The following is a 43,521-nucleotide window of genomic DNA, read 5'->3' as shown; positions in this document are numbered from 1 at the left end:
TGCGTATTCCGGCCCAATCCGGCCACCCAATCTGATTTAAAGCGGCCACCCATTCTGGTTCAAACCGGCCACTCGTTCCGGTTCAAAGCGGCCACCGATTCCGGCGCAAAGCGGCCACCGATTCCGGTTGATCCGGCCACCCTGGCCGGGGGCCTCGCCACACGGGATAACCCTGCGTAGGGTGCCTCCTTTTTTCAGGAGGTGCTCAGATGCCACGAGAGAGGTTATCCATGCGAAAAGTCGAAGAGGTGTTGCGGTTGAAATGGGGTTCCGGGCGGTCGGTGCGGGAGATCGCCCGTGCGCTCGGAATCGGGCGAACAACGGTGTCGGAGTACTTGGATCGCGCCGAGGCGGCAGGGCTGTCGTGGCCGTTGCCGGAGGGCCTGAGTGCGGGCGAGGTGGAGCGGCGGCTGTTCAAGCCGGGCGGTCGCCCCACCGAGCGCGGGCTGGTCGAGCCCGACTTTGATGTCGTTCATCGGGAGTTGCGGCGCAAAGGCATGACGCTGTTCCTGCTCTGGCAGGAGTATCGCGAGCGCCATCCCGAGGGCTATTCCTACAGCCAATTCTGCGCCCGCTACAGCCTCTGGAAGGGTCGCGTGGATGTGGTCATGCGCCAGACCCATCGGGCCGGGGAGAAGCTCTTCGTGGACTACGCCGGGCAGACTGCGGCGGTGATCGATCCCGGCAGCGGGGAGATCCGCACCGCGCAGATCTTCGTGGCGGTGCTCGGGGCGTCCAACTACACCTATGCCGAGGCGACCTGGACGCAGACGCTCCCCGATTGGATCGGCGCACAGGTGCGCGCGCTGAACTTTCTCGGCGGTTGCCCGGACATCATCGTCCCCGACAATCTGAAAAGCGCCGTCAGCAAAGCACACCGGTACGAGCCGGATCTGAATCCGACTTATCAGGATTTCGCCACCCATTACGGGCTGGCGGTGATCCCGGCACGGGTGCGCAAACCGCGGGATAAGGCCAAGGCCGAAGGCGGTGTGCTCTTGGTGGAACGCTGGATCCTGGCCCGCCTGCGCCACCAGGAGTTCTTCTCGCTCCCCGAGCTCAATGGGGTCATTGCCACGCACCTGCAGGCCCTCAATACCCGTCCCTTCAAAAAGCTCGAAGGCTCGCGCCTGAGCCAATTCGAGGCGATCGATCGCCCGGCCCTGCGCGCGCTGCCGGCAACCCCCTATGAGTACGCCGAATGGCGCAAGGCACGGGTGGCGCCGAACATTCACATCGAGGTCGACGGGCACTTCTACTCGGTCCCGCACACCCTGGTCAAACGCCAGGTCGATGTGCGGCTGACCACCACCACGGTGGAGGTCCTGCACCACGGCAAGCGGGTTGCCAGCCATGTCCGCAGCCCCCTGCGGGGCGGCTACACCACGGTGACCGACCACATGCCGGAGCACCATCAGCGCGCCCTGGAGTGGACCCCGGAACGCCTGCAGCGGTGGGCGCACACCATCGGCCCGGCCACCGCCGCCGTCACCACGCAGCTGCTCGGCGCGCGGCGCCATCCGCAACAGGCCTTCAATGCCTGTTTCGGGGTGATGCGCCTGAGCACGGCCTACAGCGAGGCCCGCTTGGAGGCGGCCTGTGCGCGCGCGCTCACCCTCGGCACCGTCAGTTACAGAAGCCTCGCCACGATCCTGGAGAAAGGACTTGATCAGCGGCCCTTGCCGACTCCCGATCAGCTGAGTCTGCCGCTGGATCACGCCAATCTGCGTGGCGCCGACTACTACCACTGACCGTCACCATGACCCCGTCGAACGACGGGGTTCTCACCGACTCCGGAGACCATCGCCATGTTGCTTCACCCCACCCTCGAGACCCTCGCACAACTGCGCCTCGACGGCATGCTCAAAGCCCTGCAGGAACAAGTGGACATGCCGCAGATCCAGACCCTGAGCTTCGAGGAGCGCCTCGGCCTGCTGCTCGATCGCGAACTGACCACGCGTGAGAATCGACGCCTGAAGACCCGTCTGAAACAGGCCAAATTGCGTGAGCCGGCGGCCATCGAAGACCTCGACTACCGCACTCACCGCGGCCTGGACAAAGCCCTGATGAGCCGCCTGGCGACCGGTCAGTGGATCGGCGAGCACCTCAACGTCATCCTCACCGGGCCGACCGGCGTGGGGAAGACTTGGATCGCGTGCGCCCTGGCCAACAAAGCCTGTCGCGACGGCTTCACCGTGCGCTACCTGCGCCTGCCCCGGCTGCTGCAGGATCTGGCGATGGCCCGCGCCGAGGGACGTTACACCAAGCTGCTCGCCGACTTGGCGCGCACCGATCTGCTGGTCCTGGACGACTGGGGACTGGCCCCTTTGAATGACGAGCAGCGACGCGATCTGCTCGAAATCCTCGACGACCGATTCAAGCGGTGCGCCACCCTGGTCACCAGCCAACTCCCGGTCACCCTTTGGCATGACTACCTCGGCGATCCGACCCTCGCCGACGCCATCCTCGATCGCCTCGTCCACTGCGCCTACAAGATCAACTTGACCGGAGACTCCATGCGCAAACACGCCTCCGGGTTGACAGACGACCCCGCCCTCGCGTAACTAAACCCATCCCGTGTCGCGGGGCCACTTCGGACTGGCCGCTTTGGCCGGAATCACCGGCCGCTTTCCTTCGGACTGACTGGCCGGATTGAATCAGAACCAGTGGCCACTTTTCTTCGGACCGGGTGGCCACTTTCGCCGGAATACGCAGTATACCACTGGGCGGGCGAGTTCAGGTTCCAATGCTCCGTGGGTATCGTCTTCAAGAACTCGACCGCGTCCTTGAACACGCCATGGCGAATCGCCCAATCGAGTTGCTCTGCGAGTCGGCGGTGTTTGGCATCGTCCGATGCGCCCGACGCGGCGAGAATGAGCGGAGCCGGCGGTTTCGACGCACTCGGCTCCCCGCTGCGGAGCAGGAACTCATAGAAGGCTTGCCAGTGCATGCCCGCTGGACTTGATCGGCCCTCCGCCTTGATCGAGGCGAGGAAGCCGTCTTTCTCCGCTGTCTCGCTGGCAGTCATCTAGGACCCCACCCGAAAGACCTTCATCACCTCGTCCCCCAGGTGGTTGATCACCTTCACCGCGATGCGCCCGGAGGCGGGTTTGGGGAAGGGCCGCGAGGTGTCGCTGTTGAGGCTCGCCCAGGCGTCTTCGTCGATTTCGGCCTTGAGGGTGGTCTTGAGCGCTTTGTAGGGATCCTCGGCACCGAGGAAGTAGGCGTGGCGAACGAAGAAGCTCTCTTCGTTGTAGTCGGTGTCGATGAACCAACAGGCGATGCCCTCGGGGCCGTCGCTGCGAACCTCGCCGGTGCCGGGGTGGAAGACATCCACGCCGAAAATAGTGACTTGTGAATAGTGGCGAGTGGTTAGTGGCGCGTGGCAAGCGAGCGCATCAACGCTGCGAGCATTTTGTTGATCTCGGCGCAGACGCTCAATAAGGCTTCGGAATTCGCCAGAGCGATGTACTCCAGCCTCGCGCAGAGTTCGATAAAGGTCTCGAGCTCCGCCAGCGAGCCGCGCGCCATACCAAGCGACTGGAGAAACTCCCCCGTCGTCCTTCGCGCCTGACCCTCGGCGATGTTCGCCGCCACCGACGAGGCCGCGCGACGCATCTGCGAGGAAATCCCATATCTCTCTTCGGCGGGCAATTGCCGCGTTTCGGCATAGATCATCACGGCCAAGTCCATTGATTTCTTCCAGACGATCAAGTCCCGATATGAATTGATAGATGTCATAAGGCGCCACCCGCTTTCCATTGCTATCCACTAACCACTCTTCACTCGCCACTATGATATCCGGCTCGCCGAAGATCACGAAGAGGTTGCCCGTGTTGGTGGTCTTCAGATCCTCGGCCATGTGCAGGTCGGCATTCATGCGCGCCTTGAGCACCGGGATGCGTCCGAGCTTGTTGAACTCCGTGGCGTGGGCTTCGTAGTTGAAGGCGCAAGCAATCAAGACGTCGAAGTCGGCGTCGCCCGCCTCGCGTGCGGCGCTCACCAGATCGGGGCGGGTGACGGTGCCGAACTCGGGGCCGATGAAAATCGCTGCGCGATTTTCAGTGGTGAGTGGCGAGTGATGAGTGGATAGCTGGGAATGGTCCGTGGCGAGCGATCTCTGACGCTCCACTCGCCCCTCGCGACTATCCACTGAAAACCTCCCCTCCGCGCAGATGAGATCGCCGGGCCACGGGGTCAGCGAGGTGAAGGTGATCTTGTCGTCCTTATGAGCCTGCTGCACACCGGCGACCTTGAGGTTGTCCAGGATCATCTGCGAAAAGGTCGGCTTGTCTCCGTAACCAGCATCGGGATTGGCGACGCTGTTGGCCGGGTCGATCAGCTCGTCGTTCTCGTCGACACCGAGCACGCGGTGGGGCGACAAGCTCTCGACGGTGAATGGGCCGGAGACGCGGACAGTCTTCTTGTCGGTGTAGGGTTTGTCGTAGAGATACTCGGAGTCGGCCTTGGCGGCGATGGAGGCGTCGATCTCCCGCTGGCGGGCGATGCGCGCGACCCACCAGTCGGCATGGACGTCTCGGGCCTCCTGCGGCCAATTGGGTTCGGCATCGCGCGGCATCTGCCACTCCTCGAATGGCGCGGGGCCGCTTGTAGGATGGGCTGAGCGGGAGCGAAGCCCATCGTTGCGGGCGGTGCCGGAATGATGGGCTTCACTGCGTTCAGCCCATCCTACGAGGAGGGCGTTCAGCCGCTCGCGCAGGGGCTCCAAGGTCTCCTGCCATTTGTCCCAGATGACGTCGATCTCTGCGTTGTTGGCGATGGACTTGAGCGTGATGTGCGGGACGCGCTCGTAGACGAAGCCGTGGCGGATGTCGCCTCGGGTCGGCTGCGACGAGGGGGCGCTGCGGGTGATCTCGGCCTCTTTGAGCTGGCCCGCGGGCGAGTCGGCGAGCAGGTAATAGGGATAACGGGCGCCCATGATGCGGGCACGGGCCAACGCGAGTGCCACGCGGGAGGTGTCGATGGTGATCCAGCGACGGCCCCATTGCTCGGCGACATAGGCGATTGTGCCCCCGCCGCAGGTCGGATCGAGGACGAGGTCGCCGGGATCGGTGGTCATCAAAATGCAGCGTTGAACGACAACCTCGTTCGTCTGCACGACGTAGACCTTCGCCGAACTAACAAATCCGCCCTGAGAGATATCGTCCCAGAGATTTACTTGCGGGCGAACAGGGAAATCTGCGAATACTCGTACGTATCGCAGTGTATTGCCTTTTATGCCTAGCCTAGCTGCCCTCTTTAACTTCAGCATGCCTGTTTCGTTGGTCTTCCAACCACCCGATCTCGGCTGAAATGAGCGTCCGCAAACATCGACCGATTGTCGCGTCGAATCCGCACCTGTTTGGGAGGTCAAATTATCTAATGAGCAAAGCGATCCAACAGCGTCTTTCGTCTTTGCGATGACAAGTCCAGAAGCATCCTTGACATAGTCATAACCCTTAGTATCTTCTTCTTTTTTTTGAACGTAAGCCTGCCGATACTTCACCGACTCGGCTGTTTTCGCATACCACACAATAAAGTCCGTTGTCGCTGGTATAACCTTGGTTCCGATTGCCGGACTGCCGGCTCCCGTTGTCTTCTTGATTGTAATAAGAGATAAAAAATTAGCGTCCCCAAAAACCTCATCCATGACCGCACGCACCCGATGCACATTCTCATCCCCAATCTGCACAAAGATCGATCCCGATTCGCTCAGCAGATCACGTGCAACCGTCAGCCGATCCCGAAAATACGTCAGATAGGAATGAATGCCATCCCGCCAGGTATCCCGAAACGCCTTCACCTGCTCCGGTTCGCGGGTGATGTGCGCGACATTGCCATCCTTCACATCTCGGCTGGTGGTGCTCCATTGGAAGTTGCTGTTGAATTTGATGCCGTAGGGCGGGTCGATGTAGATGCACTGGACCTTGCCGCGTAGACCTTCTCGCTCGGCGAGGCTGGCCATGACTTGAAGCGAGTCGCCCAGGATCATGCGGTTCGACCAGTTCTGGTCGTGTCGATAGAACTCGGTCTTGTCCGCGTCCTTGGGGATGCCGTTGAAGTCGGAAAAGAGATCGAGCTGGCGCTCCCCCGCGTCACTCCCAACCAACTGCCGACGCAAATCGTCGATCAACGCCTTGGGGTGGACCTTCTCTTGGATATAGAGCGGCGGCGCATGGACGACGAGGTCGCTCCAATCCTGTTGATCCTTGCCGCGCCAGATGAGCTGTGGGTCGAGGTCGCGGTTGCGCTGCGCCTTCTCGTCCGCGAGCGCATCGGGCTGCTCGACGGGTCCGCGTGCATAGGTCACCCGGACCGGGTCCTGCTCGTCCTTGCGCATCACCGACTGGTATTCGGCCGTCGGGATGTTCTTGCGGGTGGCCTCGTCGTGAGTGAGGGTCTCGACGGTGATTGGCGGGGCTGGTTTGGGGGCCATCTTGAGTCCTTAGATGAACGGATTCTCAACGATCAGGGTTTCGATGCGTTGGTCATGCTGCAGGTCTTCGGTCAGCAGCCGAGTACAGCCGGCTTCGAGGGCTGCAGCAACGATGAGCGAGTCGTAGAGCAGGACGTTGGTGTCGAGAAAGCGTTCAACGCTCATTCATTTGCTCGCGCGTCAGCTTTCGACCAATGCGGACTTTTCCACTCAACTCCCGTGTCAAGGCATCGAATGCTCGCACCGTCTCCTGCCGCTCGGCGTAATCCGTGACCCAACGACGCAACAGATCATCGAGTGTCGTGCGCTCCGAGGCGGCGCGTCGTGTCGCAGCTTCGATCAATTCTTCTTCGATGTTGAAGGTGATGCTCTTAGTCATGGGCTTGAGCCTCTGGATGGTTATCCTCAATGGGCCTTGATCTTAGATCCTGCCATCATGGCACGTGGCGCAGAGCGCCACGGGTCATGCGTGACACCGCAGAGCGGGTGTCACGAGCTATGCCTTGGTCGTACGACACTATTCATCGGCCGCGCCGCCTTGACGTCGACGCACCTCGGCGTTGATCTCATCCCAATCCATCAGATGCATGCCATCCGCAATGGGGTCATCACGCAGGCTCAACAGATGCTGCCACTGGGCGGTGCGCGCGGGATCCTCACCCGCGATGGGCACATCGGCGGATTCGGCGCCGGAGGGCGGCTCGCTACACCCTAAACGTGCCAGACGACGGGCGCTCTCACGGGCAATCAATGCCTTCAAGCCTTCTTGGATGAGATCCTTCCGTTGGGTCAAACCGGTCAGCCGTTGGGCTTCCTCGACCAAGTTGTCATCCAGGGTTACGGATATATGCATATCGTTGTTGTCTCCCCTGTCATGTCCAGATGGTCGCGTTGGATGTTTCGGCGATGTCTGCTCCCGGACGCAGCCAAGAAACGAGTCAAAAACAACATGAACACGTAGGTTGGGCAAAGCGCAGCGTGCCCAACCCGCGCCGGCATCGCTGGGAGCAGTTGGGCACGCTGCGCTTTGCCCAACCTACATCTGATGCCGGTCATGCATCTGTACACCTTTGTTTTTAAGCCATCTCTAAGCATCCTGTGTTTGGGGCTTGCCGACAACCTTCTCGATCATCGTGTTGAACGCGCTTTCGACCTTGGCTTTGAAATCGGACTCGATCTGGTAGACATCGGCGAATTCGGCGAAGGCCCAGCGGCCATGGGTCCCGAGATTGTTCACGCCGGGCACCCAGTAGACATCCATGGTGGTCTTCTTTTCCTTGGCATCCTCGCCGCGATAACCCTTGATCTCGACCGTGAGGTTCAGCAGATCCTCCTCGCCGTGGCCGTCGTCGAGCTGAACGATGAAGTCGGGTCGGTAACGGCGCATCTCGGAGCCATACCGGTAGGGGACCTCGAAGCCCAGGTTGTGGTTTTTGACATAGGCCCGGACCCGCGGATGGGCCTCGGCGACGCGGCAGAATTCGGCCTCCCAGTCGCTGTCGAGGATCACCCAGTTGAGGTGACAGCGGCGCGCGTCGGTCTCCCAACGCTCGGTCTTGGAGGTGTTGAAGTTGACGTGCCTGGTGGAGCCGACCGGGTTGTAGGGGTCGAGCAGCGCCATGATGGGCCGCTCGCCGATCTGGGCGCGGGTGATGCCGGCGGTGATGCGCTCGCAGGCCATGTCCGCGAGGGTCTTGTACTTGAGTTGGGCCGGATAGGTGCCGCCCTTGCATTGCAGGTAAGCATCGAGCCATTGGCGCGCGATGCGCTTGAGCTGGCCGAACAGATGGAGCTGCGGCTCGCCGTTGGCGTCGCGGAAGCGACTCAGCAAGAGATGAGACGTCAGCTCGTAGAGGACCTGAGACTGGCGCACGTCGCCCGTATGGACCAGGTTGAGATCCACGGTCGCGCCGATGATGCCGGAGTTGCGGGTCTCGGCGGCGCCGACCAGTTCGGGGGAGATGACCAGGATGGAATCGGCGTCGAATTGGGCGGTCAGGCGATCCTGCGGCAGCTCGGTGCGATAGCCGGCGACACGGGGGAAGCGGATCTCCAGGGCGTCGCGCTCGGGCCGTATCGCCTTGACTTGGATGGTCTCGCGCGGCGGCTGCGGCGGGGCGACCGTGGGCGTGGCGTTGAAGTCGAAGGGGATGCCGAGCACGTCGGCATACTCGACGTTGAAGAGCCCCTCTTCGTTCAGATCATAGGACTGGCGGCGCAGCGCCCGGCCGATGACCTGCTCGCATAGGAGCTGGGTGCCGAAGGCGCGCACTCCGAGGACGTGCGTGACGGTGCTGACGTCCCAGCCCTCGGTGAGCATGGAGACGGAGACGACGCAGCGAATCTCGGCCCCGAGTCGGCCGGGCTTGCCGACGGTGTTCATGACCTCGCGCAAGAGGTCCTGATCGGTCAGGTTCTCGGCCTGACGGGCATCGCCGGTGCGCTCGATGATCTCGCGGCGAAAGCGCTCGATCTCGTCCGACGCCATCGCGCGGAAGTTGGCATCCAGCGCCTCGCCCGACTCCAGTTGCTCGCTGTCGATCAAAATGGTTCGGGGGCGCGGTAGCGGGTTGCCGTGCTCGTCGTGATTGCGGAACAGGGGCAGGCGACCGGGCTCCGGCTTGGTGCTGCCGTCTTGTTGGTCGCGCTGGAATCCGGAGATGTAGTCGTAGACCAGCTTGGACGTGGCGGTGTTGTTGCAGACCACGATGAAGCAGGGCGGGGACGCGACCCCGGCCGCCGCCCAGAGATCGAAGGTCTTGACGTAGTGGCCGTAGAGCGCCTCCAAGGCGGTTTGTAACTGCGGCGGAAGGTCGAGCGGATTCAGCGAGGCCGCCTTGCCGCGCCCCTTCTTGGGCATCTTGGCGCGGATGTGCTCCCAGAGGTTGCGGAACATGGGCATCTCGCCGCCGGGGATGTTGTCCGCAATCGGCACGCGCGGGAGCTTGACGATGCCGCACTCGATGGCATCCATCAGCGAAAAATCGCTCATGGTCCAGGGAAAGAGCGTGCCTTCGGCATAGCCCGAGCCGCGCAGGAAGAAGGGTGTGGCGGAGAGGTCGAGGACACGCGCCAGCCCGAGCGTGCGATTGACGGCCTCCAGCCCGGAGATCCAGAGCCGGGCGGCTTCGTTGTTCTTCTCGGCCTCCTTTTTGTCGTCGCCCTTCAGCTCGCCTTCGGGGGCGCTCCCCGAGGACGCGTTCGGTTTCTCGCGGTAGCAGTGGTGGGCCTCGTCGTTGATGGCGAGGATGTTCTTCAGGCCCATCAGATCCGGCATGACACGCTGGAGCATCTGGCCTTCGGTCTCCAGCGTGTTCAGGGCCTCGCCGCCGCGGCCCTGCAGCAACAGACGTCCGCCTTTGGACAGCTCGATCCGCTCGCGGCGCTTGAAGGCGTGGTAGTTGGTGATGACGATCTTGGCGCGGTTGACCTCGTCGAGGAGGTCCGTGGGCACCAGCTCACGACTGGCGTAGTAGCTGTCCGGGTCGTTGGGCTGTAGGACACGCAGACGGTCCTTGATGGTCAGACCGGGCGCGACGATGAGAAAGCCACGGCTGAAGCGCTTGCTGCTGGGCCGACGCACGGCGTTGATGGTCTGCCAGGCAATCAACATGGCCATGACCGTGGTCTTGCCGGCGCCGGTCGCGAGCTTTAGGGCCAGACGCATCAACTCGGGGTTGGCGTCATGGTTGGCATCCGCCAAGTGGGTCAGGAAGCGTTCGCCGGTCTTGCCGATCTGCGGCGCGACCTCGGTCAGCCAGATGGCCGTTTCGACGGCTTCGATCTGGCAGAAAAAGGGACGAAGACTGCTGAAGTCATGGTGGCGCCAGTGCTGCAGGAGGCGAGCGGTCTCGGGGGTGACGCGCCAGTGGTTGGGGTCGGGATCCAGCCGCCAGCGGTCGACCTCTTGGCGGACCGCGTTGATGACGGCGGTGTGATCATAGAGCTGAGCCTCGGTACTGAGACCCTTGCCTTCGTCGAACGCAAGCTCGGCCTGCTTGGGCGCGCCCTTCTGCTTCTTCGGCTTGGGGATGGGCGTGATGAACTCGGCGCGACGCCGGGTTTCGAGGATCCGGTGTGTCGGCTGACCGGTCGCGTCCAGCTCCCAGTGGCGCGAGGGATAGGCGTATGGCGAGTTTAAAATCGGTCGGTCGAAGAAGGGGTGCCCCATGTATGTCTCCTGACGATGGGTGCTGAAGTCCTGCGTCGCCCCGCGCGCTGCCGCTTCGGCATCAGACGGGTCAGACACGCTGTCTGGCGTGGCGCGATGGCCGCTGTCTCGGGGAGGCTAGAGCATCGCGGTGGAGATGACAAACTCGACGTTCGGCGCGCTCGGCAGCGCTCGCGGGGGCGGAGCCGGAACCAGCCCCGTCGCGGCAGGGATCGCGGACTTCAGGCGATTTCCGCAAAACTCCATCCCCGTAGGTTGTGCCGACGATTGGACGCACAACTTGCGCCGACGGTTGGTTGTGCCTCGCACGGCTCGGCACAACCTACACGCCTGCGAGGCCATCATGGGTCTCTTGGCGATCGAGCCGCGTCAAACCCCTGGCGACGGTTATCTCAACGCATCGATGCCGGCACCGAAGTTGATGTGAAACGCCGTCCCGTCCATGACCAAGGCCGGCACGGACTTGACTCCGAATGCCTCCGCCTCGTCCAGGCGCCCGCGATCGGTGCCGAGATGGACAACCTCGACCTCATACCTTGCGGGGTCGATGGCGTTGGTTAAATTTTGCTCTGCCGCGATGCAGACAGGGCAACCGGCGTGGTAGAAGATCGCTTTGCTCTTCATCCTGGTCTCCGTTCTGATGGGTGGCCAAGGCGCGATGCCGAAGCCTGTCTTGGATAGTAGGAGCAACAGGACCCCTCGAATAGCGGGCACTTTTCGGTAAGCCGGGCACCTTTTGGTGTAATTTACTGATTCTCAGGACAATGAAAAAACCACCGTCGCCACTACGCTCGACCTACAAGAAACTTGAGGACGTGGTCGGCTGCAAATGGTCGGTCTCGGTTCTGCAAGCCGTCGGCGCCGAGATCGCTCGACCCGGAGCCCTGGAACGTCATATCGACGGCATCTCGACCAAGGTCCTGTCGGAACGGCTGCGCAAACTGACCCACTACGGCTTGTTGTCCAAGCAGGTCTTCGCCGAGTCCCCGCCGCGCACGGAATACGGACTGACCGAAAAGGGGCGGAAGCTGGCGAGCATCATCGATCAGATCAGGACGCTCGACTCGGCCGACGAGTGACGAAGCCGAGAAGAAGGACCAGGTGTTCGAGGGACTCAAGAAGGGCAAAAAGATCGTGCCGGACAGCATCCCGGCCGCGACCCAGCTTTTCACCCCGCACTGGATCGTGCGTTACCTGGTCGAAAATTCGCTCGGCCGTTTGTAGATGCTCAATCGCCCGAAGTCTCGGCTCATTGAGCAGATGGACTACTACATCAAGTCAGAGGAACCGGAAACCGACTTTCTGCGTATCGGCAGCCCTGAAGAGATCAGAATCTGCGATCCGGCCTGCGGCTCCGGCGCCCAGTCAGAATCCATTGTTCAAGCCCTGTCCGACGGCCCGCTCTCCGCCTCCGAGTTGATGGAGGCCCTCGGCCTTGAGTCGAAAACCGGGGCTTTCAAACGCGCTATCAAGGAGTTGCTGGACCAGGCGGTCATTGCTTATACCATTCCCGATAGACCCGGCAGCCGTTTGCAGAAGTACCGGCTGATCAAGATTCCGCGGCTTGGCGGCAAAAGTGAGGATTGAGTGGACCATGATCAAAGATCCATCGCCAACGCCCTTGCCTCCCGATGCTTTACCGGCCGACTATCCCGGCTTGCTGGCGTCCGTGAAGGAGCGTGTCCGCGCGGCTCAGTATGCCGCGCTGAAGGCGATCAATACCGAGCTCGCGGGCCTGTCTTGGGACATCGGGGCCAACCAGAACGACGATATCTTCGACTTTCTCGAATTGGGTGAGCAGCACAGCGAACGCGAGCTGGAGCGGGCGCTGATCGGCAGGATCGAAGACGTTCTGCGCGCCATGGGCGGCCTGTTCGCGTTCATGGGCAGCCAGTACCGGCTGGAGGTGGATGGCCGCGAGTTCTTCATCGACCTGCTGCTGTTTCACCGTCGGCTGCGTTGCCTGGTGGCCATCGATTTGAAAATAGGCGAGTTTCAGCCCGAATTCATCGGCAAGATGCAGTTCTATCTCACCGCGCTGGATCGACAGGTTCGCCAGGAGGACGAGAACTCGTCTATCGGCATCATCCTGTGCAAGGAAAAAAACCGCACCATCGTGGAATATGCCCTGCACGATGCCAACAAGCCGATCGGCGTGGCGACTTACGAAATCACCCGCACGCTGCTCAAGGAGCTGACCGGACAATTACCCGCGCCGGAGCAGATTGCCGCCTTGCTGGAAGGCATCGAGTCGCAATGAACTTCAACACCGCCAATCAAACCTTCCGGCAGTTGCTGGGAAATGGCTTGAGCTACCATGTTCCGCCATTCCAGCGCGACTATTCCTGGACGGATGACGAGTGGGACGACCTCTGGCAAGACCTGCTCGGCCTCTTCGAGCAGGACGGTGAGTCGGCGCACTACATGGGCTATTTGGTCCTTCGCAGCAGCGACAGCAAACGCTTCGACATCATCGACGGCCAGCAGCGCATCACGACCCTCAGCCTGATGATCCTGGCGGGCCTTGGGCATCTGACGGACCTCGTGACGGCGGGGATCGATGCCGAGAACAATCAACGCCGACGTGACGCCCTGCAAAACAGCTACATCGGCTACCTGGATCCGGTGTCCCTGATCCCGCGCCCCAAGCTGGAGCTGAATCGGCACAACAACCGGTTCTTCCAAACCTATCTGATTCCTCTGGAGACCCTGCCTCAGCGCGGTCTGAATGCCTCGGAGCATCAGTTGCGCAAGGCATTCATCTGGTTTCGCGACAAGCTGAAAGCGCGGGTCGGCCAGCAGGTGGACAGTGGGGAGCGGCTGGCCGCGTTTCTCGACACGCTGGTGGATAAGCTGTTCTTCACGGTGATCACGGTCACCGATGAGCTGAATGCCTTCAAGGTCTTCGAGACCCTGAACGCGCGCGGCGTGCGCCTGTCGGCAACCGATCTGTTGAAGAACGCGCTGTTCTCGGTTATCAGCGCCGGGGATGCGCACGAGACCGAGCTCAAGGCATTGGAGGAGCGGTGGGAACGCATCGTTGGCCTGCTGGGCAGCGAAAGCTTTCCCGAGTTCCTGCGCGTGTTTTGGAACAGCCGGTACACGCTGGTGCGCAAGAGCGACCTGTTCAAGACCATCCGGCGGCACCTCGACACGCGGGAGAAGGCGTTCGCGTTGTTGCGTGGGCTGGATCGCAGCGCCGAGGTTTATGCTGCGCTGCGCGATCCGCAGGATGCCATCTGGACGGCGGATGAGAGCAAGGCGTTGCAGCAACTGCTGATGTTCAATGTGCGCCAGCCCTTGGCGATGCTGTTGGCCTGTTACGAGACCTTCGCCGAGACCGATCGCGACACCTTCTCGCGGGTCTTACGCGCCGTTGCGGCGATCTCATTCCGCTACAACGTGATCTGTAACCTGCAGACCCACGATCAGGAGCGCGTCTATAACGGCGTCGCGCGACGGATCTCGTACGGCGCCTTGGCGAGCCTGCACGCGATTTTGCCCGAGCTGCGCGACATCTACCCGGACGACGAACACTTCAAGGCGGCGTTCGGCGAGAAGGAGCTGAGGACGACCAACTCGCGAAACCGTAAGGTGGTGCGCTACATCCTGTTCGAGATCGAGCATCAAACGTCGAATCAGTCCCTCGACTTCGAGAGCGCGACCTATAACCTGGAGCATATCCTGCCGGAGAATCCTTCGGAAGACTGGGCGCAGATCGACGAGTCAAAACAGGACAGGCTGATCTATCGTCTGGGCAACATGACCCCGCTGGAGTCATCGGTAAACCGAGACGTGGGTCGCCAAGGCTACGAGCAGAAACGCGCTGCCTACGCCAAGAGTGTGTTCCAGATCACCCGCGCTGTCGCCGAGCACTATGACGAGTGGAGCGAAGCCAAGATCAACGCAAGACAGAAGCGCCTTGCCAAGATCGCAAGCGCGATCTGGCGGGTCGATTTCCCTGCGGAATGAGGCAGATCCGGCTGTCTCATGGCCCCGCCGGCCTTGTCCTTAAGGTGATTTCCGCAAACTTCCATACCCGTAGGTTGTGCTGACGATAGGAAGCACAACTTGCGCCGACGGTTGGTTGTGCCTCGCGCGGCTCGGCACAACCTACGCCGTTGCTATGAGGGTTTCCGGTATTCGCCTAAGTCCAACCGTTGCGGCACGAGGCGCAGAGCGCCTTGAGGCATGCGTGACACCGCAGAGCGGGCGTCACGAGCGACGGACGGCTTGGGTGGCGGGAGCGGTAGGGTGGACAAGCGCAGCGCAGTCCACCAGGGCCGGCGCAGGGTTCGGTGGACTTTGCTCTCGCTCGTCCACCCTACCGGCCCGTGGAATGAACAAAATCGGCCGCGATCAAGACGACGACCCACGGATTCAGGATGACCAACCCCAAGATCACTCAGGTACTGACCAATCTGTTCGAGAAGCAGCGCATCGTCTTCTGGTACGACGCCCGTCTGGAGTTTCGCGCCGACTTCGAGGCGCTGGCGCTTGACGGGGTCGAGAAGATCGAGCTGAGCAACAACGCATTCGGCGTCAAATATCGGGTGCTGCGCCAGCAGCCCGAGCAGAAGTTCCTGCTCTACCGCGAGGGCGAGGAGCCGCCGCTGCTGGAGAACTGGCTGCTGGATGTCCAACTGGCCAGCGGCACCTGTTTTCGCACCGATCAGGGGGCCTTGTGGCTTGCCGAGCTGGAGCTTGGGCAGGATGCCTACCCGCTGCTGGAGGCGCATGTCGCCTTCTTCGAATCGGGGCAGCGCCGCGAGGCGCTGCGGACGCTGCTGGAGGCTGACGATTCGCAGCAGGCCCTTCGGCTCAAGATGCTGGCGGTTTGCGTCGGCGTCGGCCCGCGCCTGGAAGTCATCCTGGAGGCGCTCTTGGGCGATCTCGCCAAAGGCGACGAGCGCCGCATGCAGCTCATCACGCGCAGCAGCCTGGACGGCTTTCTCTGGGAACAGATGAAGCGCACCTACGGCTATGTCTCGGAACAGCCGGGGCTGCGCGATTTCGTGATCGAGCTCTTCCAAAGCTGTTTCCTGATGGGCACCGATCCGGAGCACCGGGCGCGCCTGTCGTCGGAGAGCCTGGTGTTCATGAAACGCTGGAAGGATAGCCGTTCCCACGAGGAGAGCTTCGAGGCCCTCTCCGAGGACTGCGCGCAGGTGCTGCGGATCGATGAGCGACTAGATGCGCTCGACTACCGCAGACTCATGGAGCTGGACACCTTCGAGCTGATCGACCGGAAGATCCTCAGCGAGCTGGTGCGCGCCTTGGTGGCCCGCACGGTGTCGGTCCAGGAGGTCGATCAATGGGTCCGGCAGCGCCGCGAGAGCCATTGGTTCGGTCGCTTCAAGGACGTGTATCTGGCCGTCGAGCACGCCGCCCAGTTCCTACAGTTGCTGGACATGACGCAGCTCGAGATGACCTCGCTGGCCGATGGCGTGCAGAAGTACGCCAAGACCTGGTATCGGCTGGACCAGCGCTATCGCAAGTTTGTGCATCACGCCGGCGAATCCGGCCAAGCCTCGTTGCTCGGCGACCTCAATACGCTGGTCGAGAACCTCTACACCAACAATTACCTGGTGCGTCTCAACGACCGTTGGCAAGCCTTCGTCGATGGCGCCGAGCGCTGGGACGCCTCGCCGATCCTGTCGCAGCAGCACTTTTGCGATCGGCGTGTGCAGCCCTTTCTCGAACGCAAGACCAAGGTCTGCGTGCTGATCTCCGATGCCTTCCGCTACGAGATCGGCGAGGAGCTGCAAAGCCTGATCCGGCGGGAGGACCGCTTCGAGGCCGAGCTGGAGCCGGCTTTGGCGATGCTGCCGAGCTACACCCAGCTCGGGATGGCCGCCCTGCTGCCGAACCGGAGTCTGGAGCTCGCCGCAGACGACAGCGGCGATGCCCGGGTGAACGGCCACAGCGCCCAAGGCTCGGTCAACCGCGGCAAGATCCTCGCCTTGGCCGTCCCGGCCTCGGCGGTGGTGCTGGCCAAAGACCTGCTGGCCATGAACCAGACCGACTCGCGCGCGCTGCTGCGCGAGCATGAGGTGATTTACGTCTATCACAACCTGATCGACAAGACCGGCGATGCGCGCGAACGACAGCTTCAAGACCTTTGGCCCGGCGCAGTTGGGGCTGGCCGGCACCCTGGAGGTGCAGGTGCCGAAATCCATCAAACGCCTGCGTCTGAAGGGCTCCGGCAGCCGCTTCGTCCGTGCCGGTCTCTTCACGCTGGCGGGCGAGGCGATCTCCGATCAGCATGAGCTGACGTTCGATTTCGGCTCCGAGAATCCCCGTGAACGCGAGCGAGCGGTGCGTTTCATCCTCAGCCACGAAGCCGACGCGGCGAACAACCAGCAAGTGGAGCTGCGCCTGGATGAGCGGGTGGAGGGCACCAGCCACTTCACCAAGAACAAGTCGGTGCGCTATACGATTCGTCGCTCCTTCACCAGCGAATTCGATTTCTGAGCTAGGAAGCCGCCATGAGTCAGCTCGACGACAAGATCAACCAGCACTTTGCCGGGCTGGTGGTGCGTAAGGATCTGGTCAAGACCGTGAAGGGCAACGCGATCGTGCCCTCGTACGTGCTGGAGTACCTGCTCGGCCAGTACTGCGCCACCGATGACGAGGCCACCATCCTCAGCGGTATCGACACGGTCAAGGAGATCCTGCGCAAGCACTATGTGCACCGCAACGAGGCCGGGCTTGTGCGCTCGACGATCAAAGAGAAGGGGCGGCACAAGGTCATCGACCGGATCAGCGTGGCGCTCAACGACAAATCCGACGCCTACGAGGCCGAGTTCGCCAACCTCGGGGTCAAGAAGGTCCTGATGGACTCGGCCACGGTGAAGGCGCATCCGAAACTGCTGGTCGGCGGGGTCTGGTGTATCGCGGATCTGGAGTATCTCTTCACCGAGGACAAGAACGCCTCGCCCTGGGTGCTGGCAGCGCTGAAGCCGATTCAGTTGTCGCATTTTGATTTCGAGGCGTATGTCGAGGCACGCCGCCGCTTCTCGACCGCCGAGTGGATCGATCTGCTGATCCAAAGCATCGGCTTCAATCCGGCGCTGTTCGGCACCCGCAACAAGCTCAGCCAGTTGATCCGCCTGGTTCCCTTCAGCGAGCGCAATTACAACCTGATCGAGCTGGGACCCAAGGGCACGGGCAAGTCCCATATCTACTCGGAGTTCTCACCCCACGGCATCCTCATCTCGGGCGGCGAGGTGACGGTGCCCAAGCTCTTCGTGAACAACAGCAACGGCAAGCTCGGCCTGGTGGGCTACTGGGACGTCGTGGCCTTCGACGAGTTCGCGGGCAAGACCAAGCGGGTCGACAAAGCCCTGGTCGACATCATGAAGAACTACATGGCCAACAAATCCTTCTCGCGGGGCGTTGAGACCCCGGGGGCGGAGGCAAGCATGGTGTTCGTCGGCAACACCGACCATACCCTGCCCTACATGCTCAAACACTCCGACCTGTTCGACCCGCTGCCCGAGAAGTTTCACGATTCAGCCTTCCTGGACCGGATCCATAGCTACATCCCGGGCTGGGAGGTGGACGTGATCCGTGGCGAGATGTTTTCCGATGGCTATGGCTTTGTCGTGGATTACCTGGCCGAGATCCTCAAATCCATGCGCAGCCACGACTTCTCCGACCGATACCAGGGACTGTTCAGCCTCTCCTCCGACATCTCGACCCGTGATCGCGACGGCATCAACAAGACCTTCTCCGGCCTGATGAAGATCCTCTTTCCTCATGGCGAAGCCACCGACGCCGAGGTTGAAGAGGTACTGCGCTGCGCCATCGAGGGTCGCAAACGCGTCAAGGATCAGTTGCTGCGGATCGACTCCACCTATCCGCCCGTGCGCTTCGCCTATTGCGACCGGGACGGCAACGAGCGCCTGGTGCGCACGCTGGAGGAGGAAGAGTATCCCGCCGCCTATCACCGCACCCTGACCACCGAGGGAGCGCCGGAGACCGGCACGTCGGCCGGCGCCGAGTCGAGCGTTGGGGCGCCAAATCAGTCCGGCCCGAGCCCGAGCAGCTCGGCTGGAGTCGAGCCGACGCCGAAGGAGCAGCATATCGCCTTTCAGGAGAACCAGCGTGGGATGACCTTCGACGCGCTCTTCGGACCCTATCTCGCTGGCGCATCGCGCATTATCATCACCGACCCCTACCTGCGCGTCTTCCATCAGTTGCGCAACCTCATGGAGCTGCTGGAAACCATCAGTAAACGCAAGGCCATGGAAGACGAGGTCGCCGTGCATGTCGTGACCGTCGAGGACGAGAACAACGGCGATCGGCAGACCGAGAACCTCCAAAAGATCGCCGACGCCTGCGCCGCCATCGGCATCCAGTTCACCTGGGCGTTCGACACCAGCGGCACCAAGCATGATCGCGACATCACCACGGATCACGGCTGGAAGATCGTCCTCAGCCGCGGCCTCGACGTCTTCCAGCGTTTCGAGCTGAACGACGCCTTCAGCTTCAGCAACCGGCTGCAGCAACACCGCCAGTGCAAAGAGTTCAACGTGACCTTTGTGCGGGTCTTGTAGGCGGCGCCGAACCCGGAGCCCTGCATGCCGACCGCGATCGTCCTTGCAACCCTGAACGCCCGCTATGCGCATGCCTCGCTGGCGTTGCGCTATCTGCGCGCGAATCTGGGGCCACTGCGGGAGGTGAGCATGCTGTGCGAGCTCGTGCTCGGCGCGGCGCCCGAGGAGGTCGTCGAGCAGTTGCTAGCCGAGGGACCGCGTATCGTGGGGTTGTCGGTCTACATTTGGAACGTCGCGCCTCTGACGCGTGTGGTCGCCTTGCTCAAGGACACGGCGCCGGATGTGGTGGTCGTGCTCGGCGGTCCGGAGGTGAGTCACGAGGTCGAGTCCCAGCCGATCTGCGCGCTGGCGGACTATGTGGTGACGGGCTGGGGCGAGGTGACCTTCGCCCGGCTGGCACGCGCGATCCTCGACGGACAGCGGCCCGAGATGAAGGTGCATGCGGGCGAACAGCCGCCTCTGGACAGGATCCGCTTTCCCTACGATGAGTTCTCGGAAGAGGATCTGCGCCGGCGGAATCTGTACGTCGAGGCGTCGCGCGGCTGTCCCTTCAAGTGTGCCTTCTGTCTGTCCGCGCTGGATCGGACCGCGTGGCCGTTTCCGCTCGTGCCGCTGATCGCGGAGCTGGATCGGCTATACGCGCGCGGTGCTCGCCGCTTCAAGTTCGTCGACCGGACCTTCAACCTCAAGATCGATCACGCCTCGGCGATCCTGGGGTTTTTTCTGGACCGCATCCGGGAGCGCCCAGACGACCTGCCCTTTCTGCACTTCGAGCTGGTCCCGGATCATCTGCCGGAGCGGTTGAAGGGGATGCTGGCGGCGTTTCCGGCGGGCACGCTGCAGTTGGAAATCGGTGTGCAGACCTTCAATCCCGAGGTGCAGGCGCTGATCTCGCGGCGTCAGGACGATGTGCAGGCCGAGGCCAATCTGCGCTGGCTGCATGCACACACGACCGCGCACCTGCACGCTGACCTCATCATCGGTCTGCCGGGCGAGGATCCGGCCTCGTTCGCTGCCGGCTTCGATCGGCTGATGCGAATCGGTCCGCATGAGATCCAGGTCGGGATCCTCAAGCGGCTGCGTGGCGCCCCGGTCTGCCGGCAGGCCGAGCGGTTCGGGTTGGTATTCAGCCCGGATCCACCCTACAGCCTGCTCGCGAGCGATCGCATCGACCGGGCGACCCTGCAGCGGCTGACGCGGTTCGCACGCTATTGGGATCTGGTGGGTAATTCCGGGCGGTTCGGGGTCACGCTGCCGCTCCTGCTGGGCGAGGCGCCCTTCGAGCGCTTTCTCGCTTGGTCAGACTGGTTCTACACACACTCGGGCAGGACGCACGGCATCCCGCTTGAGCAACTGTACGAGGGCCTGCACGCCTGGCTGTCGCTGCAGGGGATCGCGGAATCGGCAACCCAGGCATTGCGCAGCGACTATGCGGCCTGCGGGGCGCGTGGACGCCTATCGTTCGACCCCACGCGGCGCATCCCACCGCCGTCACCGAAGACCGAGGGGACGCTGCCGACGCGCCAGGCGCGTCATCTCAAACCTCCGACGCGTTCCAGTTGTTGAAGGCGAGGAGCCAGGACGAGATGCCCGGATTAGCAGCGCCGTCTGCCTGCAAGCCCTCGCCGATCTCGATCATCAGCTCCCGAAACTCGCGGACCTCGCGGCGCCAGACCGCCTCGGGCAGACCGGGATTGTCGGCCATCGTCTCGGCCGCCAGGGAGCCGGCGCCGGCCCACCAGTCGTTGGAGTCGAGGCGGTGTCGCACGCGCTCGGGTGACTCCGCGAAGAGGGCGACCAGATCCGCAACCTCCGCGGCGCGCGGATGCCCGATGCGGGCGAGCAGCTCGGCGAGGTGGCCGAGGGATGACAATAGTCGGGCATCGGATGCGGTCATGGTTTCGGTTGTCCCGATGAATGAGCCTTAAGAGCAATCGTCGGTTGGCGCCTTCGGTGATCTCCGGGAACAAACGCCCGGACGGCGCATCGCTGCAAACGATGAAGGGGCGACTTAAGTCGCCCCTACACGGGGGTGGTGACGATCATGTCGAAGCACCGTAGGTTGTGCTGACGGTAGGAAGCACAACATCCGCCGGTGGTTGGTTGTGCCTCGCTTCCGCTCGGCACAACCTACGGGGCGTGAAAACAGCGGCTCACCATCGCTCCGATGTCTTCGGCCTTGCCTTCGATGTCCGTGACCAAGGCGAATTGGATACCGGCCTTGCGGAGGTTCTCGCCGGGCTCTGCGACCTTGAAATAACGGTCGCCTTCGAGGTGGTCGGTCAGGAAACGCAAGCCCAGCTCGAAGGGCATGAGACGGATCGCTTCAGGGATCAGGGCGATCTCTTCGGCGTTCAGCCAATCGCGCGTCTGCTCGGCATAGGCGTGGAGGATCGGCTCGGCGATGGCGAGATCGAACGAGACCCGGTTGTGCCCGTCGGCGGACTCTCCGCCGCGGTTGCAGCAGGAGCGCAGACAGTCGCCGATGTCATGCAGGATGAGGCCGGGTTGCAGGGTATCGAGATCGATCAGGGCGAGTGCATGCCCGCTGTCGCGGTCGAACAGGATGTTGTCGAGCTTGGGGTCGCCGTGGATGACGCGCTGGGGGATCCCGCCTCGCTCGCGCGTATCGGCGAGTCGCCACGCGAGCGCTTGGCGGTCGATCGCGAACCGGACGCAGGTCTCGACCGCAGGGTCGTTCCGGGTGCCCTCGACCCGCTCCAGGACCGACAGAAAGCGCGCGAGATAGCCCGGCGTGTCGTGAAATCCGGGTAAGGTGACGCCCAGCGCCTCGGCGGGCAGCGCTTGCAGCAGGGTATGGAAGCGGCCCAGGAGCCGGCCGACCTCGCGGGCCTGCTTGGGATCCTCGATCCGGGGCAGGCCGACGGCATCCTCGATCAGCGTCATGAGACGCCAGACGTTCCCGTCCGGCGTGCGCAGACCCGCGTCGCCCGCACGGGTCGCGATCAACGCCGGGACACGGAACCCGAGATCGAGGTGCTGCTGCGCCTGCCGATCGAGCGCCTGGATGTTGGACATGATCCGCAACGGATCGGGAAAGACAGCGCCGTTGATGCGCTGGAGTACGTAGCGTGTTCCGCCGGCCTCGACGCGAAAGGTGTCGTTGATCAGCCCGCGCCCGTAAGGATCGATTGTCTCGACCGGCGCGGGGATCTCGAATGCCTCGACAATGGTCGTCAGCACTGCGTGCGTCGGCGCCTGTCGCGCCCCGTCGCTCTCTCCACGATGCATCTCAGTAGGACCGCCGCACGTCCAGGACATCCGGGATCTGCTGCAGCTTCGCCAGGATCTTCTCCAGATGCGCCATGTTCTTGACCTCCAGGGTGAAGCGCATCGCGGCGGTGTCCGTGGAGCGCTCCGAATGGGTATTGACGCCGAGCACGTCCACGTCGTCGTCGGAGAGCACGGATGAGACATCGCGCAGCAGACCTTTACGGTCGGCCGCGATCACCAGCACGTCCACCGAATAACCGGCGTCGGCGGGTTGATCCGCCCAGCGCACCGCGATGAGGCGCTCGGCTTCCGCGGGCGGAAGATTCTTGAGGTTGCTGCAATCCTTGCGATGGATGGTCACGCCGCGACCGCGGGTGACGAACCCGACGATGGAGTCGTAGGGCACCGGCTTGCAGCAGGGGGCGAGATGGGTCATGAGGTCGTCGACGCCCTCCACCACGACATCGGTGGCGCCCTCCACCCGCGGCTTGTGCGGCTGGCGGAGCTTGGGCTCGATCTCCTTGATCTCCTCGGTCTTGCGCTCCCCGACCTGACGTGCGACCTGTCCAACCGAGAGGTCGCCGCGCCCGATCGCGGCCAGCAAATCCTCGCCTCGCCTGAAGTTGAAGCGGGTCGCCAGCTCTTCCAGGTTCGGCTTCTCGGCGATACCCAGTCGGCTCAGCTCGCGCTCCAGCGTGGCGCGGCCGCCTTGCAGATGCTGATCGTGATCGAGTTGCTTGAACCATTGGCGGACCCGATTACGGGCGCGCGCCGTGGTCAGATAGCCGTGATGCGGGCTCAACCAATCGCGGCTTGGCGAGGCGTTCTTCTGGGTCAGGATCTCGACGGTCTCGCCGCTGCGCAGCTCGTAGTTCAGCGGCACGATCCGCCCGTTGATGCGTGCGCCGCGGCAGCGATTGCCGACCTCCGAATGGATGGCGTAGGCGAAGTCGAGTGCAGTGGACCCCTTGGGCAGCTCGATCACCTTCGACTGCGGGGTCAGCACATAGATGTGGATCGGCTCGAACTCGGCCTTGAAACGCTCGAGGAAGCCGCCGGTCTCGTCGCCTTCGTTCTTGAGCTCCAGCCAGTTCCGCATCCAGATGACGCGGCGTTGGAACTCGGCGTCGTGGCCCTTGGCCTCCTTGTAGGCCCAATGGGCAGCGACACCGAACTCGGCATGCTGGTGCATCTCGTGGGTGCGGATCTGCACCTCGAGCGGCTTGTCCTCCGGCCCGACGACGGCGGTGTGCAGCGACCGATACATGTTGCCCTTGGGCGTGGCGATATAGTCGTCGAACTCCTTGGGGATGTGCTTCCAGAGTCCGTGCACCAGCCCGAGCGCGGCGTAGCAGTCCGCGACCGAGCCGACCAGGATGCGCACCGCACGCAGATCGAAGATCTCGGCGATCTCGACCCCCTTGCGCTGCATCTTGCGCCAAATGCTGTAGATGTGTTTCGGCCGGCCGGTGATCTCGGCCGCGATGCCGGCCTCGCCGAACGTGTCGTACAGGGTCTGGATGACCGTTGCGATGTAGTCCTCGCGCTCCTCGCGGCGCTCCGCCAAGAGCTTGGCGATGCGTTTGTAATCCTCCGGCTTGAGATAGCGCAGGCTCAGGTCTTCGAGCTCCCACTTAACCTGCCAGATGCCCAGACGGTTGGCGAGCGGGGCATAGATGCGCTGGGTGTCGCGCGCGATCTTGGCGCGGCGCTCCGGCTCCAGGTCCTTGATGGCGCGCATCAGGTGGACGCGCTCGGCGAGTACCACCAGCACCACCCGCACGTCCTCGGCGATTCCGAGCAGCAGGCGGCGCAGGTTCTCCTCGTGCTCGTCCTGATCCTTGGCGGCGATGATGGCGTCGATGTTGGCGATTTGGCCGATGCGCGAGAGATCTCCGACCATCCGCGCAATCCCCGGGCCGAAGCGCTCCTCAAGCTGAGCTTCGGTGAGGTCGCCCTGATCCAGGCAGCCGTTGAGCAGGGCCGCGATCAGGGTCTCGAAGTCCATCCGCAAACGCACCAGGATATCCGCCGTGGAGAGCACATGGCGCACATGCGTCTCGCCGGTCTCGATACGCCGGTCGCCGCGGCAGCGCGTCAGCGCCGTGCAGGCGCCGGCGATTTGCTTGATCTCCTCGGTCGGATAATGGCTCGACAACCCGTCGAGCCAGTGACGAATCGCCCCGTCGTCGTCGCAATGCGACTCGGGGAGGTTGTACGTGGGTTTGACCATGGCGTGGAGCGACTCTCGGTAGCGGCGGTCGATCTTGGATGTTTGACCGCGAAATTCCGCGGTTGAACCGCAAAGGCGCGAAAGGCGCAAAGAAAACGCACGGGCTGGATCTTCGATGCCTACGCGACGCGCCGCCGACCCCCAAGACCCGACGCGCCGCTTTGCGGACCTTACGCCGCGAGGCTCCTTGCGGGTTCAGTCCGTCAGCAGATGACTCGCCAGGCCATCGGCCAGCTTCGGCTCGAACCAGGTCGACTTCGGCGGCATCACCTCGCCGGCATCGGCAACCGCCATCAGGTCTTCCATGCGTGTCGGGTGCAGTGCGAAGGCGACCGACATCTCGCCCGAGTCGACCCGCGCCGACAGTGCCTCGAGGCCGCGGATACCGCCGACGAAGTCGATCCGGTCGTCGCGCCGCGGATCCTGAATGCCGAGGATCGGGCAGATCAGGTTGTCCTGCAGCAGACTGACATCGAGCCGCCCGACCGGGTCGTCGTAGGGGATCCGCCCCGGATGGAGGGCCAGCCGATACCAGTGACCGGCAAGGTACATCCCGAATTCGCCGGGACGCTCGGGACCGACCGGACCCGGTGCGCCCTCGATCTCGAAGGCGACTGCGAGTCGCTGCATGAGCGAGTCGATGCTGTGACCGTGCAGGTCTTTGACCACGCGGTTGTAGTCCAGGATCCGCATCTGATCGTGCGGGAAGATCACCGACAGCATGAAGTTGTAGGACTCCGCGCCGGTATGACCGGGGTTCGCGGCGCGGCGCAGGGCGGCGACGCGCGAGGCCGCGGCGCAGCGGTGGTGGCCGTCGGCGATATAGAGTGCGTCCAGGCCCTCGAAGGCGGCGGTCAGCTCGGCGACCGGCGCCGCGTCCATGATCGGCCAAAGCTCGTGTCGAATCCCGTCGGGTGCGGTGACGTCCGTCTCGGCCGGGCCGCCTTGGGGACCGGCAGCGAGACCGGCGAGCAGGGCATCGATGTCCGGCCGCGCCCGGCAGGCGAGCAACACCGGTCCGGTCTGCGCGTTCAGTGCATCGATCTGGCGTACCCGGTCGTCCTCCTTGACGGGGCGCGTGAGCTCATGGCGCTTGATCCGATCCCTGTCGTAGGCCTCGATCGAGGCGGCGGCGACCAGACCGGTCTGGCGATGCGCGCCCATCGTCAGACGATAGAGGTAGTAGCCGGGCGCCGCGTCGCGCACCAACAGGCCCTCGCCCAGCATCCGATCGAGATTCTCGCGTGCCTTGGCATAGACCGGCGGACTGTAGGGATCGATGCCCTCGGGCAGATCGACCTCGGGGCGCGAGATGTGCAGAAAGCTCCAGGGGCGCCCTTCGACCAGCCGACGTGCCTCGGCGGCGTTCATCACGTCGTAGGGCGGGGCGGCCACGTCCGCAGCACGCGCGGGGACCGGCCGGAGCGCCGTGAAAGGTTTGATCAGGGGCATGGAGACTCACCGTCGGTGTCGTCGAGACTGGATGGATGGCGTTTGGGACGTCGGTGTCCGCGAGCCAATGGTATCAGCTCGGATCGAGCCTCGGCCAAATCCGACGCGTCGAACCGCCGCATGGCCTGAAGACCCGGGCCGGACGAAGCGGAGTCGGACGGGCTCGCGGCCGGCGACGCGAGCGCGAGAAGGCTGCTCTATACTCGGGTGGATCTTTCCCCCGCGAATCCGAATCGACGGCATGACCGACAACAACTATCTCAAGGATCTGATCCTGCTGCGCAACGACCCATCGAAGGTCGCGCGTATTCGCGATGCGGCCGAACGCGGCGAGATGGACGCCCAGTATGCGATGGGCCTCGTCTATGCCGAGGGGCGTGGGGTCGAGATCGATCTCGCCCAGGCACATTTTTGGTTGTCGTTGGCCATTGCGCAAGGCGACACGGACGCCGATCAGTTACGCAACATCATCGGCAGCCAAATGACCGATGCCGAGTTCGACGCGGCCAAAGAGCTGATCGTCGCGCATCGTGCGACGCACGCGGCGTCGATGACCACGCACTAAGGCGATCGACGAAAAAAGCGATACGCCGATGTGCTTACGATAAGAACGTCCGGCGACGGTTGGTTGTGCCTCGCACGGCTCGGAACAACCTACGGCCAGCCGAAGGTTCTGTCGAACGAGGCGCTCATCCATCACCAACAAGGCGCGGCGACGCTCGACATCAGACCGAAGGCATCGAACGGCGACGGCATCGGCATGCCGCCGACGGGGCCACCGGCCTTCACGCGGATGACATACTCGGCCCATTGCAGCGGTCGCGGGAGATAGCCGACTTGAGCGGCGACGGCATGCAGCTCGCCGACGAAGGCGATATCGCATGCCTGCTCCGGGCCGGGGCCGAGGGTACAGATGTCATGGCGCATGCAGGCCGCATCGAAGGCATCGACCGGCGAAGGGAACCCGGCGACCGGGTACCCGATCCCGCACCAATTGCCGTAGAGCGGCATGCATTTGAAGGCGGCGGCTTGGGTCGCGCAAGTGGCGAGCAAGGCGCCGAGCAGGCAGGAGATGACGGGGGTAGGGCTCATGGTCAATCCTCGTTCGCTTGAGCGGACTGATACTTGCGCGTCCAAGAGGCTAGTGCAGCTCGGCAGATGTGTCGAGACCATTCGTTGTCGTTGTCGTTGTCGTAATCGTAATCGTGGTCGTATCGATACTCGACAACGACCACGAAAGCGATGCCGGCAGGAGCAGCCCGCCGGCGAGGAGATTGGCGGATCTTCGATACGGCAACCACGGCCGATCCCCGGGCGGCAAGCCGCGAGACTACTCGATCCGGGATGCCGCAGCCGAGATGTCGCCATCGCGCCGGTCGAGCCGGTTCTCCGCCTTGAAGCGCACGGCCTCGCGGATCAGGGCGAGGCGCGCGCGGTCCCGGCCCCAGATCGCCTCGAGGCGACGATCCGGCATGGTCGCTTCCGTCCAGAGACGCCAGAGCAGGGTGGCGTTCTCCCAATAGGCCGCGCCGATGGTATGTCCGTCGGGGCTGAAATCCGCGTAGGCAACCCCGCCGAGGTCGCCGTCGAGGGTCAGAAAGGACTCCTCCGGCAGCGTGCTCGGACGCGTGGGACGCCTCCAAATACGCACCGCGCCGTCGCGCGAGGCGGTCAGGATCCAGCGTCCGTCCGGGCTGAACTTGGCGGCGTAGATCCGATCCTTGTGCCCGACGAGCTCCGCGAGCAGGGCGCCGTCCAGGTCCCAGACCTGTGCCTTCGAATCCAATGAAGCGGTCACGAGCGCCTGGCTGTCCGGCGCGAACGCGACACTGTAGAGGATGCCGGCTTGGGGCTCCAGATACCGGGGGGGCGCGCAGCCGCCGTCGGTCAGAGCCGCTAGGGCGGCGCTGCCGTCCTCGCTCGCGGTCGCGAGCCACCGACCATCCGGGGAGAAGGCGGCGTCCGTCACCGTGTCCGTATGCCATTGTGCGGCGCACACCGGCGCCCAGTCGCCGGTGCTGTCCATCCGCATGACCCGGACGTCGCCGCCGTCGTCGCCGGTCGCGACCAGTGTCGCTCCATCCAAGCCATCGGAGACCGCGGCGGCTTGAACCCCGCTTCCGCCCTCGCCCCAGCCGGGCGCAGCCTCCAGCGGGGCGCAGGCCTTCGAATCCCAGAAACGTACCGGCTCGGCGAGATGACTCGATGTCGTCAGCAGCCACCGTCCGTCGGGGGCGAACAGGGCCTGATGGACGTTCGGACAGGTGCGCCCGCCATCCGGGCTGCAGGGCGCACCGTCGGCGGCGACCACGAGGCGGCAGCCACCGCCGGTCTTCAGATCCCAGACCTGGGCCGTGCCGTCGTGACCTGCGCTGGCCAAGCGATCCGCCGAGGGCGAGAAGGCGACCCGGCGGACCCGCCCCTGATGCCCCGTCAGGGTCCAGATGCGCACCGGCGGCGGCGCATCTTCGCGACGATCGTACTGCCAAACCTCGACCCGTCCGTCGAAGGCCGCGGTGGCGAGCATGACCGACCCCAATTCCGAACCCGCTGCCGTCGTCCCGGCGCCGGGCGCTGCGGAATCAGGCCATGTGGCGCCCGGCGCTGCAGGCGTCTCGGCCATCGCCAGATGCCAGACATGGTCGGCGCTGGGGAGATTGAAGGCCAGGGTCTCGGTCGGTTTGACCGACCAGAGTCGCGCCGAGCCGTCCGGATCCGAGTAGCTCAGAACCCGACGGCCGTCGGCGCTGAAGCGCGCATCCGTCACCGTCGCGTCATGACTGAAGACCGCCACCTCCTTGCCGGAGAGCAGACCCCAGAGCCGCGCCGTCTTGTCGAGCGACGCACTGAGGACGAGGGGCTCGCGATCCTCGTCGTCCATGCCCGGCGACACCCGCACGTGCTCCACACTCAGGTCGTGATGCCCTAGGACCTCGGCATGGCGACTCTCGAGCTCCCAGCGCACCACCTGTCCCGCGTCGTCTCCGGCGATTAGATACTGACCGCCGGGCGAGAACACCGCCTCGCGCACCGCGGACTTGTGGATGCGAATGCGCCTGCCGTCGCGCTCGACCACGCCGAGCTCGGCAAGCTCCCCGCCGTCGAGGTCGTAGACGCGGATCCGCTCGTCGGCGGAGGCCACGGCGATCCGCCGACCCGTCGGGTCGAACCTGGCATCGTTGGCCGGCCGACCGAGCGCGCCGCTGGTCGGCAGGACCACCCGTTCGGTTCCCGTGCGGGTCTCGAGCACCCGCGCGGCGCCGTCGCGCGAGGCGGTCACGAGCAGCTCGCCATCAGGCGCGAAGGCAATGCTGCGCACCTCGCTCGCGTGCACCGGCGCATCCCAGAGCAGCGCGCCCGGGCGGCTCAGGTCCAGGAGACAGACGGCAAAGCGGTCCTGCGGCGCACCGTGGGAGAGGGCGAGAAAGCGGCCGTCTCGGTCCAGTGCGATCGGGCTGTCGGGGCGCGCGCCGCAGCTCCAGTCGGGCTGCCGACCGAGCTCGGCCGGGAGCCGCCAGACCCCGGTCTCGCCGATCCCCAGGATGGTCTGCGGCTCGCCGATGCCGACGAAGCGGACCGAATGGATCGGGGTCTCCGGACCGGACAGGTGCCCCGCGGGCTGGTAGCTCTGCCCGCGCAGAGCCCATAGCTGCGCACCTTCGCCCCGGGATTGCGTGACCAGGCGCTCGCCGTCGTCTCGAAACGCCGGAGGCAGCGGCTGGTCGCCCTCCGTCGCCTCGGACTGGACCATCGCGATCAGGCGGTTCGTGGTGAAGGCGCGACTCAGGGTTTCGGTCGCCGCTTCGGGCAGATAGGGACCGGCATCGAGAGCGAGTCGCACCGCCTCCGGTGTGTTGCCCTGCCGCACTGCGAGATCGGCCGCCTTGAGCAGGCTGCGTTGAAGGTTCAGGGTGGCCTCGCCCGATGCGTCCCAAGCCCAGAAGGCCGCCCCGGTGGCAAGGACCAGGAGTGCGGCCAGCGTCAGGCCGAGGAGACGGGCCCGCCGGTTGCGCCGTCGCTGCAGCACGAGGTGTTGATGCGAGTGCTCGAGAAGCTCCAGCTCCAACGGCTCGAGCTCCTCGCCGTAGGCATCCGCGAAGCGCCGCGCCGCGGCATAGCCGGCCTCTCCGAGTAGGTACTCGCGATTGCAGTCGGTGCGCCTCCACAGACGCGCCTGGCGGGAGATCTGATAGCGCAGGATGAGATCGCGGCGGTTGCTCGGGTCCGCGACCCAATCCCGGATCGGTGACCACTGCTCGAACAGGGCCGGATGGATGAAGCTCGCGAGCGCACGATAGTCCTCCCAGCGCAGGACCGGCAAGGCGTCGGGATCCTCGCCGCGATCCACATCCGGGGCCATAATGGCAGGATCGGGCCCGTCCTCGAAATCGCCGATCGACGGCACCGACGCATCGCGCCCGACGTTGCCGCGCCTGTTGCGCAACCGCTCGCGCCATTCCTCTCCGGTCTGCATCATGATGCGCCGCAGATCGTCCATGAGGCGCGGCGCCTCCTGCGTACAGCCGAGCCGCGCCGAGGGATCGGCCACACCCTCGGCGACCAATAGGCGAGCCTGGATGAGCGACTCAAGGAGCTTGCCGACCGCCGCCCGACGGGTCAGGATCCGCAGGTCGCCGCGGCGTGCACCGAGCACCGACGCGCCTCCGCCCTCGAGGGCGATCAGGCCGCGACAGAGTACCGGCAGCGCGTCCCTGACCTCGTGATCCAAAGCCTCCCAGAGGGCGTCAGCACGGCGCAGCACGGAGCCGGTGAGGCCGCCGACACGGCGATAATCGGCAAGTGTCAGGGGCGGATTCCGGTTGGATCCTGCATCGCTTGAGCCGTCTCGCGCCAGTCCGTAGAGCTCGTCCAGCAAGGGCTCGAGGACGGTCGGCCAGTGCGCGAGCAGGCTCGCCTCCGACTCGAGCGCCTCGACCAAGCCGCGTCCGCCGGCCATACCCTCGTACTCGATGCCGGCCACCCGTGCCGGGATCTCGATGACCTGTCTGATCCGTGCCGCGGGTGGTGGCTCCAAGCGAAACCAGCTCTGCTCGTCCAGGAGCGAGGCAAGCTCGGGCATCTCCCCGAGGTGGCGCAGGTAGTCGCTGCGCAGCGTGGAGATCACCCAGACGCCTTCTCGGGCGGCGAGCAGGGCCAATGCCTTGACGAAGGCGCGGGTTCGGGGCGCCGCCCGCATCGTCTCGGTAAACAGTCGATCGATCGGGTCGACAATAACCGCGAGCTGTAAACGCCCGTTCGCAGCATTGCTTCTGCTCGCCGGATCATCGGCCACCTGCTCGAGCGCTGCCAGAAGCTGATCGACTGCGACCTCCGGCTCGCTCACCAGCAACCGCGTCAGGCGAGCGACATCGAGCCCGAAGCCGTCCAGCGCCGGCCCCAACAGACCAGGCGCAACGAGGGCGACGGCCAGTGCCTCGGTCGGGTCGGGATCCTCCAGATCCACGAAACCCCAGCGACACCCGGCAATGCCCGGGAAGAGAAAGGGCCGGATCAGACGCGGCAGCAGCCCGGCGCGGATCAGCGAGCTCTTGCCCACCCCGCTCGGACCGCTCAACAGGAGTAGCCCGCGCCCGGAGCCTTGCAGCACCTCCAAGCGTGTGACCAGCTCGCGCGTCTCGGTCTCGCGGCCCGTAAAGACGCGGTCGTCGACCAGCTCGAAAGGCGCACCGACGCGAAAGGGACTCCCGCGCCAGTCGCCCGCTTCGGAGGTTAGGCGTCGCTCCGCGCTGATGCGTCGATTCAGGAGCTTGCGCAATTGCGTTTCGAGCAACTCGCGGAAACTGCGATCGTTGCCGAACTGTCTGAAGGCGCGGCTGAAGCTTCCGTCCGCATTGTAGAAATGGGCGCGGAAGAATTCTTCGAGTCGATGCCGATCGGCGAGCGCCTCGCGGGTCGCCGCGGCATTGTTGACGTCCACCATGCGCGGCGCGGTCTTCTTGTAGACCAGGACCTCAGGGGTTCCCATGCGGGCCGACCCCTGCACCGCGTCGACGAACTCCCATTCGGTTCCCGTCATGCCCTCGTAGGGATCCTCCGCGAGCGGGGTGCCGAGCCGCGTCCAGAGCATGACGAGCACGATCTCGCATTCGGAAGGACGCAGGAGTCCGGCCTGAAAACTCTGCACAGCGGTCAGTGCCTCCTCTTCCCAGAGAACGGCCTGGAGGCTGAAGTAGGGCAGATACTCCTGCGCCAACGCCTCGATCACGTCTTTGACCAGGGCACGCTCGTGCTCCAGATCGGACGGCGAGGAGACGAAGACTCTGACCTTGTGCTCAGTCATGGGGGTGATCGGGAACGGACATGACGCAACTATACTCGGGGCCAACGGGTTTTTCGGAACCGGAATGGGTGCTCGCCGTTTGCGCATCACCTGTTTCAGGTCATCGACACAGCCGGCCCGGGAGGGTTTACAATGAAATGACGCAGGATCCGCCGCGAGTCAGCTTCAGCCCCGGCGGGCGCATCCCCTAACCGCCTCCATCCAACGGAGGAGATCGCGATGCTGGACCACGACATGGCCGATACCGAACGCTTCGAAGAGGTGATTCAGCGTTCCGTGCGACAGATCCTGCTTGCACCGGATCCGGACAGCTTCCTCGACTGGGCGCGCGCTCATCTCCCCGAGCTGCTCGGGTTGTCCGGGACCGAGCTCGACGAGGTCGAGCGGCGACGGCTCGCCAATCTCCTCGGAACCGCGATCTGGAACGCGACCCCACAGCCGACCTACGCCTTCCAGACCCGCTTGATGACGCCTCATCCTCCCGAGGAACCCTGCTCTTGTGGCTCGGGAAACCCTTACCGCGAGTGCTGCGGCGCCCTCGACGAGGTGCCGGAGCTGTCGAGCGATCTGGTTTGGGAGATCCTGCTCGACGAGTTGTCCGAGCAGGGTCTGCGCGAGGCGCTGGACCTGCACGCCGTTCCCGAGCCATTGCTTGCGGGCATTGCCGATCGCTGGTTGACGGAGGATCGCCCGAAACGCGCGGCCGCTCTTTTGGAACCCCTCTTTGCGGGATCGCTCGACGACCTCGACGGCGAATTCGAGCCATCGATCGACATCCTGTGCGATGCCTACGATCGACTCGGTCATCGGCGCAAGAAGGAGACCTTCCTCGCGCGGATTTGTGCCGAGGGCAGCCGACCCTTGCGGGCTGCCGCCTGGCAGCGGCGCTGCACCATGGCGATCGACGATGGTGATTTCGCCGATGCCGATGCGGCCTTTATGTCCGCGTTGCGAAGCGACCCGGACAATCCAGGTACGGCGATCCTCGAGATTACGCTGCTTGCGGCTCGGCACAAGGATTGGATCGCTCGCGAGCGCGCCCGCTTCTGGCTCTTCCGGTTCCGCCAGGTCGGGTTCACGCATCCCGGTGTCCTGGATTTTCTCACACGTGCCGTCGAGGATCCGCAGGAAGCGCTCGTGGACAGCCATTCGGATGCCCTCGACCCGGTCCTGCTGGACCTTCACGACTGGATCACCCTGATTCAGGCCCGTCCGTTGCCTCTTTATCGCCTGGAGCTGCTGAATGTCCATGCGCCCGGGTGGCTGCCGGGGCAGCTTGCGCTGTTCGACGATCTCGATACCCCGGTGCCGGACCGCGCCGACGAAGACACCGACCTCGGCCTCACACGCTACGGCGCCAGCCCGGCGCGACTGCGCGCCCCCGGGGCGGTGCATCAGCTCGAAACGGACTGGAAATCGGTCTTTACGTGGCCGAAACCCGTTTCCACCAGGCTCGTTCCGGACGAGGACATCGACCTCTGGTCGACCCCAGATTGGCTCGATCACCTGCAGGCGAACCCCGCACTTGCCGACAGCCTGGAGGTGCTGGACGATCTCGCGACCGCTCTCTACCTGCATCCCGAAAGCGCATTGCCGTGGATTTCCCATCTCCTGTTGCGTCCGCTCCTCGAACGCGCGCGGAGGATTCTGGATCAGGTGCTGCCCGAAGACGCTTCCCGACAGATTCCCTGGTCTGCACCCGCCAATCGCCCGGCGTTGCGGCTGCTCTTCCGACAGTATCTCTGCCAGATCGACGAGGACGAGCCGAATGGTGCGGCACGAACGCTCGAGACCCTGCTGCGGCTGAATCCTCGGGACAACCACGGCGTGCGCGCGGAGCTTATGAATCATTATCTGCGCGATGGCCAGGACGAGCTCGCGCTGGCGTTGGCCCGGCGCTTTCCGAACGATGGACTGGCGGATCTCGCCTACGGCGAAGTGCTCGCACTCTACCGCCTCGGGCGGCAGGATAGGGCACGCCTGGTGCTGACGACCGCCGTTAACCGCTTGCCGAGAATCCCGCACTATCTGACCCGCAAGCGCATCAAACGTCCGCGGTTCGCCCCGCCCGACACCATCCCCGGCGGCGACGACCAAGCGTGGATGTACCGGGAGGCGATGCGTGACGTCTGGGCGGCGGAGCCGGGCGTCCTCGCCTGGCTAAGACGCCTGACCGCTTAAACCGCGCCCGGCAGGGTATGCGATGCTGTTGGACATTGTTTGACCGAGCCGCTCCCGTATCACTGGCTTTCTCAGGAGAACTGCGATGGAAGGACGCTATCGGATCCTCTACGCCGGCGAGCTCATGGCCGGCCATGCGTTGCAGGAGGTGGTGCCGCGGCTGGCGGCCAAGTTCAAACTTCAGGAAGAGACCGCGCGGGATCTCATCCTCGGCGGACCCGGCCGAGTCTTGAAGCATAGCTTGACGTCCGCGGAGGCGCAGCGCTATCGGGACGCCCTCAGCACCATTGGACTGAAGGTGACCATCGAGCCCGAATCCACGACGAAGACCGCACCGGCACCCGCGGGTAGCCGACCGGACGCGGCGCCTGCCAGGCCGACACCGCAGCGGTTGGGCACCGAGGGATCGCTACGGTCCGACAACACGCGACAGGACGGCACACGACGAACCGACAACGTCCGGCTCGACGGTGGCTCCGAGGCGGATCAGACACGCTGTCCGAAATGCGGCGCCGACGCCGTCTCCGAGCTCACCGGCATCTGTCAGGCCTGCGGAGTGGTTGTGGAGCGCTACCTTGCCAACCGAGGGATGATTCCGCCGAACCCACCGAGCCGGGTCGACAATCCCTACGCACCGCCGCGAGCCGATTTGACGCCGCCGCGCACCGACGGCGAGGAGGACGCGCTGCAGGCACCGCAACCACGGCCCGTCGGACACGGCTTGCTGTGGATCACCGAGGCATGGCAGTTGTTCAAGTCTCAACCGGGGGCCTGGATCGGGGCGGTTGTGTTGTTCTACATCATCCTGATCCTGGTCAGCATCGTGCCCTTGATCGGCAGTTTGGCCGTCACGATCCTTACGCCGATGCTCAGTGCCGGACTCGTCATCGGCGCGCACCGTCAATACCGGGAGGGTCGCTTCGCAATCAGTCATCTCTTTGCGGGTGTCTCGGAGAGCCCGGGACCGCTCGCCTTGGTGGGTGTCGTCTATCTGCTGCTGGCGATCGGCATCGTGATTATCGCGGGCGCGCTGTTCGCCGCCGTCTTCGCCTCCATGGGAAGCAGGCTGGACCTGTCGATGATGGACCCGAACGACATGGCAATGGTCTTCACCAACCCGATGATCCTCCTTCCGGTGCTAGTGGCGATGTTGCTGGGTATCCCGCTCGCGATGGCCATGTTCTTCGCCCCGAGCCTGGTTGCACTCGATCAAGTCCCGGTGCTCAAGGCGTTCGGGCTGAGCTTCTCCGGCTGCCTGAAGAATATCCTGCCCTTCCTCATCTACGGGCTCATCGCCATGGTGCTGGTGATCCTGGGCTCCCTACCCCTGATGCTCGGGCTCCTCGTGGTCATGCCCGTCCTGACCATCGCGATTTATACAGCCTATCGCGATATCTTTTACCCCTAAACCGCGTCTCACTGGGATCAAGGATATCTCCGAAGCCAAATGAACGATCCAAACGACGCACGCCGCTCCGGACGCGGTTTAGCCGCGATTTCGCGCGGCCGGACGACCGGGGCGACGGCGACCTTCCGGCGAGAGACCCGTGCCGGCAGGCTGAAAGGCCGGCACCAGATGGCGCTTGCCGTTGCCGATCAGATCGGAACGACCCATCTCCTTCAGGGCCTCGCGCAGCAGCGGCCAATTCTCCGGGTCGTGGTAGCGCAGGAACGCCTTGTGTAGACGCCGCTGACGCTGCTTGCGCACCACGGGCACTCGCTCCGAATCACGCGTGACCTTTTTTAAAGGGTTGCGACCCGAGTAGTACATGGCCGAGGCGGTTGCCATCGGTGTCGGCAAGAAACCCTGCACCTGATCGGGGCGGAAGCCGTTGCGCTTGAGCCAGAGCGCCAGATTCAGCATATCTTCATCGCGGGTACCCGGATGGGCGGCGATGAAATAGGGAATGAGATACTGCTCCTTGCCCGCCTCGCGCGAATAGCGGTCGAACAGCTCCTTAAAGCGGTCGTAGGTTCCGATGCCGGGTTTCATCATCTTGCTTAGGGGCCCGGCCTCGGTGTGCTCGGGGGCGATCTTGAGATAACCGCCGACATGATGCGTGACCAGCTCGCGGATGTACTCGGGCGAGCGCACCGCCAAGTCGTAGCGCAACCCGGAGGCAATCAGGACGCGCTTGATGCCCGGGATGGCACGTGCACGGCGATAAAGCCGGATCAGCGGGGCGTGATCGGTATTGAGGTTCGGGCAGACGTCCGGGTAGACACAGGACGGACGCCGACAGGACGCCTCGATACGCGGATCCTTGCAGGCGAGCCGGTACATGTTGGCGGTTGGTCCGCCGAGATCCGAGATGGTGCCCGTGAAGCCCGGGGTTCGGTCGCGGATCTCCTCGAGCTCGCGCAAGATGGACTCCTCCGAGCGACTCTGGATGATACGGCCCTCGTGCTCGGTGATCGAGCAGAAGGTACAGCCGCCGAAGCAGCCGCGCATGATGTTGACCGAGAAGCGGATCATCTCCCAGGCCGGGATCCGCGCCTCGCCGTAGCTCGAATGCGGTCGGCGGCTGTAGGGCAGCTCGTAGACCCGGTCGAGCTCGGCGGTGGTCAGCGGGATCGGCGGCGGATTGAGCCAGACATCCCGGTCGCCGTGGGCCTGGACCATCGCACGGGCGTTGCCGGGGTTGGTTTCCAGATGGAAGACCCGCGAGGCATGGGCGTAGAGGACCGGGTCGTCGCGGACCTGTGCGAACGAGGGCAGGCGCACCACCGTGCGGGTCCGATCCGTGCGTTGCGGTCGCGGCTGAAACCGAATGGGCTTTGCCCCATCCGGGGTCACCGGGAAGGCGTTCGCGTCGGTCTCCTTCGAGGCGACCGCGTAGGGATCCGGATGCGGATCCACCCGTCCCGGTCGATCGAGTCCGCTTGAATCGATCTCGGACCAGCCCTCCGGACTGCCGCGGGTCATGAAGGCGGTCCCGCGCAGATCGCGGATCTGCTCGATCGGCTCGCCTCGTGCTAAGCGGTGTGCCAGCGCGACCAGTGCGCGCTCGGCGTTGCCATAGATCAGGAGATCGGCCTTCGCATCCACCAGGACGGAGCGGCGGACCTGCTCGGACCAGTGATCGTAGTGGGCGATCCGACGCAGGCTCGCCTCGATGCCGCCGATCACGATGGGCACGCCCTTGAATGCCTCGCGCGCGCGCTGGGCATAGACGGTCACCGAACGGTCGGGGCGGCGACCGGCGGCGCCGTCCGGCGTGTAGGCATCGTCGGAGCGCAGTCGCCGATCGGAGGTGTAGCGGTTCACCATCGAGTCCATGTTGCCGGCGGTGATGCCGAAAAAGAGGTTCGGCTGTCCGAGGCGTCGGAAATCCTCGACCGAGGTCCAGTCCGGCTGGGCGATGATGCCAACCCGAAACCCCTGCGACTCGAGCAGTCGCCCGATGATCGCCATACCGAACGAGGGGTGATCGACGTACGCATCCCCTGTCAAGATCACGATGTCGCAGCTATCCCAGCCGAGTAGATCCATCTCGGCGCGCGACACAGGCAGCTCGGGGGCGGTCCCAAGCTTGTGGGCCCAATGCTTGCGGAAGGAGAAAATGTCTGGCGCAGTTATCATCCTGGATCAAGCGGTTGAACGGCCCTGGAAGGTTCAAGTCTATCCATCCGTTGCATCAATGAAAATGGACTAGCATCCGAATCCTGGACCATTGGAAGGGCCAAACAAAAAGCGGTGGGCACCAGTCAGGCGGTTACCGCGTTGAATCAGGTGTGTGCGAGGGTCGGAATGGCCGTTAGGCGTTTCCGGTGCCGAATGCGAGACCGGACGTGAAAGGCGAGGATTGCCTCGCCCCGACGCCCGGCCCAGCTTACACCTCGAGCTGCAGCCTCAGCTTCTTCATCGCATTCTTCTCGATCTGGCGAATGCGCTCGGCGGACACACCGAACTGCTCCGCAAGCTCATGAAGCGTCTGCTTCTTCTCCGACAACCAGCGCTCGCGCAGGATCGTCTTACTGCGCTCGTCCAGACCTTTCAGCGCGGAATAGAGTCGCTGATGTTGGTCGCGCTCGGTGTCCTGGCGCTCAAGCATCTTGGCGGGCTCCATCCGCAGGTCGGGCAGGTAGGTCGAGGGAGCGGAAGGCGAGTCGTCATCGTCGTCCTCCAAACCGTCGAATGAAAGATCCTGATTGGCTAACCGCGATTCCATCTGCAGGACGGTTTCGGGCTTTACGCCCAGATCTGCAGCAACCGCCTCTACCTCTTCCTTCGTGAACCAGCCCAGACGCTTCTTCGCGCTGCGCAGGTTGAAGAAGAGCTTACGTTGAGCCTTGGTCGTCGCGACCTTGACGATCCGCCAGTTGCGCAGGATGTACTCGTGGATCTCAGCCCGAATCCAGTGCACGGCGAAGGAGACGAGACGCACGCCCATGTCTGGCTCGAAACGGCGGACCGCCTTCATTAACCCCACGGTGCCTTCCTGGATCAGATCCGGAAGCGGCAGCCCGTAACCGAGATAGCCCCTGGCGATGCGGATGACGAAACGCAGATGAGAGGTGACGAGCCGCTTTGCCGCCTCCATGTCGCCGTGGTCGCGCAGCGCTACCGCGAGCGACTTCTCTTCTTCCGGGGTCAGGACCGGAATCTGGTAGGCGCCGCTGATGTAGGAGTCGATCGTACCCGTCGGCATGAGAGCGAAGTCTTTGGCCATGTTCCGATACCTGAGTTAGTTACCTTGGAAAATATCCTAGCAGTGTGCTCGGGATTTAGCCAGCACCTTTGGCGGGGTTTTGGAGCTTAGACCGCGACAAAAGTTCACCAGACTCTAGGAGAGGTTCGTGGATTCGACAAGAGATGGGCGGTCAAAATCAAGATCGTATGTTCCGATTATTTTCATCGTCAGCGCTGATGATTAAAAATAAAGCTTAGAAACAACGCGCTGTAATTCAAGTTCCATTTTTCGAGAACGCCCCGCGGCGCCTTATTACCCTGAACAATTATGGGATTTAATCTCGGGAACCTGTTCAAGCAGTAGACGTGATTTCGCTTCGACGAGACCTTCTCGAGATCCGAGATCCGAGAGACGGCTGCGGAAAGGTGCGCGGCTCCGCACCTGTCAGGATCTCGGTTCATACGTCGCCGCGTTCCCGCACGATCGAGAGTGCGCGCTCGGCGTCCAGAACAGCCAGGTGAGGCAAGGGATCCACACCCGCCGCGAGGACGAACTCGGTGAGTTGGTCCCGGACTAGGTCGCGCAAGGCATCCACCTGCCAGGGTTTGGCGACGTAGCGGTCGAGCTCGGCCTCGTTGATGGCGCGGATGGTGTCGTCCTGATCGGCCTGGCCCGTGACCAGAACCTTGCGGACCGCCGCGGCGCGATCGTCCGCCGCCAGGCCGATCAGAAAGTCGACACCGCTGGTTCCGGGCAAGCGGTGATCGGCCATCACGAGCGCGAGCCGATCGCCTGCCGCGTCGATCTCCTCGATCACCTCCAGCGCGGTCCGCACGTCCTCGGCCTCCTCGATGCGCACATGACGCGCGAACAGCGCAAGGTCGCGTCTGAGCGCCTCGCGGACGGGACGCTCGTCATCCAGGATCAATAGTGCTAGCTTCATGTCTCAATGTCCTCGTCGTTCGGCGGGCCGGCCATCGGCAGGGTCACGCTCACCCGTGTGCAGCCGGGACGCGAGCTCAGCGTGATCGCCCCGCCGTGAGCATTCACGATCCGCCGCGCGATGGCGAGCCCAAGCCCGAGCCCGTAGCGCACGGTACCCTGCTTGGTGGTAAAGCGCGGCTCGAAGACGCGCGGCAGGATATCCGGATCGATCCCGCGCCCGTTGTCCAGAATCTGCACACGCACATGCCCCGCGTCGGGCGAATCCGTGATCAGTGCGATGCGTCCGCGTCCGTCGGAGCCGTCTCCGAGTGCGTCGCGCGCATTGACCAGGAGGTTGGTCCAAAGCTGCTCGAGCTCGCCGGGGTGGCAGCGAATTGGGGGCAGATCGGCGTAGCTGCGCTCGACCTCGACATCGCGCAGCCGATGCGCCATGAGACGCAGCGTGTCTTCGAGACCGGCATGCAGATCGACCCCGGCGACCGGCTCGCCCTTGGGACGGGCGTAGGCGCGCAGGCTGGTCACCAGCTCGCACATCCGTCGGGAGGCAACTTCGAGGTTGCGCACGGCCGAGCCGATCCCGGCGACCGCTTCCGCCAGATCGAGGCTCGGCGGATCCGCGGCGAGCGCCCGTGCCCGGTCGGTGTCTTCGATCCCCGCATCGAACAAACGTTGGGCCAGACCGACATCGCCGATGGCTGCTTCGAGACGTCGATGCGCCGCGCGCTCCTCGCGCGTGCTGCGCGGCGCGCGGTCACGCTCGGCCGCGAAGATCTCGCTTGCAAGCCGGCCTTGCGGATGGCTCGCGAGTACGCGCTCCAGGTCCTCGCCGACATAGGTGGTCGCGCGCAGCATGGCCGCAACCGGATTGTTGAGCTCGTGGGCGATCCCGGCCGCCATCTCGCCGAGGGTGGCGTAGCGCGCCTGCTCGACCAGATCCAAGCGGGCCTGCTCGAGCTGATGCAGTGCCTCGGAGAGCTGCCGGCGTTCGCACTCCAAGACATGGTTGAGCTGGGTCTTCTCGACTTGGAGCTGGTCGGCGCGACGCAGCCGCTTGGCCAGTGCGCGGATGGAGACCGCCGCCATCGCCGCACCGAGCGAGGCATCCACAGCCAGCGCGCGATCGAGCTGCTCGAATGAGAGATGCACGACCTCGACCTCGGTCGTCGCACGCGCGGTGAAGAAGGCGCGCTGCTGCTGGGCCAACGACAGCAAGCCGACGACGGAACCGGTCGAGTCGTGGTGAAGCCGCAGCTCGCCGGTCGGCGAGGCGTGGTCGAGCGCGACCCGACCGCGCAGCACGACCAGAACGGCGTCCACGTCGACGCCCTCGTGGATCAGGCGTGTCCCGGCCGGCAGGAGCAAACGCGGGCGCGGACCCAGAACGCGCTCGACCCCGGCGAGCAGTTGCGTGGCGACCTCATGCGTGTCGAGCTCAAGCAGACGCAGCAGGTCGCTCTCAGGCTGAGCAACCGGGCGACCATCGACCGCCACGAGCGCCCGGGTGCGCGGGTCGGTCGGTCGGTGCGTGCTAAGCCAGCGCACGGTTTGAGCCCGTGCGTGCCAGGCGAGGATGCCGGGCGACCAGGGGTAGGTCATCACGGCATGCAGCCGGTCGCGGTCGACCGACCGGGACAGATCATCGTGAAACGCTCGGTCGGTCAGGAGGAGGACGCTCGCTCGGCGCAGGACCTCCTGCTCGTCCAGGGTCGCGATTCGCGTGTCGGTTGACTCGGGCGACTTGGCCAAGGCTGCCATGAGGACGAGGGGCACGACCCGATCGGGATGTGCGGCCACCAAGGCGCATGCCTCCGCGACATCGGCGGTCCGGGCCACCTCCGCGATGTCGGCCACCCCGCGTGCGACCTCCTCCGCGACCGAGACGGCGAAGGGCTCGGGCGCCACGATCAAGACCCACAGGGGGGAGAGGCGATCGCCCGTTGGCGGACGCTCCGCTCCCGTGCGATCAGCGGACTCGGTCACAACAGACCCAGGACGCCCCAGAGCGTCGGCATTACGAGCGCCAGCAGGAGCGCACCGAAGCCACCGATGACGAGGCCGCTGACGACCATTTCCCGCGTCGGCACCTCGCCGGTCGCGTAGGCGACCGCGTTCGGCGGCGTAGAGATCGGCAAGGCCATGGCGAGCGCGCAGGCGAGCGCGACCATCACGCCGACGGCAGTTGGATCGATCGGCAGCCCGATCGCCAGGCTCAGCGCCAAGGGGACCAGCAGGTTTGCCGTAGCCGAGTTCGAGATCACGGTCGAGAGCCCGACCGAGACCCCCACCAAGAGGAGCAGCAAGAGCGTCAACGGCAGGGCATCCCAGGCCACCAAACCGACCAGCCAGACATCCAAGCCGCTGTTGCCGATCCCCGCACCCAAGGCAATTCCGCCGGCAACCAGCCAGAGCACCGGCCACTGCAGACGCCGGATGTCGTCGGCGCCCATAACCTGTGCCGCGAGTAGCGCGACGACCGGAAAAAAGCCGACCGTCGAGGAGGAGATGCCGTGCAATGGCTCGGTCAACCAGAGCAGAAGGGTGGCACCGGCGATCAGGTAGAAGAGGATCGCGGCGGGCGAGCGGTCGAAGTCCGCCGAGAGCTGGAGCGCCAACGGGGTGTCCGCGGCGATGTAGCGACGCGTCAGGAACCACCAGGCAAACAGCAACACCACCAGCATCAACGGGACCGCCAGGAGCATCCAGCCGATGAAGGAGATCCCTTGGCCCGCTGCCTCCAATGCACCCAGCGCGATGGCGTTGGGTGGAGAGCCGACCGGGGTCCCGATCCCGCCGACGTTCGCTGCGACCGGAATCGCCAAGGCGACGCCGGTGCGGGCGGGACCGGGCGGCAGCGCGGCCAGGATCGGGATGACCACCGCGAACATGGTTGCCGCGGTCGCTGTATTGGAGACAAACATCGAGAGCAGCGCCGTGATCGCCATGAGCCCGAGCACCGAGGTGCGAGCGTTGCCGGCGAAGGGCCGCAGCATCACGGCCGCGAGGCTGCGGTCCAGCCCGAATTTATGGGCGCCGTCCGCGATCAGGAAACCACCGAGAAAGAGAATGATGACCGGATTCGCCAAGGCCGCGAAATAGCTCGCCGCGGACGGTAATGGGCCGACGCCGCCGACCAGCGCCTGATCCGAGATCATGAGAACCTGAAGCAAGATCACCAGCATCGCCGTGGCATAGAGGGGAAGAGCCTCCGTCACCCAGAGCAGGATCGCAAGGAGGAAGATCGCCAGCATCCGATGCCCGGCCGGCGCCAAGCCCGGGATCTCGACCAAGAGCGGGACGAGAAATGCAATCGAGCCCAAGAGCAGCCCAGTGCGCTGCACGAGTGTGAGCGGCTGCAATCGGACGCGCGGTCGCG

At 64.3% G+C, this 43,521-nt stretch carries 33 protein-coding genes and 1 pseudogene (1 of these 34 running past the window's edge); 15 read left to right on the top strand and 19 right to left on the bottom strand.

What is annotated here, in order from left to right; genetic code table 11:
• The 3 genes from AADX97_RS18560 to istB all read left to right on the top strand — a co-directional run.
• Positions 1-180, top strand: a 180-nt coding sequence (locus AADX97_RS18560; RefSeq protein WP_374238713.1) for a hypothetical protein, incomplete at its 5' end; no start/stop codon positions are given.
• Positions 181-209: 29 nt separating this feature from the next.
• Complete coding sequence (gene istA / locus AADX97_RS18555) at positions 210-1,751, top strand: IS21 family transposase (protein WP_374238589.1); 1,542 nt, start codon at positions 210-212, stop codon at positions 1,749-1,751.
• A gap of 57 nt (positions 1,752-1,808) precedes the next feature.
• Entirely contained in the window at positions 1,809-2,564 is a 756-nt protein-coding gene (gene istB, locus AADX97_RS18550; RefSeq protein ID WP_374239312.1) for an IS21-like element helper ATPase IstB, read from the top strand.
• Positions 2,565-2,617: 53 nt separating this feature from the next.
• On the opposite strand, the gene AADX97_RS18545 is transcribed toward istB, so the two are convergent.
• From AADX97_RS18545 to AADX97_RS18510, 8 genes and pseudogenes are all read right to left on the bottom strand, one after another.
• On the bottom strand, positions 2,618-3,028 hold the full coding sequence (locus AADX97_RS18545; protein WP_374235042.1) for a hypothetical protein: 411 nt from the start codon (positions 3,026-3,028) through the stop codon (positions 2,618-2,620).
• A 344-nt stretch (positions 3,029-3,372) separates the two neighbouring features.
• Positions 3,373-3,678 (bottom strand): four helix bundle protein, encoded by a 306-nt coding sequence (locus AADX97_RS18540; RefSeq protein ID WP_374238931.1) that lies wholly within the window; start codon positions 3,676-3,678, stop codon positions 3,373-3,375.
• 1,339 nt (positions 3,679-5,017) lie between these two features.
• A pseudogene (locus AADX97_RS18535) lies at positions 5,018-5,965 on the bottom strand (site-specific DNA-methyltransferase); the annotation flags it as partial.
• Positions 5,966-6,445: 480 nt separating this feature from the next.
• Entirely contained in the window at positions 6,446-6,601 is a 156-nt protein-coding gene (locus tag AADX97_RS18530) for a hypothetical protein (RefSeq protein WP_374235043.1), read from the bottom strand.
• Positions 6,591-6,815, bottom strand: a complete 225-nt coding sequence (locus AADX97_RS18525; RefSeq protein ID WP_374235044.1) for a hypothetical protein — start codon at positions 6,813-6,815, stop codon at positions 6,591-6,593. The genes AADX97_RS18530 and AADX97_RS18525 overlap by 11 nt, the downstream gene beginning before the upstream one ends.
• A 138-nt stretch (positions 6,816-6,953) precedes the next feature.
• Positions 6,954-7,289, bottom strand: coding sequence for a type II toxin-antitoxin system VapB family antitoxin (locus tag AADX97_RS18520; protein ID WP_374235045.1), 336 nt, complete (start codon positions 7,287-7,289; stop codon positions 6,954-6,956).
• A gap of 234 nt (positions 7,290-7,523) precedes the next feature.
• A complete protein-coding gene (locus tag AADX97_RS18515; protein WP_374235151.1) occupies positions 7,524-10,607 on the bottom strand; it encodes a BPTD_3080 family restriction endonuclease in 3,084 nt (1,027 codons plus the stop codon).
• Between the two features lie 387 nt (positions 10,608-10,994).
• Positions 10,995-11,231, bottom strand: coding sequence for a thioredoxin family protein (locus AADX97_RS18510; protein ID WP_374235046.1), 237 nt, complete (start codon positions 11,229-11,231; stop codon positions 10,995-10,997).
• Between the two features lie 140 nt (positions 11,232-11,371).
• Here AADX97_RS18510 and AADX97_RS18505 point away from each other — a divergent pair, with 140 nt between their 5' ends.
• From AADX97_RS18505 to AADX97_RS18465, 9 genes are all read left to right on the top strand, one after another.
• On the top strand, positions 11,372-11,686 hold the full coding sequence (locus AADX97_RS18505; RefSeq protein WP_374235048.1) for a winged helix-turn-helix transcriptional regulator: 315 nt from the start codon (positions 11,372-11,374) through the stop codon (positions 11,684-11,686).
• 22 nt (positions 11,687-11,708) lie between these two features.
• Positions 11,709-11,831 (top strand): hypothetical protein, encoded by a 123-nt coding sequence (locus AADX97_RS18500; RefSeq protein WP_374235049.1) that lies wholly within the window; start codon positions 11,709-11,711, stop codon positions 11,829-11,831.
• Between the two features lie 36 nt (positions 11,832-11,867).
• Positions 11,868-12,194 carry a Fic family protein gene (locus tag AADX97_RS18495; RefSeq protein ID WP_374235050.1) on the top strand — a complete coding sequence of 109 codons (327 nt, stop codon included), beginning with the start codon at positions 11,868-11,870 and terminating at the stop codon, positions 12,192-12,194.
• Positions 12,195-12,201: 7 nt separating this feature from the next.
• On the top strand, positions 12,202-12,867 hold the full coding sequence (locus AADX97_RS18490; protein ID WP_374235051.1) for a PDDEXK nuclease domain-containing protein: 666 nt from the start codon (positions 12,202-12,204) through the stop codon (positions 12,865-12,867).
• Positions 12,864-14,579, top strand: a complete 1,716-nt coding sequence (locus AADX97_RS18485; protein ID WP_374235053.1) for a DUF262 domain-containing protein — start codon at positions 12,864-12,866, stop codon at positions 14,577-14,579. Before AADX97_RS18490 ends, AADX97_RS18485 begins: the two co-directional genes overlap by 4 nt.
• A 413-nt stretch (positions 14,580-14,992) precedes the next feature.
• Entirely contained in the window at positions 14,993-16,876 is a 1,884-nt protein-coding gene (gene pglZ, locus AADX97_RS18480; protein ID WP_374235054.1) for a BREX-1 system phosphatase PglZ type A, read from the top strand.
• Positions 16,773-17,081, top strand: coding sequence for a hypothetical protein (locus AADX97_RS18475; protein WP_374235055.1), 309 nt, complete (start codon positions 16,773-16,775; stop codon positions 17,079-17,081). Before pglZ ends, AADX97_RS18475 begins: the two co-directional genes overlap by 104 nt.
• 14 nt (positions 17,082-17,095) lie before the next feature.
• Positions 17,096-19,168, top strand: coding sequence for a BREX system Lon protease-like protein BrxL (gene brxL, locus AADX97_RS18470; protein ID WP_374235056.1), 2,073 nt, complete (start codon positions 17,096-17,098; stop codon positions 19,166-19,168).
• Positions 19,169-19,192: 24 nt separating this feature from the next.
• Complete coding sequence (locus AADX97_RS18465) at positions 19,193-20,734, top strand: DUF4080 domain-containing protein (protein ID WP_374235057.1); 1,542 nt, start codon at positions 19,193-19,195, stop codon at positions 20,732-20,734.
• Here AADX97_RS18465 and AADX97_RS18460 read toward each other — a convergent pair.
• From AADX97_RS18460 to AADX97_RS18445, 4 genes are all read right to left on the bottom strand, one after another.
• Positions 20,706-21,065, bottom strand: a complete 360-nt coding sequence (locus tag AADX97_RS18460) for a hypothetical protein (protein ID WP_374235058.1) — start codon at positions 21,063-21,065, stop codon at positions 20,706-20,708. The two genes, AADX97_RS18465 and AADX97_RS18460, sit on opposite strands and share 29 nt — an antisense overlap.
• A 233-nt stretch (positions 21,066-21,298) precedes the next feature.
• Entirely contained in the window at positions 21,299-22,372 is a 1,074-nt protein-coding gene (locus tag AADX97_RS18455) for a phosphotransferase enzyme family protein (RefSeq protein ID WP_374235059.1), read from the bottom strand.
• A gap of 49 nt (positions 22,373-22,421) precedes the next feature.
• Positions 22,422-24,635 carry a bifunctional (p)ppGpp synthetase/guanosine-3',5'-bis(diphosphate) 3'-pyrophosphohydrolase gene (locus tag AADX97_RS18450; RefSeq protein WP_374235061.1) on the bottom strand — a complete coding sequence of 738 codons (2,214 nt, stop codon included), beginning with the start codon at positions 24,633-24,635 and terminating at the stop codon, positions 22,422-22,424.
• 195 nt (positions 24,636-24,830) lie between these two features.
• Positions 24,831-26,087 carry a DUF1015 domain-containing protein gene (locus AADX97_RS18445; protein ID WP_374235062.1) on the bottom strand — a complete coding sequence of 419 codons (1,257 nt, stop codon included), beginning with the start codon at positions 26,085-26,087 and terminating at the stop codon, positions 24,831-24,833.
• Positions 26,088-26,328: 241 nt separating this feature from the next.
• Here AADX97_RS18445 and AADX97_RS18440 point away from each other — a divergent pair, with 241 nt between their 5' ends.
• Complete coding sequence (locus tag AADX97_RS18440) at positions 26,329-26,652, top strand: sel1 repeat family protein (protein WP_374235063.1); 324 nt, start codon at positions 26,329-26,331, stop codon at positions 26,650-26,652.
• Positions 26,653-26,783: 131 nt separating this feature from the next.
• Here the strand turns inward: AADX97_RS18440 and AADX97_RS18435 are convergent, their stop codons facing one another.
• Both AADX97_RS18435 and AADX97_RS18430 read right to left on the bottom strand, forming a co-directional pair.
• Positions 26,784-27,179, bottom strand: coding sequence for a hypothetical protein (locus AADX97_RS18435; protein WP_374235064.1), 396 nt, complete (start codon positions 27,177-27,179; stop codon positions 26,784-26,786).
• A gap of 238 nt (positions 27,180-27,417) precedes the next feature.
• A complete protein-coding gene (locus AADX97_RS18430; protein WP_374235066.1) occupies positions 27,418-32,388 on the bottom strand; it encodes an AAA family ATPase in 4,971 nt (1,656 codons plus the stop codon).
• 219 nt (positions 32,389-32,607) lie between these two features.
• On the opposite strand from AADX97_RS18430, the gene AADX97_RS18425 reads away from it, so the two are divergent.
• The gene (locus AADX97_RS18425) at positions 32,608-34,569 is read left to right on the top strand and encodes a hypothetical protein (RefSeq protein ID WP_374235067.1); all 1,962 of its coding nucleotides are present in this window, start codon (positions 32,608-32,610) and stop codon (positions 34,567-34,569) included.
• Between the two features lie 85 nt (positions 34,570-34,654).
• On the top strand, positions 34,655-35,977 hold the full coding sequence (locus AADX97_RS18420) for a BPSS1780 family membrane protein (protein ID WP_374235069.1): 1,323 nt from the start codon (positions 34,655-34,657) through the stop codon (positions 35,975-35,977).
• Positions 35,978-36,055: 78 nt separating this feature from the next.
• Here the strand turns inward: AADX97_RS18420 and AADX97_RS18415 are convergent, their stop codons facing one another.
• The 5 genes from AADX97_RS18415 to AADX97_RS18395 form a co-directional block, all read right to left on the bottom strand.
• Positions 36,056-38,152 carry a YgiQ family radical SAM protein gene (locus AADX97_RS18415; protein ID WP_374235071.1) on the bottom strand — a complete coding sequence of 699 codons (2,097 nt, stop codon included), beginning with the start codon at positions 38,150-38,152 and terminating at the stop codon, positions 36,056-36,058.
• A 250-nt stretch (positions 38,153-38,402) separates the two neighbouring features.
• Positions 38,403-39,242: an RNA polymerase sigma factor RpoH gene (gene rpoH / locus AADX97_RS18410; protein WP_374235073.1), complete on the bottom strand. Its 840-nt coding sequence runs from the start codon at positions 39,240-39,242 to the stop codon at positions 38,403-38,405.
• Between the two features lie 418 nt (positions 39,243-39,660).
• A complete protein-coding gene (locus tag AADX97_RS18405; RefSeq protein WP_374235074.1) occupies positions 39,661-40,146 on the bottom strand; it encodes a response regulator in 486 nt (161 codons plus the stop codon).
• A complete protein-coding gene (locus AADX97_RS18400) occupies positions 40,143-42,128 on the bottom strand; it encodes an ATP-binding protein (protein ID WP_374235076.1) in 1,986 nt (661 codons plus the stop codon). Before AADX97_RS18400 ends, AADX97_RS18405 begins: the two co-directional genes overlap by 4 nt.
• A protein-coding gene (locus AADX97_RS18395) for a DASS family sodium-coupled anion symporter (protein WP_374235078.1) crosses the window boundary here: on the bottom strand, positions 42,125-43,521 show its 3' portion. Its footprint extends 16 nt past the window's final position; 1,397 of the gene's 1,413 nt are visible here — the last part of the coding sequence; its start codon lies beyond the right edge, outside the window; the stop codon is at positions 42,125-42,127. Before AADX97_RS18395 ends, AADX97_RS18400 begins: the two co-directional genes overlap by 4 nt.

The sequence above is a fragment of the Thiocapsa sp. C2-2m genome (genome assembly GCF_041903745.1).
Taxonomy (GTDB): domain Bacteria; phylum Pseudomonadota; class Gammaproteobacteria; order Chromatiales; family Chromatiaceae; genus Thiocapsa; species Thiocapsa roseilacustris.
This window is presented reverse-complemented; position numbering and strand designations above follow the sequence as displayed.

Excerpts from the sequence above, each read along its gene's own strand:
- istA (WP_374238589.1), top strand. The coding sequence starts at position 210 with ATGCCACGAGAGAGGTTATCCATGCGAAAAGTCGAAGAGGTGTTGCGG.
- istB (WP_374239312.1), top strand. The coding sequence starts at position 1,809 with ATGTTGCTTCACCCCACCCTCGAGACCCTCGCACAACTGCGCCTCGAC.
- AADX97_RS18545 (WP_374235042.1), bottom strand. The coding sequence starts at position 3,028 with ATGACTGCCAGCGAGACAGCGGAGAAAGACGGCTTCCTCGCCTCGATC.
- AADX97_RS18540 (WP_374238931.1), bottom strand. The coding sequence starts at position 3,678 with ATGATCTATGCCGAAACGCGGCAATTGCCCGCCGAAGAGAGATATGGG.
- AADX97_RS18530 (WP_374235043.1), bottom strand. The coding sequence starts at position 6,601 with ATGAGCGTTGAACGCTTTCTCGACACCAACGTCCTGCTCTACGACTCG.
- AADX97_RS18525 (WP_374235044.1), bottom strand. The coding sequence starts at position 6,815 with ATGACTAAGAGCATCACCTTCAACATCGAAGAAGAATTGATCGAAGCT.
- AADX97_RS18520 (WP_374235045.1), bottom strand. The coding sequence starts at position 7,289 with ATGCATATATCCGTAACCCTGGATGACAACTTGGTCGAGGAAGCCCAA.
- AADX97_RS18515 (WP_374235151.1), bottom strand. The coding sequence starts at position 10,607 with ATGGGGCACCCCTTCTTCGACCGACCGATTTTAAACTCGCCATACGCC.
- AADX97_RS18510 (WP_374235046.1), bottom strand. The coding sequence starts at position 11,231 with ATGAAGAGCAAAGCGATCTTCTACCACGCCGGTTGCCCTGTCTGCATC.
- AADX97_RS18505 (WP_374235048.1), top strand. The coding sequence starts at position 11,372 with ATGAAAAAACCACCGTCGCCACTACGCTCGACCTACAAGAAACTTGAG.
- AADX97_RS18495 (WP_374235050.1), top strand. The coding sequence starts at position 11,868 with ATGGACTACTACATCAAGTCAGAGGAACCGGAAACCGACTTTCTGCGT.
- AADX97_RS18490 (WP_374235051.1), top strand. The coding sequence starts at position 12,202 with ATGATCAAAGATCCATCGCCAACGCCCTTGCCTCCCGATGCTTTACCG.
- AADX97_RS18485 (WP_374235053.1), top strand. The coding sequence starts at position 12,864 with ATGAACTTCAACACCGCCAATCAAACCTTCCGGCAGTTGCTGGGAAAT.
- pglZ (WP_374235054.1), top strand. The coding sequence starts at position 14,993 with ATGACCAACCCCAAGATCACTCAGGTACTGACCAATCTGTTCGAGAAG.
- brxL (WP_374235056.1), top strand. The coding sequence starts at position 17,096 with ATGAGTCAGCTCGACGACAAGATCAACCAGCACTTTGCCGGGCTGGTG.
- AADX97_RS18465 (WP_374235057.1), top strand. The coding sequence starts at position 19,193 with ATGCCGACCGCGATCGTCCTTGCAACCCTGAACGCCCGCTATGCGCAT.
- AADX97_RS18460 (WP_374235058.1), bottom strand. The coding sequence starts at position 21,065 with ATGACCGCATCCGATGCCCGACTATTGTCATCCCTCGGCCACCTCGCC.
- AADX97_RS18450 (WP_374235061.1), bottom strand. The coding sequence starts at position 24,635 with ATGGTCAAACCCACGTACAACCTCCCCGAGTCGCATTGCGACGACGAC.
- AADX97_RS18445 (WP_374235062.1), bottom strand. The coding sequence starts at position 26,087 with ATGCCCCTGATCAAACCTTTCACGGCGCTCCGGCCGGTCCCCGCGCGT.
- AADX97_RS18440 (WP_374235063.1), top strand. The coding sequence starts at position 26,329 with ATGACCGACAACAACTATCTCAAGGATCTGATCCTGCTGCGCAACGAC.
- AADX97_RS18435 (WP_374235064.1), bottom strand. The coding sequence starts at position 27,179 with ATGAGCCCTACCCCCGTCATCTCCTGCCTGCTCGGCGCCTTGCTCGCC.
- AADX97_RS18430 (WP_374235066.1), bottom strand. The coding sequence starts at position 32,388 with ATGACTGAGCACAAGGTCAGAGTCTTCGTCTCCTCGCCGTCCGATCTG.
- AADX97_RS18425 (WP_374235067.1), top strand. The coding sequence starts at position 32,608 with ATGCTGGACCACGACATGGCCGATACCGAACGCTTCGAAGAGGTGATT.
- AADX97_RS18420 (WP_374235069.1), top strand. The coding sequence starts at position 34,655 with ATGGAAGGACGCTATCGGATCCTCTACGCCGGCGAGCTCATGGCCGGC.
- AADX97_RS18415 (WP_374235071.1), bottom strand. The coding sequence starts at position 38,152 with ATGATAACTGCGCCAGACATTTTCTCCTTCCGCAAGCATTGGGCCCAC.
- rpoH (WP_374235073.1), bottom strand. The coding sequence starts at position 39,242 with ATGGCCAAAGACTTCGCTCTCATGCCGACGGGTACGATCGACTCCTAC.
- AADX97_RS18405 (WP_374235074.1), bottom strand. The coding sequence starts at position 40,146 with ATGAAGCTAGCACTATTGATCCTGGATGACGAGCGTCCCGTCCGCGAG.